The sequence below is a fragment of the Mesorhizobium sp. B2-5-13 genome (assembly GCF_006440535.1).
Classification (GTDB): Bacteria; Pseudomonadota; Alphaproteobacteria; order Rhizobiales; family Rhizobiaceae; genus Mesorhizobium; species Mesorhizobium salmacidum.
The window spans coordinates 1-53,285 of record NZ_VFUI01000024.1 but is presented as its reverse complement, the minus strand read 5'-3'; the positions used below and the strand labels follow the sequence as shown (position 1 = coordinate 53,285).

Annotated in this window: 59 protein-coding genes and 1 tRNA gene (1 of these 60 running past the window's edge); 30 read left to right on the top strand and 30 right to left on the bottom strand. The window is 63.6% G+C overall.

From position 1 onward, the window contains the following. On the bottom strand, positions 1-3 hold the 5' portion of the coding sequence (locus tag FJ434_RS26030; RefSeq protein ID WP_140752233.1) for a hypothetical protein. The gene continues 294 nt to the left of window position 1, outside the view; the window shows 3 of its 297 coding nt (coding positions 1-3); the start codon lies at positions 1-3; the stop codon falls past the left edge of the window. 333 nt (positions 4-336) lie between these two features. Here FJ434_RS26030 and FJ434_RS26025 point away from each other — a divergent pair, with 333 nt between their 5' ends. The 8 genes from FJ434_RS26025 to FJ434_RS25990 all read left to right on the top strand — a co-directional run bounded on the left by FJ434_RS26025 (position 337) and on the right by FJ434_RS25990 (position 5,099). Next, the gene (locus FJ434_RS26025) at positions 337-1,239 is read left to right on the top strand and encodes an alpha/beta hydrolase (RefSeq protein WP_140752231.1); all 903 of its coding nucleotides are present in this window, start codon (positions 337-339) and stop codon (positions 1,237-1,239) included. 388 nt (positions 1,240-1,627) lie between these two features. Then, positions 1,628-1,924: a hypothetical protein gene (locus tag FJ434_RS26020; protein ID WP_140713702.1), complete on the top strand. Its 297-nt coding sequence runs from the start codon at positions 1,628-1,630 to the stop codon at positions 1,922-1,924. A gap of 35 nt (positions 1,925-1,959) precedes the next feature. Further along, positions 1,960-2,033, top strand: a tRNA-Gln gene (locus FJ434_RS26015). Between the two features lie 74 nt (positions 2,034-2,107). Beyond that, the gene (locus FJ434_RS26010) at positions 2,108-2,554 is read left to right on the top strand and encodes a GNAT family N-acetyltransferase (protein WP_348640986.1); all 447 of its coding nucleotides are present in this window, start codon (positions 2,108-2,110) and stop codon (positions 2,552-2,554) included. Between the two features lie 1,106 nt (positions 2,555-3,660). After that, positions 3,661-3,906, top strand: a complete 246-nt coding sequence (locus FJ434_RS26005) for a hypothetical protein (protein ID WP_140752227.1) — start codon at positions 3,661-3,663, stop codon at positions 3,904-3,906. Positions 3,907-4,073: 167 nt separating this feature from the next. Then, complete coding sequence (locus FJ434_RS26000) at positions 4,074-4,364, top strand: hypothetical protein (protein ID WP_140510654.1); 291 nt, start codon at positions 4,074-4,076, stop codon at positions 4,362-4,364. Between the two features lie 174 nt (positions 4,365-4,538). Beyond that, complete coding sequence (locus FJ434_RS25995) at positions 4,539-4,745, top strand: hypothetical protein (protein ID WP_140713710.1); 207 nt, start codon at positions 4,539-4,541, stop codon at positions 4,743-4,745. A gap of 108 nt (positions 4,746-4,853) precedes the next feature. Then, positions 4,854-5,099 (top strand): DUF982 domain-containing protein, encoded by a 246-nt coding sequence (locus FJ434_RS25990; protein WP_140510650.1) that lies wholly within the window; start codon positions 4,854-4,856, stop codon positions 5,097-5,099. Between the two features lie 58 nt (positions 5,100-5,157). Here the strand turns inward: FJ434_RS25990 and FJ434_RS25985 are convergent, their stop codons facing one another. Both FJ434_RS25985 and FJ434_RS25980 read right to left on the bottom strand, forming a co-directional pair. Continuing rightward, positions 5,158-6,255, bottom strand: coding sequence for a PAS domain S-box protein (locus FJ434_RS25985; protein WP_246678402.1), 1,098 nt, complete (start codon positions 6,253-6,255; stop codon positions 5,158-5,160). Between the two features lie 92 nt (positions 6,256-6,347). Continuing rightward, positions 6,348-6,587, bottom strand: a complete 240-nt coding sequence (locus FJ434_RS25980; protein ID WP_140510646.1) for a hypothetical protein — start codon at positions 6,585-6,587, stop codon at positions 6,348-6,350. A gap of 265 nt (positions 6,588-6,852) precedes the next feature. On the opposite strand from FJ434_RS25980, the gene FJ434_RS25975 reads away from it, so the two are divergent. Continuing rightward, positions 6,853-7,161: a hypothetical protein gene (locus FJ434_RS25975; RefSeq protein ID WP_140752223.1), complete on the top strand. Its 309-nt coding sequence runs from the start codon at positions 6,853-6,855 to the stop codon at positions 7,159-7,161. Between the two features lie 554 nt (positions 7,162-7,715). Continuing rightward, on the top strand, positions 7,716-8,717 hold the full coding sequence (locus FJ434_RS25965; protein ID WP_140752221.1) for an aldo/keto reductase: 1,002 nt from the start codon (positions 7,716-7,718) through the stop codon (positions 8,715-8,717). A 53-nt stretch (positions 8,718-8,770) separates the two neighbouring features. Here FJ434_RS25965 and FJ434_RS25960 read toward each other — a convergent pair whose 3' ends face one another. The 4 genes from FJ434_RS25960 to FJ434_RS25945 all read right to left on the bottom strand — a co-directional run bounded on the left by FJ434_RS25960 (position 8,771) and on the right by FJ434_RS25945 (position 12,442). Further along, positions 8,771-9,850, bottom strand: coding sequence for a D-alanine--D-alanine ligase family protein (locus FJ434_RS25960; RefSeq protein ID WP_140752219.1), 1,080 nt, complete (start codon positions 9,848-9,850; stop codon positions 8,771-8,773). Between the two features lie 23 nt (positions 9,851-9,873). Continuing rightward, on the bottom strand, positions 9,874-10,491 hold the full coding sequence (locus tag FJ434_RS25955) for a C39 family peptidase (protein ID WP_140752217.1): 618 nt from the start codon (positions 10,489-10,491) through the stop codon (positions 9,874-9,876). A 333-nt stretch (positions 10,492-10,824) separates the two neighbouring features. Continuing rightward, on the bottom strand, positions 10,825-11,784 hold the full coding sequence (locus tag FJ434_RS25950) for an AraC family transcriptional regulator (RefSeq protein WP_140752215.1): 960 nt from the start codon (positions 11,782-11,784) through the stop codon (positions 10,825-10,827). A gap of 238 nt (positions 11,785-12,022) precedes the next feature. Beyond that, positions 12,023-12,442, bottom strand: coding sequence for a VOC family protein (locus tag FJ434_RS25945; RefSeq protein WP_140752213.1), 420 nt, complete (start codon positions 12,440-12,442; stop codon positions 12,023-12,025). A 154-nt stretch (positions 12,443-12,596) separates the two neighbouring features. Between FJ434_RS25945 and FJ434_RS25940 the strand changes: the two genes are divergently transcribed. Continuing rightward, complete coding sequence (locus tag FJ434_RS25940) at positions 12,597-12,869, top strand: hypothetical protein (RefSeq protein ID WP_246678401.1); 273 nt, start codon at positions 12,597-12,599, stop codon at positions 12,867-12,869. Here the strand turns inward: FJ434_RS25940 and FJ434_RS25935 are convergent. Together FJ434_RS25935 and FJ434_RS25925 are read right to left on the bottom strand one after the other, a co-directional pair. Then, on the bottom strand, positions 12,859-14,028 hold the full coding sequence (locus FJ434_RS25935) for a PLP-dependent aminotransferase family protein (protein ID WP_181166111.1): 1,170 nt from the start codon (positions 14,026-14,028) through the stop codon (positions 12,859-12,861). The two genes, FJ434_RS25940 and FJ434_RS25935, sit on opposite strands and share 11 nt — an antisense overlap. 553 nt (positions 14,029-14,581) lie before the next feature. Continuing rightward, a complete protein-coding gene (locus FJ434_RS25925) occupies positions 14,582-15,073 on the bottom strand; it encodes a hypothetical protein (RefSeq protein WP_246678400.1) in 492 nt (163 codons plus the stop codon). A 58-nt stretch (positions 15,074-15,131) separates the two neighbouring features. On the opposite strand from FJ434_RS25925, the gene FJ434_RS25920 reads away from it, so the two are divergent. Beyond that, positions 15,132-15,746 carry a DUF922 domain-containing protein gene (locus tag FJ434_RS25920; protein WP_140752206.1) on the top strand — a complete coding sequence of 205 codons (615 nt, stop codon included), beginning with the start codon at positions 15,132-15,134 and terminating at the stop codon, positions 15,744-15,746. Between the two features lie 61 nt (positions 15,747-15,807). Here the strand turns inward: FJ434_RS25920 and FJ434_RS25915 are convergent, their stop codons facing one another. Next, complete coding sequence (locus tag FJ434_RS25915; protein WP_140752204.1) at positions 15,808-17,340, bottom strand: acid phosphatase; 1,533 nt, start codon at positions 17,338-17,340, stop codon at positions 15,808-15,810. A 231-nt stretch (positions 17,341-17,571) separates the two neighbouring features. Here FJ434_RS25915 and FJ434_RS25910 point away from each other — a divergent pair, with 231 nt between their 5' ends. Further along, positions 17,572-18,807: a cytochrome-c peroxidase gene (locus FJ434_RS25910; RefSeq protein ID WP_140752202.1), complete on the top strand. Its 1,236-nt coding sequence runs from the start codon at positions 17,572-17,574 to the stop codon at positions 18,805-18,807. Between the two features lie 224 nt (positions 18,808-19,031). Here FJ434_RS25910 and FJ434_RS25905 read toward each other — a convergent pair whose 3' ends face one another. The 3 genes from FJ434_RS25905 to FJ434_RS25895 all read right to left on the bottom strand — a co-directional run bounded on the left by FJ434_RS25905 (position 19,032) and on the right by FJ434_RS25895 (position 20,924). Further along, on the bottom strand, positions 19,032-19,289 hold the full coding sequence (locus FJ434_RS25905) for a GIY-YIG nuclease family protein (RefSeq protein ID WP_140752200.1): 258 nt from the start codon (positions 19,287-19,289) through the stop codon (positions 19,032-19,034). Between the two features lie 190 nt (positions 19,290-19,479). Continuing rightward, the gene (locus FJ434_RS25900) at positions 19,480-20,184 is read right to left on the bottom strand and encodes an SDR family oxidoreductase (RefSeq protein ID WP_140752198.1); all 705 of its coding nucleotides are present in this window, start codon (positions 20,182-20,184) and stop codon (positions 19,480-19,482) included. Between the two features lie 122 nt (positions 20,185-20,306). Further along, positions 20,307-20,924 (bottom strand): XRE family transcriptional regulator, encoded by a 618-nt coding sequence (locus tag FJ434_RS25895; protein WP_140752196.1) that lies wholly within the window; start codon positions 20,922-20,924, stop codon positions 20,307-20,309. Between the two features lie 142 nt (positions 20,925-21,066). Between FJ434_RS25895 and FJ434_RS25890 the strand changes: the two genes are divergently transcribed. From FJ434_RS25890 to FJ434_RS25880, 3 genes are all read left to right on the top strand, one after another. After that, on the top strand, positions 21,067-22,200 hold the full coding sequence (locus tag FJ434_RS25890; RefSeq protein WP_140752194.1) for an FAD-binding oxidoreductase: 1,134 nt from the start codon (positions 21,067-21,069) through the stop codon (positions 22,198-22,200). Between the two features lie 48 nt (positions 22,201-22,248). Then, the gene (locus FJ434_RS25885) at positions 22,249-23,868 is read left to right on the top strand and encodes an ABC transporter substrate-binding protein (protein WP_140752192.1); all 1,620 of its coding nucleotides are present in this window, start codon (positions 22,249-22,251) and stop codon (positions 23,866-23,868) included. Positions 23,869-24,199: 331 nt separating this feature from the next. Beyond that, the gene (locus FJ434_RS25880; RefSeq protein WP_140752190.1) at positions 24,200-25,300 is read left to right on the top strand and encodes a serine hydrolase domain-containing protein; all 1,101 of its coding nucleotides are present in this window, start codon (positions 24,200-24,202) and stop codon (positions 25,298-25,300) included. Positions 25,301-25,306: 6 nt separating this feature from the next. Here FJ434_RS25880 and FJ434_RS25875 read toward each other — a convergent pair whose 3' ends face one another. Together FJ434_RS25875 and FJ434_RS25870 are read right to left on the bottom strand one after the other, a co-directional pair. Next, positions 25,307-25,870, bottom strand: coding sequence for a cytochrome b (locus tag FJ434_RS25875; protein WP_140752188.1), 564 nt, complete (start codon positions 25,868-25,870; stop codon positions 25,307-25,309). A gap of 137 nt (positions 25,871-26,007) precedes the next feature. Then, positions 26,008-26,733: a 3-keto-5-aminohexanoate cleavage protein gene (locus tag FJ434_RS25870; RefSeq protein ID WP_140752186.1), complete on the bottom strand. Its 726-nt coding sequence runs from the start codon at positions 26,731-26,733 to the stop codon at positions 26,008-26,010. Positions 26,734-27,026: 293 nt separating this feature from the next. Between FJ434_RS25870 and FJ434_RS25865 the strand changes: the two genes are divergently transcribed. Further along, entirely contained in the window at positions 27,027-27,221 is a 195-nt protein-coding gene (locus FJ434_RS25865; protein WP_181166105.1) for a hypothetical protein, read from the top strand. A gap of 96 nt (positions 27,222-27,317) precedes the next feature. Here FJ434_RS25865 and FJ434_RS25860 read toward each other — a convergent pair whose 3' ends face one another. Further along, positions 27,318-29,423 carry an EAL domain-containing protein gene (locus FJ434_RS25860; protein WP_140752182.1) on the bottom strand — a complete coding sequence of 702 codons (2,106 nt, stop codon included), beginning with the start codon at positions 29,421-29,423 and terminating at the stop codon, positions 27,318-27,320. A gap of 325 nt (positions 29,424-29,748) precedes the next feature. Here FJ434_RS25860 and FJ434_RS25855 point away from each other — a divergent pair, with 325 nt between their 5' ends. Beyond that, entirely contained in the window at positions 29,749-30,819 is a 1,071-nt protein-coding gene (locus tag FJ434_RS25855; protein ID WP_140752180.1) for a phosphatase PAP2 family protein, read from the top strand. A 127-nt stretch (positions 30,820-30,946) separates the two neighbouring features. On the opposite strand, the gene FJ434_RS25850 is transcribed toward FJ434_RS25855, so the two are convergent. Together FJ434_RS25850 and FJ434_RS25845 are read right to left on the bottom strand one after the other, a co-directional pair. Next, positions 30,947-31,483 (bottom strand): hypothetical protein, encoded by a 537-nt coding sequence (locus FJ434_RS25850; protein ID WP_181166104.1) that lies wholly within the window; start codon positions 31,481-31,483, stop codon positions 30,947-30,949. Between the two features lie 115 nt (positions 31,484-31,598). Further along, entirely contained in the window at positions 31,599-31,925 is a 327-nt protein-coding gene (locus tag FJ434_RS25845) for a DUF1330 domain-containing protein (protein ID WP_140713753.1), read from the bottom strand. 175 nt (positions 31,926-32,100) lie between these two features. Between FJ434_RS25845 and FJ434_RS25840 the strand changes: the two genes are divergently transcribed. Beyond that, entirely contained in the window at positions 32,101-32,793 is a 693-nt protein-coding gene (locus FJ434_RS25840) for a helix-turn-helix domain-containing protein (protein ID WP_140713755.1), read from the top strand. 136 nt (positions 32,794-32,929) lie between these two features. Here FJ434_RS25840 and FJ434_RS25835 read toward each other — a convergent pair whose 3' ends face one another. Both FJ434_RS25835 and FJ434_RS25830 read right to left on the bottom strand, forming a co-directional pair. Further along, positions 32,930-33,328, bottom strand: a complete 399-nt coding sequence (locus FJ434_RS25835) for a type II toxin-antitoxin system HigA family antitoxin (RefSeq protein WP_140752178.1) — start codon at positions 33,326-33,328, stop codon at positions 32,930-32,932. After that, on the bottom strand, positions 33,328-33,624 hold the full coding sequence (locus FJ434_RS25830; RefSeq protein WP_140713759.1) for a type II toxin-antitoxin system HigB family toxin: 297 nt from the start codon (positions 33,622-33,624) through the stop codon (positions 33,328-33,330). The genes FJ434_RS25835 and FJ434_RS25830 overlap by 1 nt, the downstream gene beginning before the upstream one ends. 159 nt (positions 33,625-33,783) lie before the next feature. On the opposite strand from FJ434_RS25830, the gene ada reads away from it, so the two are divergent. From ada to FJ434_RS25810, 4 genes are all read left to right on the top strand, one after another. Beyond that, positions 33,784-34,881 carry a bifunctional DNA-binding transcriptional regulator/O6-methylguanine-DNA methyltransferase Ada gene (gene ada / locus FJ434_RS25825; protein ID WP_140752176.1) on the top strand — a complete coding sequence of 366 codons (1,098 nt, stop codon included), beginning with the start codon at positions 33,784-33,786 and terminating at the stop codon, positions 34,879-34,881. A 13-nt stretch (positions 34,882-34,894) separates the two neighbouring features. Beyond that, complete coding sequence (locus FJ434_RS25820; RefSeq protein WP_140752174.1) at positions 34,895-35,122, top strand: hypothetical protein; 228 nt, start codon at positions 34,895-34,897, stop codon at positions 35,120-35,122. A 133-nt stretch (positions 35,123-35,255) separates the two neighbouring features. Continuing rightward, on the top strand, positions 35,256-35,807 hold the full coding sequence (locus tag FJ434_RS25815; RefSeq protein WP_140752172.1) for a methylated-DNA--[protein]-cysteine S-methyltransferase: 552 nt from the start codon (positions 35,256-35,258) through the stop codon (positions 35,805-35,807). Next, positions 35,804-36,547 (top strand): 2OG-Fe(II) oxygenase, encoded by a 744-nt coding sequence (locus FJ434_RS25810; protein ID WP_140713767.1) that lies wholly within the window; start codon positions 35,804-35,806, stop codon positions 36,545-36,547. Before FJ434_RS25815 ends, FJ434_RS25810 begins: the two co-directional genes overlap by 4 nt. Here FJ434_RS25810 and FJ434_RS25805 read toward each other — a convergent pair. After that, positions 36,525-37,457, bottom strand: coding sequence for a LysR family transcriptional regulator (locus tag FJ434_RS25805; protein ID WP_140752170.1), 933 nt, complete (start codon positions 37,455-37,457; stop codon positions 36,525-36,527). The two genes, FJ434_RS25810 and FJ434_RS25805, sit on opposite strands and share 23 nt — an antisense overlap. 121 nt (positions 37,458-37,578) lie before the next feature. Between FJ434_RS25805 and FJ434_RS25800 the strand changes: the two genes are divergently transcribed. Further along, entirely contained in the window at positions 37,579-38,493 is a 915-nt protein-coding gene (locus FJ434_RS25800; protein WP_140752168.1) for an alpha/beta hydrolase, read from the top strand. Between the two features lie 78 nt (positions 38,494-38,571). On the opposite strand, the gene FJ434_RS25795 is transcribed toward FJ434_RS25800, so the two are convergent. From FJ434_RS25795 to FJ434_RS25770, 6 genes are all read right to left on the bottom strand, one after another. After that, entirely contained in the window at positions 38,572-39,504 is a 933-nt protein-coding gene (locus tag FJ434_RS25795; RefSeq protein ID WP_140752166.1) for a sigma-70 family RNA polymerase sigma factor, read from the bottom strand. After that, positions 39,501-40,031 carry a dihydrofolate reductase family protein gene (locus FJ434_RS25790; protein ID WP_140752164.1) on the bottom strand — a complete coding sequence of 177 codons (531 nt, stop codon included), beginning with the start codon at positions 40,029-40,031 and terminating at the stop codon, positions 39,501-39,503. Before FJ434_RS25790 ends, FJ434_RS25795 begins: the two co-directional genes overlap by 4 nt. A 2-nt stretch (positions 40,032-40,033) precedes the next feature. Then, complete coding sequence (locus FJ434_RS25785) at positions 40,034-40,972, bottom strand: alpha/beta hydrolase (RefSeq protein WP_140752162.1); 939 nt, start codon at positions 40,970-40,972, stop codon at positions 40,034-40,036. A 108-nt stretch (positions 40,973-41,080) separates the two neighbouring features. Beyond that, on the bottom strand, positions 41,081-41,956 hold the full coding sequence (locus tag FJ434_RS25780; protein ID WP_140752160.1) for an SDR family oxidoreductase: 876 nt from the start codon (positions 41,954-41,956) through the stop codon (positions 41,081-41,083). Between the two features lie 125 nt (positions 41,957-42,081). Next, positions 42,082-42,669, bottom strand: a complete 588-nt coding sequence (locus FJ434_RS25775) for a dihydrofolate reductase family protein (protein ID WP_140752158.1) — start codon at positions 42,667-42,669, stop codon at positions 42,082-42,084. 37 nt (positions 42,670-42,706) lie between these two features. Then, the gene (locus FJ434_RS25770; RefSeq protein ID WP_140752156.1) at positions 42,707-43,585 is read right to left on the bottom strand and encodes an NmrA family NAD(P)-binding protein; all 879 of its coding nucleotides are present in this window, start codon (positions 43,583-43,585) and stop codon (positions 42,707-42,709) included. Between the two features lie 110 nt (positions 43,586-43,695). Here FJ434_RS25770 and FJ434_RS25765 point away from each other — a divergent pair, with 110 nt between their 5' ends. After that, positions 43,696-44,112, top strand: coding sequence for a helix-turn-helix domain-containing protein (locus FJ434_RS25765; protein ID WP_140752154.1), 417 nt, complete (start codon positions 43,696-43,698; stop codon positions 44,110-44,112). Positions 44,113-44,226: 114 nt separating this feature from the next. Continuing rightward, positions 44,227-45,474, top strand: a complete 1,248-nt coding sequence (dinB, locus tag FJ434_RS25760) for a DNA polymerase IV (protein ID WP_140752152.1) — start codon at positions 44,227-44,229, stop codon at positions 45,472-45,474. Between the two features lie 255 nt (positions 45,475-45,729). Here dinB and FJ434_RS25755 read toward each other — a convergent pair whose 3' ends face one another. Next, positions 45,730-45,921, bottom strand: a complete 192-nt coding sequence (locus FJ434_RS25755; protein WP_140752150.1) for a hypothetical protein — start codon at positions 45,919-45,921, stop codon at positions 45,730-45,732. Positions 45,922-46,309: 388 nt separating this feature from the next. Here FJ434_RS25755 and FJ434_RS25750 point away from each other — a divergent pair, with 388 nt between their 5' ends. Further along, positions 46,310-46,693: a YkvA family protein gene (locus FJ434_RS25750; protein WP_140752148.1), complete on the top strand. Its 384-nt coding sequence runs from the start codon at positions 46,310-46,312 to the stop codon at positions 46,691-46,693. A gap of 60 nt (positions 46,694-46,753) precedes the next feature. Here the strand turns inward: FJ434_RS25750 and FJ434_RS25745 are convergent, their stop codons facing one another. Next, the gene (locus tag FJ434_RS25745; protein ID WP_027141435.1) at positions 46,754-47,287 is read right to left on the bottom strand and encodes a sterol desaturase family protein; all 534 of its coding nucleotides are present in this window, start codon (positions 47,285-47,287) and stop codon (positions 46,754-46,756) included. A gap of 182 nt (positions 47,288-47,469) precedes the next feature. Here FJ434_RS25745 and FJ434_RS25740 point away from each other — a divergent pair, with 182 nt between their 5' ends. The 3 genes from FJ434_RS25740 to FJ434_RS25730 all read left to right on the top strand — a co-directional run bounded on the left by FJ434_RS25740 (position 47,470) and on the right by FJ434_RS25730 (position 51,864). After that, complete coding sequence (locus FJ434_RS25740; RefSeq protein WP_140752146.1) at positions 47,470-47,922, top strand: NUDIX domain-containing protein; 453 nt, start codon at positions 47,470-47,472, stop codon at positions 47,920-47,922. A 277-nt stretch (positions 47,923-48,199) separates the two neighbouring features. Beyond that, complete coding sequence (locus tag FJ434_RS25735; RefSeq protein ID WP_246678399.1) at positions 48,200-49,048, top strand: class I SAM-dependent methyltransferase; 849 nt, start codon at positions 48,200-48,202, stop codon at positions 49,046-49,048. 179 nt (positions 49,049-49,227) lie between these two features. Next, positions 49,228-51,864, top strand: a complete 2,637-nt coding sequence (locus FJ434_RS25730) for an EAL domain-containing protein (protein WP_181166110.1) — start codon at positions 49,228-49,230, stop codon at positions 51,862-51,864. Between the two features lie 31 nt (positions 51,865-51,895). Here FJ434_RS25730 and FJ434_RS25725 read toward each other — a convergent pair whose 3' ends face one another. Then, positions 51,896-53,080 (bottom strand): Gfo/Idh/MocA family oxidoreductase, encoded by a 1,185-nt coding sequence (locus tag FJ434_RS25725; RefSeq protein ID WP_140752142.1) that lies wholly within the window; start codon positions 53,078-53,080, stop codon positions 51,896-51,898. Positions 53,081-53,285 lie beyond the last annotated feature (205 nt).

The following is a 53,285-nucleotide window of genomic DNA, read 5'->3' as shown; positions in this document are numbered from 1 at the left end:
CATCTCGGCCTCCTTCGTTGAATGGCCGCCCGCGGCGGCCTTCCCTTCATGGAGACAACGCCCGTCGGCCCAAAAGGTTGGCCCCAAGGGTTGGCGCCAAGGGTTGGAAAAGAGGCTTATTCGCGGAACCGGCCCGTTGGAGCCGGAGCGGCTTTCTTGTCGGCCTCTTTCGCAAGGCCAGCCTTGGGTTCGAGCCGGTGCGGAAGCACCAGCACGATCAGCGTGGCGCCCGGCTTTGCCCGGGACCACTTGTCGCGGCGCAAAGAGCCGGTGCTTGCGCGAAAGGCGCTGCAACCAACCCCGTCCTCCAGTCGTTGCCTGTGCCGGAGGCCAGCTATGTTCGAGCACTTCCAAGCCATGGACGTCGACATCGGGGATGCCGGCATTTTCGTGCGCCGCGCCGGCGCCGGACCGGCGGTGCTTTTGCTGCACGGCTTTCCGCAAACCCATCTGATGTGGCGCGATATTGCGCCGGTGCTTGCCGAGCATTTCACCGTCATATGCGCCGACCTGCGCGGCTATGGCCGCAGCGCCTGCCCGCCGTCGACCGCCGATCATGCGCCCTATGCCAAGCGGGCCATGGCATCGGACATGGTGGCGATGATGGCCAAACTCGGCTTTACCTCCTTCATGGTCGCGGGCCATGACCGCGGCGGGCGTGTCGCCTACCGTCTGGCGCTCGACCATCCCGACCGCGTCGAAAAACTCGCCGTGCTCGACATCGTGCCCACGGCCGACGCCTGGGACAGGGCCGATGCCCGGCTGGCCCTCGGCTACTGGCCGTGGTCCTTGCTGGCGCAGCCCGAACCCTTGCCGGAAAAGATCCTGGCGGGCACCGCCGACGCCATCGTTGACAATGCGCTGGGCGGCTGGGGTTCGCCGCCCGATGTCTTTCCAGCCGGCATCCGCCAGGCCTATGTCGATGCCTTGCGCGAACCCGCCCACATCCACGCGATCTGCGAGGAATACCGGGCGGCGGCAACGCTCGACCGCGACCACGACCGGGCGGACAAAGCCGCCGGCCGGCGCATCGCCTGCCCGTTGCTGGCATTGTGGAGCGGGCAAGGCGCGCTCGCCGAATGGTATGCCGGCGAAGGCGGGCCGCTAGCGCTATGGCGGAACTGGGCCGATGACGTGCGGGGCCGCGCGATGTCAGGCGGACATTTCTTCCCCGAGGAAGCGCCCGGGCAAACGGCTGGCGCGCTGATCGATTTCTTCGGCGCGGCTGGCGCCGGTTAGCCACCCGCCAGGGGCGCCTCGGATCAGCCGGCCGATTCCTCCGACGTATCGTCGTCTTCGGGTCTATCGGGCCGGAGAGGATCGGGCATGCGCGGACACTCCTCGAAACCATGGTCGCGGCCGCCGCAGAAGGAACAGCACATCGCCGGACGGCCCTCGTTTCCGGGCCGCCATTGCGGTGTTTCGTAGGGCTTCCTGCCGTCCATGCCCAGCAATGCGCAACGCCTGATTTGGTTGCGCGGGGGCCCGCGCCGCGCCCGAACGCGCGCGCCGCACAGCCTGTCGCGGAACCAACGGACAGGAAAGGGGTTGTGTGCGACAATGCAAGCGGCCGTTCCAGTGCGAATCCGGACCGGTCGCCAATTTTGTCAAACCAAAGAGAACCGTCATGTCCGCTCGCGTTCTGACCCTGTTGACGGCCATCGGCGCCGTGCTCGCGACGACCGGTCTGGTCGATGCCCGCCCCGACAGCCGCTCCATGGGCTGCGGCGAGATCCGGGCCATGATCCAGAGCCATCGCGCCGTGGTGCTGACCACCGGCCGCAACACCTATGACCGCTATGTCAGGCAGTTCGGCAATGAGTGCGACTGGCCTGAAGTGCCGATGTCGGCCTATGTGCCGTCCCGCGATGGCCACTGCCCGGTCTATCGTTGCGAAGAGCCGGTCAATAATTTCCCGAATTGACCGCAAGCTGCCTGGGCGCCATAACGTCCAGCCTTTCCCGCTTCGTCTAATGGTAGGACAGCGCCCTTTGAAGGCGTGAATCGTGGTTCGAGCCCATGAGCGGGAACCAACAATTTACTTGGCGCCGGGTCGCCACATTTCTTACTGAAACGCAGGACATAAGGCGCCACTTATTGGTAAGCCATGAGAACAACGGTTATGGCCAATCTAACAATTCTACCCGTTTCCATTGCCTCTGACCTAGGAGCCCTCGCCCTGGAAGTCCGGCGCAAAGTGTTCATTGTCGAGCAGAACGTGCCCGAGAGGGTGGAACGGGACGCCTATGACGCGGAGGCCACTCACGTCGTCGCCATCGACGGAGGCGATGTCGTCGGCACGCTGCGGATTGTCTTTCTGACCGAACATGCCAAGTTCGGCCGCGTCGCCGTGCTACGCCAGGCAAGGGGCAATGGCATCGCCATGCGGATGATGCAGGCGGGGATGCAGATAGCGCGGTCACGTGGCGAGAACCGCTTCTACCTCACGTCCCAGGCCGACAAGACCGCGCTTTACGAAAAGCTGGGCTTCGTCGCATGTGGCGACGAGTTCGAGGAAGCCGGCATCCCGCACCGAGCGATGAAGAACTATTGACAGGGGCTGGCAAACCCCGCCGGAGAGCGGTTTGCTGCCGCCCGGCGGTCCTACGCCCTTCGAAGCGCAAGGATGTCTCGTTTCATTCGGATGCTTCGCATCTATTGCAGGAAGCACCCCTCTAAGGAACCAGCCGCGCCAGAACAGCGGTCGATGATGCACCACCGATCGGCTGACCCCTTAGTTCGTTCGGATGCTTTGTGCGAGTTGCCTTAAAGAGCGCATAAACTCTTAGCCGGCGAGACGACGCGGCCCCCCGCTAATCTCGTCGGTTAGGCTCGGCGTCCTCCCAGGCAACTCTCCTTCTTGGATGCCGAGCCGGCATGCGCTTTGCCACGCCGGCGTGCGAGCATTCAAGACTGAGATCGAGGGCTAAAGCTTCCGCAAGCTGCGCGCAGTTCGCCGGACACCCTACGCAACAATGTTCCACGCGGCTCCCGAATTTAGGACGCTATGCTCAAGCTCTACCGGAGCCCGCCCGAGTTATCACGGCCAAAGGCCGATCCACCGGGGGAGGCGATCATCACCATGGGTCGGAAAGCTGACAAGTGGCGGCTGACGCCCGATTAACGGATCGTTGACCGCGCTGTCCTATTCTGAGACAGCGCGGTCAGATCCCACCGGACTGCGCAGGCGGCTTCGGCAACTAGCCCCGCCCGCTTTTGTCGGAGCCGCCACCACACGCTGGAATAAATACCAGTAATGGTTGAATCAACCGTTACTGAAGTTGTTAAAAAGCTCATGGCCAAGTCGTAATTCAGCCGAGGCACGTCTTCCAGTCGCTCTTTAGCACTTGCTAATGATTGTCTAGTCTCTCTCCCGCAACGGAAGCATTCTCTGCTTCGGGGAGTGGAGGGCTTGGGAAGAAGCCATCGTATAGAGGTGCTGATCACCGCGTGCCGGAGCACGCGAGCGTGCGGCGCCGAAGGTCATGCCGCTCCCGATCCTCTCGCATCAATTTGGACACAATCCGGGACAGGTAAAGAACGGCCGTGATCCTTCCGGGCAGGAGGAAGGTGGCTTCAGCCCAGGACCCCGCTCGCGATTGACGGCCAGTTAACGTTACGTTAACTTTAAATTAGCCAACTCTAAAATAGGAGATCCTCATGAAGATCGCCTTCGTTTGCCTGGCGCTTGTCCTCGCCGGGTCGAGTGTCGCTGCGGCGCATGGGAAAAAGGCAACAGTCACTGCTGCCAAGGCATGTGCTTGTCTGTCGATCAAGGCGGCAGTGGCGGCAAAATTGGACTGCACTGCAACGGGAACCGCCACAGCAACCCAGACTGACGCAGCGAATGCCAAGCCGCACCTTGGGTACGAAAACGCTTGGACGATACCCTCGTTCGGCCTTTAACGTTCCCAGCATTTCCTCTACCCAAAGGCCCGGAGACCGAGGCGCTGGGCCGTTGTAAAACGTGAGTGCGCTATCAGACCTCGTGCTTGACTCTGGCAATCGCGGCGCGCTGGGCCCGCATGAAACCTCGCGGCCTGTTGCGCGTTGTCGGCCAACAGGAGAATTCCATGGATCCGGGAACCGTGGCGGTGATGGTGATGCTTTCATGCAGCGCATCGCTCTGCAGGCCCACGGAGTCGCGCCCGGTCGTCTATTCATCGATGGAGGAATGCCAAGCGGCACTTGAAGCCAGACTGGCACCGTGGCCGAACGGCGAAATGGTCGGCCGATGCAAGCAGGTCGACCAGACGGCGACTGGCTCGATTCCTCCGGAAGGCTATGCCGCGGTTCAAGTCACGCGGGGAACCGGCAGCGATGCGGTCACCACCAACTATTTCGTGCCGAGAGCCAGCAACTAGAAGCCCGCCAGCAACGACAAGTCCGGATGTCGAAGCCGCCGGGCCGCGACCAACGTCGCCAGTTGGCGAACGGGGTAGACATCGGCGGGCTCTCGGGTTTGACCCGGCCCTCCTGAAACCATTTCAGGGACCCGGCGTTAACGACCGGCACGGCCAGACAAAGGAGACATTTCCATGACTGTCAACTGCCGCATATCCATCGACAACCGGCCTGACGCCACCAACGCCATCTTCCAGGCTGTGCCGCGGATTGGCGAGAGCGTTTCCCTGCCGGTCGACGGAAGCCCACAGGATCTCAGGGTCTCGCGCGTCGTGCATGTTCCCAACGGCGGACTGGAAGGCGCCGCGATTGTCGTCGAGGTGACGACCAACATCCTCTAGGCATCGTTTCGCCGGGAGATGCCGGAGAGTTCACGCTACAGTGATCGGCGGCAACGAAACCTCGCGCGGCCAAACACGTTCCATACCTGCAACAGGGTCCAGGTTCCAATGCAAACCGCGTGGTTCTCCAAGCCCGTCGTGGTTTCGGTCGGCGTTACCGGAGCCACCCGCAACCTGTCCAACACACAACAGGCCATCGAGTTGCTGACGACACATTGGCGCGATGCCGGCAGCCTGAAGCACCAGTCCGCGCTGCGCGCCTGCCGCCGCGCAACGAGCGGCGACGTGCCGCCCGACGTCGCCAGGGAGGCTTTTGTCGAGGCTGCGCGCGAGGCGCATATCCTGGTCGAGTAGGTCGAGCACGGATTGTGGGCCACGGATTGTGGGCGGCATTCCGGACCGGCGGATTGCCCTAGATGCCGGCACCCGGCGAATCGCCGTCAGCCTCGCTACCGATCGGCGCCACGACGATGGACGCCAAGGGCGCGCTCAGCCGCCATTTGAAATAGCCGGGCGACCGCTCCAGAATGGCGGAACCGCCCAGCGATTGCGGCGCCACCCGCTGCAGCACAACGGTGCCGAACCCCTTGCGCGTGATCTGGTCCCGCCGGTCGCCGGGATGCGGCGTCGACGTCTCCTCCCAGATCAAGTGAAATTCACGCTCGCCCACGGAGCCGGGGTTCTGCGTCCCGGAGTCGATTGTCCAGGTGATCTCCACCCGGCCGCCTTCGCTGCCCAGCGCGCCATATTTGGACGAGTTCGTGCCCAGTTCGTGGAAGGCCATGCCGAGGTTCTGTACCGCGTTCGACTGCAGCGTCAGGACCGGGCCGGAGAGCAGGATCTGCTCCTCGAGACCGAAGGGCTTGAGATGCTCCTGGATCAGGTCGAACAGGCTCGCCCCCGCCCATTCCGAGGTGACGAGCAGATCGTGCGACCGCGACAGCGCCATGATGCGGGCGCGGATCAACTCCTCGAACTCGCCTGGATCGGTCGAGCGCTTGCTGGTCTCCCTGACCATCGACAGGATGACCGCGAACTGGTTCTTGACGCGATGGTTGACCTCCCGCATCAGCAGCCTGATGCGGCGCTCGCTCTCCTTGGCGGCGGAGATATCGCGGGCGATTTGCGAGGCGCCGATGATCTCACCATTGCTGTTCTTGATTGGCGAAATCGTCAGCGAGACGGAAATCGGCACGCCATCCTTGCGCTTGCGCGTCGTCTCAAAGCTCGCCACCCTGCCGCCGCTGCGAATCTTGCTGATGATCTCGATTTCCTCGTTCTTGAGGTGATCGGGGAGGAGCATGAGAATGGATTGGCCGATCGCCTCCTCGGCGGTATAGCCGAACATGCGTTCCGCCGCCTGGTTCCAGCTTTGGATGATGCTGTTCAGGTCCTTGCTGATGATGGCATCGAAAGAGGAATCGACAATTGCCGCGAGCCGGGCATCGGCGGTCGCGAGCCGGGCATCGGCGGTCGCCCCCTGTCTGTCGCTGCCGTCGACGTCGTTCATCGCCACCCGCAATTGCATCTTCCCCCAATCAGATAAGGCGCAAACGGATCAAGGCAATCGCCGGCGCGAGGATGGATAGGCCTTAACGCATTTCACTCCGCCTGTTCCGGCGGCGTCTTGCCATCGCCATTGGGCCTGAGCACGCCGAATTCCTGCGACTTGGCCCCCATCTCGGCCGTCAGGAACCCGTCGGAGGCAAGGCCACGGCGCAGCAATTCGCGCACCGCAGCCGAACGGCTGGGCATGCGCTTGTCGAAACGCCAGTTTTCCAGCGCTGCCAGTTCATCCTGTGTCAACATGACCTGCAATCGTTCCGGGCGTTCCAGTTCCATGTGCGTTTCCCCGCGTAAGATTTGCTGAGTTAGTAACCGTCTCATTCCACTTACAGTTAGGAATTCGCTCATCTTGCGTCAAGCATGGCTAATGCGCGAATGCAGCATTGTACCGATGATGATCATCGAACGCAGGTTGCGCGTTCGTGTAACTCTACTAACTAGCTGATTTTATTTGTCAATTTTTCATTTTTTAACTTGTCAGGCCGCGGTATCGGGCGCATCTTGCCGCCTTGTGGAAACCAACTCGCTTTGGGAGGTTTCGATGCGATACGATTATTCCGCACAGCTGCGTGAAGACGTCTATTCGACCGTCTGCGCAGTGTTCAGGACCGTTGGCATCATCGAACTGACAGCAGTTGCGGATAGGATCAGGCTCAGGAACCTGGCCGAGAATGTCGCCCTCGAGGACATTGAACATCTGGTCATGCAGGCTGCTCAACTGCATGGCGCGCCGATCGAATTCGACACTTTGAGCAACGGATTGGCTCCGTCTGGAAACGGGCATGTCGAGAACGGCGATGAGAGTGCGACAGTCCATCTCGGTCTTCAACGATCAGGCTCGATGCAATAGTCAAAGCCCGAGGCGCGACAGATCCATGTGCCATGGAACGAGTCTAGCCTTCGGAAATTACTGCATCGCCCGATAGAGGAGGATGTAGTGAAGGCCCTGCGCAGTCTGCTTGCCGAACTGTCTTCCAACTGGCTCCAGCGCCGCAAGACGCAAAAACCAGTCGCCGGAAATCCTGTCAAACCCGTTTCCCGCGTTGCCCGCCAGACCGCGAGAACGCGACCGGAACACAAGCCAAAGCCGCCCTCCTCCCGTGACGTCGCTTCAAATATGTGAGCACAGTGCGCTTACCGCCAGACTTGGGCTGAGCGGTCTGCTGGCAACCACACCCAAATCGGAATGAAGCCCGACTATCTTCGAAGCCCTGGACCCAGATGTCCTTTCGCACATTCGCTGCAGCGTGACGCGCGACCAGCCCGCAGCTTGATGGCGAAGCCGGCGCGTACAGCGCCATGCCCGATGCTATCCATCGAGACCGCGCCGAACGCCCTGTGGGAATTGAGCGAGCGCCTTATATAATCCGGGTCATCTCCTTCCTTCCTTCTCGGAGCTCCACCATGACCCTCAACAAACGCAAGCTCGGCAGCCAGGGGCTGCAAGTCTCGGCCATTGGTCTCGGCTGTATGGGCATGAGCCAGTCCTACGGCCCAGCTGACGAGGCCGAATCCGTCGCCACGCTGCACCGCGCCATCGAACTCGGCTGCACGTTCCTCGACACCGCCGAGGTCTATGGCCCGTACACCAACGAGGCCCTGCTCGGCCGGGCGTTGAAGGGCAAGCGCGACAAGGTGACCATCGCCACCAAGTTCGGCTTCCGCATCGAAAACGGTAAACAGGTGGGAGTCGATAGCCGGCCCGGGCATATCCGCGAGGTCGTGGAAGCCTCGCTCGGCCGTCTCGCCACCGATCATATCGACCTGCTCTACCAGCACCGCGTCGACCCTGCGGTGCCGCTGGAGGACGTCGCGGGCGCTGTCGGCGAGCTGGTCGCGCAAGGCAAGGTGCGGTTCTTCGGCCTGTCGGAGGCAGGTGCCGCCAACATCCGCCGGGCGCATGCCGTTCACCCGGTGTCGGCGTTGCAGAGCGAATATTCGCTCTGGGAGCGCAATTTGGAGCCGGAGATCATCCCGCTGCTCGGGCAACTCGGCATTGGCCTGGTGCCGTTCTCGCCACTCGGCCGCGGTTTTCTCACTGGCGAGGTCAAGCGCGCGGAGGACTACGCCGAGGGCGATTACCGCCGCAACGACCCGCGCTACCAGGGCGAAAACTACGACGCCAATGTCGACGCGGCGGCCAAGGTGCGCGACATCGCCACAGCCCGGGGCGTCAAGCCCGGCCAGATCGCGCTGGCCTGGCTGCTGGAGAAGGGCAACGGCTTTGGCGTCGACATCGTGCCCATCCCCGGCACCAAGCGGATCAGATATTTGGAGGAAAACGTCGCCGCCGCATCATTGAAACTCGACGCCGCCGAAATGGCCGCGCTCGACGATGCCCTTGCGCCGGGAAAAATCTCCGGCCCGCGCTACACCGAGCGCGGCATGGCGATGGTCGATCGGTAGGCGCTCAGAGCGCAAACGGGATCATCCTGGCTGTATTTCGATCGGCGAAGACTTCAGACTGTGCGCACCGCATGCCTTGCCAGCGCGTGCTCGATCAGCGCGTCGATGACCTCGCTGTAGCCGATGCCGATCGCCGCCAGCGCCTTGGCGTACATCGAGATGTCGGTGAAGCCGGGCAGCGTGTTGACCTCGTTGACCAGCAGGGAGCCGTCGGCACGCAGGAAGAAGTCGACGCGCGCCAGGGCCTCGCAGCCGAGCGCCTTGAAGGCTTGCCCCGCCATGTTCCTCGCTCTGTCGGCGACTGCGGCGGGAATATCGGCGGGCACTTTGACCACCGCGCCGTCGGCGTCGAGATATTTGGCCTCGTAGGTGTAGAAGCCATGCTTGCCGGCCGGGATGATCTCGCCTGGCAGCGACACCGTGAGCGAGCCGTCTGCCCGTTGCAACACCGAGCACTCGATCTCGCGGCCTTCGACGAACTCCTCGATCAACGCCTTGCCGTCATAGCGGAAAGTGGTTTCGATGGCTGCTTCGAAGCCATCCCTGTCGTTTACCTTGCTCACTCCGAAGGACGAGCCCTGGCGCGCCGGCTTGGCGAAGAAAGGCAGCCCGAGCGCCCCGGCGGTTTCCTGGAACGAACCGACATCGCCTCTAAGCACGGTGACCGAGCGGGCGACGGCAAGGCCGGCCTCGCGCAGCAGCCGCTTGGCGACGTCCTTGTCCATGGCGGCGGCCGAGGCGAGGATGCCGCAGCCGACATAGGCGACATCGGCAACCTCGGCATAGCCCTGCACCGAGCCGTCCTCGCCGAACGGACCGTGCAGCACGGGAAAAACGACATCGACCGGCGGCAGGTCAGCTTCCTTGTGCGACGCTAAGATCAGCCGGCCCTTGCCGCCGGGCAGCAGGGCGACTTCCACGCCGTCCTCCGACACTGGAGCCCCTGCCCCTTCGCCGAAGGCCTCGGACGCCGGCTGCAGCAGCCATCTGCCGTCCCTGGAAATGCCGATCGGCACCACCTCGTACCGGGTCCGGTCGATCGCCTTCAGCACATTGGCCGCCGACAGCCGCGACACCTCGTGCTCGGCCGAGCGACCGCCATAGAGGATGGCAACCCTGATCTTTCCGGTCATCGAAATCCCTCAACTGTCAAAAATCAAATGCTGACGGCAATGCCGCGATTGGCGAAGAAACGATCGAAATCGGCGGGCGCCAACACTGCGTCCGCCTGTGTGGCGCTGGTATGGCCGGATGGGTTGTGGAAGCGAAAACCATCGTCCGACGCCGCCGTGACCAGCACCAGATGACCGCCCTTCGACGGCGGCTCGCGCTCCGGCCAGCGGATCGAACTGCTGACCGAAGCGATGAAGAAGCGCGACCGGGCGAGGATCCCTGGGACGTCCGCTGCCGCGACATCGGTCATCACCTCGGCCTCGAGGCCGAATTCCTGCTTCACGAAAGTGACGAAGGGCGCGTAGATCAGGCCCTTGATCGAGCCTTCATTGACGACATAGCCGCCATATCCGGTGCACCGCCTTGCCAGCTCGATCGTCGGCACGATCTGGCCGCGCGTCGCCAGGATCATCTTGAGGCAAGCCATGCCACAGACATTGGCGGCCCAGACCGCGTATTCGTCGAGCGTGGCGGCACCCGATCCCTGCCACAGCGGATCCTGCCGCAACGCGGCTTCGGCGCCATCGGCGAGCACCGCCAGCGTCATGTCGGGCGTCTCCCACTGACTGAAAAACGGCACGGCTTCAGGCAATGGACTCATGTGGACTCCTCGGGCAGGTGAAAGCCGCTCGGACACCCCGAATTTCCCGGTGCGTCGCGCGGCGTCTACTCAACCTTCGTCCAGCCGAACACCAGCCAGGCGTATTTCGATTTTTCATCGGGTTCGGCGGTGTAGGTCATCTGTATGTCGCCGCCATTGGCGTAGATATCGAGCCTGGGCGCCGTGTCCGGTTAGCACCGGAGCCACCGAATTGGCAACGCAGGGCAGCGATCGGCAAAGCTGATCGGAACCAGTCTTCGCCATCTCGAGCTGCTTGCGAACGTGCCGGCGCGGGAAAAGCCCGCTTGCGATTCAAGGAAACGATGAATCGCTCTACCTGGCGCCACTCGGCGTCGAGCCGAAGCGGCGACGGAAACAGCGATTGAAATAGGAGACGTCGGAAAAACCGCTCAACAGCGCGATCTCGCTGACCCGCATGCTGTCGTTGCGCCGGTCGCGCAGCATGCGATGGGCTCTCTGCAGGCGCAGTTCGAGAATGTGCTCGGCGAAACTGGAGCCTGTTTCCTGCAAGAGATCATGGACATAGCGCGCGGAAAGCCGCAAATGCTGGGCGATGTGCTGAGCCGAGATGGCGGGATCTGCGAAGTTGTCCCGCATCTTCTGCAGGATGGCCTGCAGCCTTGCCGCGCGCAGGCCGCGCACGCCCGCCAGCTCGGCGATCTCGCCCTTGGCGCCGGTCGCCAGCCCGACCAGGTCGACGATCGTCTCGGTGGCGTGGGCGACAAGCTCGGGCGAGAGCAATGCCGGTCCCGCTTCCAGGAAGCCGCAATAGCGCTTGAGCATATCGAGCGCTTCATTGTCGGCGCCGATGGTCAGCGCCAGGCGATCCTCGAGATGGGGGAAGGCATTTTCCAGGATTTCGCGGGGCACCACGACATTGGTCCAGACATTTCGGTCGCCGCCGGTCATTTCCAGCGCTTCCGAAGCCGAGACCAGCGCGCCTTCGCCCCTGCCGATGCTGTAGTCGCGGCCGGTCTGCACGCCGCTCAGCTTGGTGTCGCCGTCGTTGACCAGCAGCAGGTAGCCGTCGCGGCCGTCATCGGCGATGTTGCGCGTCTTGCGGCTGGCATGCCTGATCGTCCCTGCCATCCGCCCCAGCACCAGCGGCCCGATGGCGGTGGCTTCGATATCCGCCTGGAACGGCACGTTGCCGGAGATGGCGTATTCGACCGACCATATCTCCGCGACATGGATGTCCTGCCAGAGCGCGAAGCGCGCGCGGTCGTCGAGATGCGGCGGCAGGTCGACCGACGAGAAGACATTCTTTTTCAACGACCAACCGGCCTTTCCCGCGCACGCGTCCTCCCTGAAGCCGCACCGTATGGGACCGATTTGCCTCTTGTCCAGAGGCGACGCTATCAATGCCCTGCGGGACAATTTCAGTGCCGCCCAGATCAAGGATCCGATCCGATTCGCCGGCCCCGCGTTTTTTCAAATGCGCGGAACATGCAGCGGCATGAGAATCACCATCCGACGCGCGCATCGCGGTCGCCCGGCCGGCCGGGTATTGCTAGAACGTGATCTTCACGGAAGCGGCACTCCGGTTGGCCGGGCCGTGGTGGACGGCCTCGATGTTGTTGCCGTCCGGGTCGAGCAGGAAGGCGGCATAATAGCCGGGATGATAGGGCCGCTCGCCGGGCGCGCCATTGTCCGTGCCGCCAGCCGCCAGCCCGGCCTTGTGGAAGGCATCGACCATGGCGTGGTCCCTGGCCTGGAAGGCCAGATGATGGCGGCCGGTCAGCTTTCCCTGTGCGGCCCGGCTGCCGACGCTGGAGATGAACAATTCGTCGGCCCAGAAATAATCCTCGCCGGTGCCGCCGATCGGGATACCGAGCACCTGGAAGAGCGCCTCGTAGAAACGCCGGCTGGCGGGGATATCCCGGACCACGAGCTGCAGGTGGTCGATGAGCCGGCCGCGATGCAGTTCCATGAAAGCTCCTCCTCGCAAGGCCTCGAATTTAGGCGCGGGCGGCAAGGCGTCAACGCGGGGCGCCTGCATCTGCTGACAACCAGCGACAATTTTTTGGGCCCGACGGAACTTTTCGGCTGACCGGAAGTTTGGTGGCGCGGCGGGAGGATTGCGATTGGATTGTTTTCAGAGGCTTGAAGCCCTGGTCGACAGCGCAGGCGCCGACGGCATCGAGGAAGCGAACGCGTTGCTGTGCCGGTTCAAGGACAGGTCCGAAAAGACGGCGCGGGCCATCGACGAGTTCATGCTGGACTTCAAGACCTTGGTCTTCGTCGTCGAAACCGGCGAAGAGGGTTTCCAAAAGCCGATCCGCAAGCTCGCCCGCGCCAGGCTCGCGAAGCTCAAGCAACTGGTGAACGTGCCGGTCGTAAGCTTGGCTAACCCTTGAGCAGCGCCGCCAGCCGTGGAATGCCCTCGCTCACCGCGCGACGGTCGGCCAGCGTGAACGACAGCCGCAGCGTGTTGCGGCCGGTGCCGTCGGCGTAGAAGGCATTGCCGGGCACGAAGGCGACGCGTGCCTCCTTCACCGACCGCGCCAGGAGTTCCGTGGCATCGGTGCCTTCCGGCAGCGTCACCCAGACGAACATGCCGCCTTCCGGGCGGCTCCAGCTCACGCCCTCCGGCATGTTGGCTTCCAGCGCGCCAAGCAGGCCGTCGCGGCGCTCGCGATAGGCGCCGATGAGTTTTTCCACCTGGCTGTCGAACACGGATTCGGCGGCGCGGTGCATCACCATCTGGTTGACCGACGGGCTGTGCAGGTCCGAAGCCTGCTTCATCAGCACCAGTTTTTCGACCACGTGGCGCGGCGCGCAGACCCAGCCGACGCGCATGCCCGGCGACAGGATTTTCGAAAACGAGCCGCAATAGAGCGTGCGCGCCTTGTCGATGCCGCCGGAGCGCGCGCAGTCAAGCGCCAGGATCGGCGGCACACCCTCGCCGTCATAGCGCAGCGCCCGATAGGCGGCGTCCTCGATGACGGCGATGTCGAGCTCGCCGGCAAGGTCGAGCACGGCCTCGCGCTGCTTTCGGTCCAGCGTGGCGCCGGTCGGGTTGGCGAAGTCGGGCACCAGATAGGCGAATTTCACCCGCCCGCCATTGGCGGCGGCAGCGGTGTGGTAGGCCGCCGGCGTCATGTTGCCGCCTTCGGGCCGCAGCCGGTCGTAGCGCGGCTCGTAGGCGTTGAAGGCCTGCAGCGCGCCGAGATAGGTCGGCCATGTCACCAGCGCGGTATCGCCCGGCGACAGGAACAGCTTGCCGAGATAATCCAGCGCCTGTTGCGAGCCGGAGGTGATGAAGATGTTGGCCTCGTCGCAGACAATGCCGAGCTTGCCCATCTGCCCGGCAAGCCAGCGCCGCAGCGGCAGATAGCCTTCCGAAACCTGGTACTGCAGGGCCGCCCCGGCTTCCGCGCCGCCCAGCACATCGCCGTAGGCATCGCGGATGGCGTCGGACGGAAACAGCGACGGATCGGGAATGCCGCCGGCGAACGAAATGATGTCGGGCTGGTCGAGCAGCTTCAGCAGCTCGCGGATTTCCGACGCCTTCATACGCGACGAGCGCGAAGCCAACAGGTTCAAAAGGGTCAAGACATGCCTCCCCGACGTTTTCTTATATAGGTCAACCTGACTGACCTATATCCGGTTTGCCGGGCGATTTGAATAGTGCCTGAAAGGCTTCCGCTATACGCCAGTCGCCGCCAAGCCGGAACCGGCGACAGCGTGCTGGCGTCCGCTAAAGGCTCTTCTTGTAGCTGGCGGTGAAGCCCAAGCCTTCATAATTGGATGTTGGCCATAGCGGATGAGATACGGCCGTCCCCGGCGGCAAGGTTCAGCTCCCCCTTCCCCCTTGTGGGGGAAGGTGGCCTCGCGAAGCGAGGTCGGATGAGGGGTGTTCCAGCTTGGCAACATGCTTCTCGCGACACCACATTACACCGAATTATCAACGGATTATTTCTTTCGGCACCCCTCATCCGTCTCGGCGCTACGCGCCGATCCACCTGCTCCCACAAGGGGAGAAGGAAGGGGCGTCACCGCTCGCGAAATTGGATGTGACAATGGGCTAGCAACTATAGCCGCCACCGCTGCCGCACAGTATCACCAATCAATCCCCTTCCCCCGCAGGCTTGGCCTTGCCGCACTGCGCCAGCACCTTGCCGATGGCCGCGCTTGATCCCTTCAGCGGAAAGTTGATAGCGCCATATTTGGCCGCGCTGACCGACACGTCCCCCTTCGAGCGCAGCAGGTCGAGCAGCGGATCGGCCTTGGCGAGATCGACCACGAAATCATTGTACATGGCCTCCAGTTGCAGCGTCTTCGTCACCGTCTTGCCATCGGCCTTGAAGTCGAACGAACCGCTGATGCCCGGTTCCAGTTGCTGGCCGCTGGCACCCAGGTCGTAGCTCAGAACCGGATTGTCGAAGCAGGTCAGCGTCAGATGCGCGTCGCCTTTCGGCCCGCCGCAGACGGAAGCCGTCAGCACGCTGCCGCCCTCGTCTTCTTCCATCTTCGCGCTCCAGCCGCAGGACGCGGCAAAGGCCGGCTGCGCGCCAAGCAATGCCGCCAAGGCTCCGGCGGCAACGACATATCTTTTCATGACTTCCCCCTTCGGGCATTTGCAGCACCCGCCGGCAGCATATAGGAAAAGGCGTTGAATGGCATTGCATGTGCGGGGCGCCTTGGTGTTGAGAGCTTGTATTCGCCTGTGTCTTGTGACAGCCGCCCTGGTGGCCTCGCCGCTCGCCGCGCAGGCCGAATGGAAGCCGGTCGAGAAGGTCGAGACCTACGCCATTTCAGGCCAGTCCGGGCTGGAGCTCTACCGGTCGATCGGCGAGAACGGGCCGAATGCCGGCATTGCCCGCGCCATCGCCCACACCAATTTCAAGCTGACCTGGACCAGGGATTATCAGGCGCATGCCGGAGCCTGCGTGCTGGTTTCGGCCAAGCCCAAGCTCATCATCACCTACACCTTGCCCAGCCCCTCATCGCCGCTGCCCTCCGCCATCCAGAAGAACTGGGAGGTTTTCCTCGCCGGCGTCAGCGCCCACGAAAAGGTGCACGGCGCGAGCATTGTCGACATGGCGCGCAAGATCGAGGCGGCGACAGTGGGCCTGACCGTTCCCGACGACCCAAAATGCAGCAAGATCCGGGTCGAGATGACCAAGCGCCTGTCCGCACTCTCGCAGGCGCAGCGCCAGGCAAGCCGCGATTTCGACCGGGTCGAACTCGGCCAGGGCGGCAATCTGCAGAAGCTCATTTTGCGCTTGTGAATGGCGGCTGAGAAGGCCATCGCGCCCTGCGGCGCGGCGGCATATCCGTGGTTCGCTCGGCCTACCGGCTGAGGTCCAGCGCCGCGCTCAGATCCCCCATCGGCGGCTCGCCATTGGCGGCCAGCGCCTTGTCGCGGGCAACGATGCCGGTCAGTACCGGCAGGTCGTAGCGCGCGGTGATGAAGCGCAGGATCGATGTCGTGTCGTATTGCGTGTGGTCGACCGTGCCCATCCTGGCATAGGGCGAGACGATGAAGGCCGGGATGCGGTTGCCCGGGCCCCAGCGGTCGGCCTTGGGCGGCGCGACATGATCCCAGAAGCCGCCATTCTCGTCATAGGTGACGACCACCAGCATGTGGCCCCATTGCGGGCTCTTCTCCAGATGCGAAATGAGGTCGGCCAGATGCTGGTCGCCGCTGGCCACGTCGGCATAGCCGCCATGTTCGTTGAGATTGCCCTGCGGCTTGTAGAAACTCACCGCCGGCAGCTTGCCGTCGTCGATCGCCTTGATGAACTCGGCGCCATTCAGGCCGCCGTCCCTCAGATGCTCGGTGCGCGCGGGGGTGCCGGGCGCGTAGGCGGCAAAATAGTTGAACGGCTGGTGGTGGAACTGGAAGTTCGGCACCGGCGTCGCGTTCTTGCCGTCCAGCGTTGCCTGCCAGGCGCCGGCATACCAGGCCCAGCTCACCCCCTTCAGCGACAGCAGATCGCCGATGGTGATGTCGTGCTGCGGCGGCAGCGTGGTGGGCGCGGCCGGGTCGGCCAGCGCCTTGTCGCCGCCCTCGGCCGGCTTGTTGGCGCTCGGTTGATAGGGCGGCTGCATGGTGTTGACGGCATGGAAGTCGGGCGTGATGGCGCCGTCATTGACGAATTTCGGTACGCCGCCGAGTGCCGAGGCCGGCGAATTGTCAGCGACCTTCAAGGTTGTGCCATCGGCCTCGACCACGGCGATCTGGCCCTTGATCGGGCTGGTGTCGGCGTGGGGGTAGACCGGTGTACAGGCGCAGGCGAGCTGGAAATGGTTGAGGAAGGAGCCGCCGAAGGCGCCCTGGAAGAAATTGTCGGCCAGCACATACTTCTTCGCGACCTGCCACATCGGCAGGATGGAGCCATCATAGTGCCCCATGACCAGGCCGCCGGAATCGGCCCAGGCGACGAATTTGTCGTTCTTGCCGCCGTCGATCTGCATCTGCTCCTGGTAGAAGCGGTGCCACAGATCATGGGTGATGACGTTGGTGCCTTCGTTGAAGCCCTTGGGATCGTCAATGGCGAAGGCAGCGTTGGCGAGGTGCGCGGTCTCAGCCTCCGTCACCACGGGCGTGACGCCCTTTCCGGTCAGCCCGCCCCAGGCCGGCGGCAGCTCGGTGAACGGCTTGCCGTCGCGGTCGAGCTGGCGCGCCTGATCGGCCGAGACATTGGCCAGCCCGTTGGCGCCGGGGAAGCCGCCATAGAGATTATCGAAGCTGCGGTTCTCGGCATAGATGACGACGACAGTGTCGATCTTGTCGAAGCCGGGAGGGGCGGCATTGGCCGCGAGGGGAAGCAGGGCCGAGCCGGCCAGGCAGAAGGAAGTGAGGAGTTTGAGCCTCGTCATTGGGAAGACCTCGTGGCTTGACTGTGGCTGGAGGGGCGCGGGAACCATAGGGGCAGCTAACGTGGATGCCTTGTCACCTTTGTGACATCCGCCGCCGCGGCGAACACGGTTTCGTGAGCACTGGAGCCGGTCATCAATCCGTTGCACTCCATTCCTATTTCCGGGCCAAAGCGGACCATTCCCCATGACGACGGGACGATGAAAAGGACGACGAGACGATGGAAAAGCCTGATGATCGCGATTGCCGCGATCTCGACCTTTGGCTTTGCCGCGCCCGCGAATACGGCGGATGGCGTCCATCCCGGTCCGCTATCGCGGGCGCAAGCTTTCGCGCGCGCCGAGGCGCTGACCGCCTTGGGGCGAAAAATGTTCTTCGACCCGGCGCTGTCGGCCTCGGGCAGGCAGGCCTGCTCGTCCTGCCATGATCCGCGCCGTGCTTTCGGACCGGCCTCGGCCACGCCGGTCGAGATGGGCGGCCCGAACCTCGACCAGCCCGGTGTGCGCGCGGTGCCCTCGCTGCGCTATCTCCAGGCCGCTCCCGCCTTCACCGAGCATTTTTACGATTCCGACGACGAAGGCGACGAGAGCGTCGACAACGGTCCGACCGGCGGCCTGACCTGGGACGGCCGCGCCGACCACGGCAAGGATCAGGCGACAATCCCCCTGCTCTCGCCCTTCGAGATGGCCAACAAGGATGCGGGGGCTGTCACCGCCGCCCTGCGTAAATCGGCCTATGCCGACGAGTTCAAGGCAACCTTCGGCAACGATGTCTTCGACCGCCCGGGCGACGCCTTCGACGCCGCCGCCGAGGCGCTCGGCACGTTCGAGCAGAGCGCCGCCGATTTTTATCCTTATTCCAGCCGCTACGACGCCTTCCTCGCCGGCAAGGCGACATTGTCGGCGCAGGAACGGCGCGGCCGCGCCCTGTTCGAGGACGAGGCGAAAGGCAATTGCGCCTCCTGCCACCTCAGCGAACCCGCCAATGACGGCGAGCCGCCGCAGTTCACCGACTTCGGCCTGATCGCTATCGCCGTGCCGCGCAATCCGGCCATCCCGGCCAACGCCGACCCCGCCTATGCCGATCTCGGCCTGTGCGGCCCGCTGCGCACCGATTTTCACGGCCGCACCGGCTATTGCGGCCTGTTCAAGACACCGACGCTGCGCAATGTCGCGCTGCGCAAGAGTTTCTTCCACAACGGCTACTTCCACACGCTGCGCGACGCCGTCGCCTTCTACGCCAGCCGCGACACCGACCCCGGCCACTGGTATCCCAGGAATGCAGACGGCATGGTGAGGCAATATGACGATTTGCCAAAGGTTTACTGGGGAAATCTCAACCGGGATCTACCCTTCAACGGCAAGAAACCCGGCGACAAGCCGGCGCTCAACGATGCCGAGATCGACGACATCGTCGCGTTCTTGCAGACGCTGACGGACGCGGATCAGACGGCGAAGCGGTCGCGGTGAACTGGGAAGCCCCGCCATAGTGGGTCGCTGGCTGACTGGCGACTAGCCGAATCCCTCCCTCGCTTCGTCATCCTAGGGCGGAGCAAGGAGCGAAGCGACGCGGCGCAGACCCTAGGATCCATGCCGCAACGCTTGCGACGGATAAAAACGGTGCCGAACCTGGCTCCAAACTCCGACGAAACGCCATCAAACCGCTACCAACCTGTTCCGCGAAACAGCTCGAATCATTCCGGATTGGTCTTCTCGATTAGTTCGATCTTCCATTGTCGCGACCAGCGCTTCAGCGATTTCTCGCGTTGAATGGCGTCACGAATGTCGAAATATTCCTCGTACCAGACCAACCGCTGCACACCGTAGCGCCTGGTGAAGCGCGAACCTTCGCCGGATTTGTGCTCCGGCATGCGGCGACCGAGATCGTTGGTGACACCGATGTAGGTGGTGCCGCCCTTCTGGCTCGCGGTCATGTAAACATAGCCGGTCATGCGTTGACGGTAACCGCCAACCCATCCGGGGGCTATCCTCGTTCGCCGTATTTTTTCGGCCCCCGTCGCGGCATGGATCCTAGGGTCTGCGCCGCGTCGCTTCGCTCCTTGCTACGCCCTAGGATGACGAAGCGAGGGAGGGCTTCGGCTAGGCTAATCCGAGAGGTATCGGACTGAAGCCAGCCGCCTCTCACAGCGCCCGGATGACGCCCCCATCCACCCGGATATTCTGCCCGGTGATGTAACCCGCCCCGTCCGACGCCAAAAACGCGATCGTCGCGGCGATCTCCTCTGATGTCCCGTAGCGTTGCATCGGCACGTTGTCGCGGCGCTCTTCGGTGGCGGGCAGGCTGTCGATCCAGCCGGGCAGCACATTGTTCATGCGCACATTGTCGGCCGCGTAGGTGTTGGCGAAAATCTTGGTGTAGGCGGCAAGGCCGGCGCGGAACACGGCCGAGGTCGGGAACATCGCGTTCGGCTCCGCCACCCAGGCCGTCGAGATGTTGATGATGGCGCCGCCCTTCTGCTTGACCATCTGCGGCGCCATGATGCGCACCGGCCGGACGACATTCATCAGGTAGACATCCATGCCGGTGTGCCACTGCTCGTCCGTGATCTCCAGGATCGGCGCGCGCGGCCCATGGCCGCCGCTGTTGACCAGCACGTCGATGCGGCCATAGCGCTCCAACGTCAGGTCGGCGAGACGCTGCAGGTCGTCGTTCGACTGGTTGGAGCCGGTGACGCCGAGCCCGCCAAGCTCCTTGGCCAGCGCCTCGCCCTTGCCGGACGAAGACAGGATCGCCACCTTGAACCCATCCGCCGCCAGGCGCTTTGCCGCCGCCGCGCCCATGCCGCTACCACCGGCCACGATGACAGCTGTCTTTTCTACACTCATCGGATTTCCTTTTCAGATTGGCGAGAGCTACGGTTTCAGCGGTCCTATAGCCGGTTTCGCCGCGCGGTTCGAACGAGAAAGCCTGAATCGAGCTGCAGAAAACTTGCGCGGTGAGCCGCGCCCTATCCTTCCACCGTCTCCAGCTCGCTCAGCAGCGTGCCTTCCATGTCGGGCTCGTCGCCGGAGCAGACGCACAGCATCTCGGCGTCGCCCTCGCCCACCGAGAGATAGGCATGGCCCATGGTGGAATCGATGTAGACGCTCTCGCCCGCTTTCAGCCGCACCGGCGCGTATTGGTCGGTGTGCAATTCGATCTCGCCCTTGAGCACGATCAGGAACTCCTCGCCGGCATGCCGGGTCAGCGGACCGAACTCTTCCGGCGTGCGGGCGCGTGCATAGGCGTGGATCGGCACCATGCGCTTGCGCACGAGATCGGTGGCGAGATACCGGTAGTCGTAGTTGCGGGTCAGTTGGCGCAGTGTGTTGGACTGCGAGGTCACCGAACGGCGGGTGCGCGCCGCCGGCTGCTTGCGGTCGCCGCTGAGCAGCTCCGTCACATGGATGCCGAGCCCTCCGCAGATCTGTAAAAGCTTGTCGTAGCTCAGCGACATCTGGTCGTTCTCGACCTTGGACAGCGTCGACACCGCGACGCCGGTGAGAGAGCTGACCTCCTGCAAGGTCCAGCCATGTCTTTTTCTCAGGGCACGCAGACAATCACCGAGATTCGGTTGCTCCGACATTGTCAGCTCCATGAAGCGGCGGCACGTCACTACCGCAGGGTTCACCCTAGGTAGTCGAACTCGAGCGGGCCATCAACAACATCAATAATTTTCTTATACGCTAAATATTGACTGGATACGAAATTATTTTTACGACTGATGGATGCAGTCGGATTCTCCCAGCAAGATCATCGTCATCGGCGGCGGCATCGCCGGTCTCTCCCTTGCCGCCGAGGTGGCGGACTGGGCCGATGTCACCGTCATCGAGCGCGAACCGCATCTCGGCTACCACGCCAGCGGCCGCTCCGCCGCTCTGTTCACCGAGACCTATGGCAACCGCCTGGTGCGCGGGCTGACGCTGGCCAGCCGGCAGGCGATTGTCGAGGGCGGTTTCGTCGCCCATCGGCGTGGCGCGCTGCACGTCGGCTGGGTCGGCGACGATGCCGCCATCGACAAGCTGGCTCATGAATTGCAGGCGCTGGTGCCGAGCGTACGCCGTCTGTCGGCGGCCGAGCTCCACGGGCTGGTTCCGGTCATTGCCAGAGAAACCACCTGCGGCGGCGTCTATGAGCCGGACGCGGTGGATGTCGACACCGGCAAGATGCTGGGGTCCAGCGCCTCGTCGCTCAAGGCCCGCGGCGGCATCATCCGCACCGGCGAGGAGGTCCGCGCCATATCACGCGACGGCCGCGCTTTTCGGGTTGAAACGAGCGCCGGCGTCTACTCGGCCGACATCGTGGTCAACGCCGCCGGCGCCTGGGTCGATGTTGTCGCCGGGATGGCGGGGCTGCCGGGCCTCGGCTTCCAGCCCAAACGGCGCACCGCCTTCCTGTTCGATCCGCCCGCCGGGATGGATATCGCCGGCTGGCCGCTGGTGGTCGACTTGCACGAGCAGTTCTACTTCAAGCCCGATGCCGGCAGGCTGATCGGTTCCCTCGCCGACGAGACGGATTCCGAACCTTGCGACGCCTGGCCGGAAGACCTCGACGTCGCCATCGCCGTCGACCGTATCGAACAGGCGACGTCGATGCGCATAGGCCGTCCGTCGACACCATGGGCGGGCCTGCGCACCTTCGCGCCCGACCGCACGCCGGTCGCAGGCTTCGACCCGCGCCTGCCCGGCTTCTTCTGGCTCGGCGGCCAGGGCGGCTACGGTTTCCAGGTTTCGCTGACCTTGGCCAGGCTGAGCGCGGCGCTGCTGCGCGGGCAGTCCATCCCGGGGGATGTCACGGCGCTCGGCGTCACCGCCGGGGCGCTGGCGCCTGATCGCTTTCTTGTCCCGGCGGCGACCCCATGAATTTCAGCCCTTCCCTCAACCCGTAAAGTGTCATCAGGAGCGTTTGCGATGAAATCCACCGTTCTGCGCACAGTGCTTGCCCCGTCCCTTCTGGCCGCGTCCCTTCTGGCCTCGTCCGTCCTCGTCGGCGGGCAGGCCTACGCCAAGACGCTGGTCTATTGCTCGGAGGCCAATCCCGAGACCTTCAACCCGGCGATCGGCATCGCCGATTCCACCATGGACGCCGCCGCCAAGACGATCTTCAACCGGCTGGTCGAGTTCAAGCCGGGCACGACGGAGGTCGGGCCGGCGCTGGCCGAAAGCTGGAATGTTTCATCGGATGGCAAGACCTACACCTTCCATCTCAGGCACGGCGTGAAATTCCAGTCGAACGAGCACTTCACGCCCTCGCGCGACTTCAACGCGGATGACGTGCTCTACACCTTCAACCGCCAGCGCGATGCCAACAATCCCTATCACAAGCTCGGCGGCGGCGCTTACGAGTACTTCAACGCGCTCGGCATGGGCACACTGATCGACAAAATAGACAAGGTCGACGATTACACGGTGCGCTTCACGCTGACGGCAGCCAATGTCACCTTCCTGGCCGGGCTGGCGCTCGACTATCTCTCGATCCTGTCGCTGGAGCAGACGCAAAAGATGGTCGCGGCCGGCACGCCGGAGCTGATCGACAGCATGCCGGTCGGCACCGGGCCTTTCGTGCTTCAGGCCTATGTGCCCGACAGCCAGGTCCGCTACGCCGCCAACAAGGATTACTGGCGCGGTGCGCCGAAGATCGACACGCTGGTCTTCGCCGTCACGCCCGAGCCGACCACCCGCGTCGAGCGCATCAAGGCCAATGAATGCCAGGTCGCCGCGCCGCCGCCGCCAAGTGCGGTCGCCGACCTGCGTGCCGATCCCGACATCACGGTTCTCGATCTCAAGGGCCAGAACATCGGCATCCTCGGCTTCAATGTCGAGCACCAGCCGCTGGGCGACGTGCGCGTGCGCACGGCACTGGCCAAGGCCATCGACCGCAAGGCGATCGTCGATGCCGTCTACGCCGGCGCCGGCACGGTGGCCGGCAGCGTCGTGCCGCCGGCGCAGCTCGGCGCCGTCACCGATGCCGGCATCGACTATGATCCCGATGGGGCGAAGAAACTGCTGAAGGAAGCCGGCCACGAAAGCGGCCTCAAGGTCAGCCTGTGGGCGATGCCGGTGTCGCGCCCCTATAACCCCAACGCCAAGCGCATGGCCGAGATGATCCAGGCGGACTGGGCCAAGGTCGGCGTACACTCGGAGATCGTCAGCTTCGAATGGGGCGAATATCTCAAGCGCACCGCGGCGGGCGAACAGGACACCTTCCTGCTCGGCGGCAGCAGCGACAATGGCGACCCCGACAACATGCTGAGCTATCTCCTCTCCTGCGACGGCGTGAAAGGCGGCTCCAACCGCTCGCGCTGGTGCGATAGGGATTTCGAGAAACTGCTTGACGATGGCCGCGTCGCCGCCGACCCCAAGGAGCGCGCGGCGATCTACGGGAAGGCGCAAGCGATCCTGAAGGCCGAGGTGCCGGTGGCGCCGATCGCCCATTCGATGGTGGCGATCCCGATCCGCAAAAGCGTGCTCAATTACGTGCTCGACCCCTTCGGCCGGCAGAATTTCGCCGCCGTCGATATGGCGGAGTAGGGCTGGGCTGCCCTTCCCTTCTCCCCTTGCGGGGTGAGAGCCCGGTTTGCCGGAGGCAAATTGAAAGGTCCAGTGGACCTTTCAAAGGGCTGGAACGCCCGGAGCCATAGCGAAGGGCCGGGAGGATGAAAGAAACTCCCTTTCGCTTGTGGAGAAGAAACGATCTCGGTCGGATGAGGGGTGTTCCAGGGAACGCCAACGCCCCACTCCGCTGGAACACCCCTCAACCGTCTCGGCGCTGCGCGCCGATCCACCGCCCTGGGCGAGTCACGGGCCTCGCCCGCCCTTCGGGCCCCACAAGGGGAGAAGGAAAAAGGAAAGCGAGACCATCATGCCAAAAAACCTGACCTCCCTCCTAAACAGCTACCTTGCCGACGGCGCGGTGGGTGCCTCGCTGGCCTACGCCAAGGGTGACTCAACGCCGACCGCCCTTACCGCCGGCCTCGCCGACCGCGCGCATGGCACATCGGTCACGCCAGACCAGCTGTTCAAGATCGGCAGCTGCACCAAGACCTTCGTCGCCGCCGCCCTGGTCAAGCTCGCCGAGACCGGCAAGCTCGATCTCGGCGCGCCGATCTCATCCTGGTTCCCGGACCTGCCGGGCGCCGGCGATATTTCAGTGCGCCAGTTGATCAACCACCGCAGCGGCCTGCCGGAGTTCGAATACTACATTCCGATGGACCCGGGCCGGCAGTGGACGCCGCGGCAGCTGGTCGACATCGCCTTTGCCTCCGACAAGCAGAAGGCGCCGGGCGGGCCAGCCGTCTACAACAACACCGGCTATGTCCTGGCCGGCATGGTGATCGAGGCCCTCACCGGCCAGCCGCTGGGCGCCTATGTCAGAAGCGCGATCCTCGAGCGGCTCGGCCTGAAGAACACCTGGTCGCCGGCGACCGAAGCGTTTCCGGAAAAGTCGATGGTGCGCGGCTATTACCACCGGCCGCCGCCGGCGCCGAACGCGCCCACCGACATCGCCTCGGGCGGCGAGATGTGGCGCATGGACGGCGTGCTGCCCTATTCCGACGAGCTGCAGGACTCGTCCGACTCCTTCCCGTTCGGCGCCGCCTATGGCTGCGGCGACATGGTATCGACGCCATCCGACATGGTGGGTTTCATGCGCGGCCTGTTTTCTGGGCAGCTGTTGTCACCGCCGTTCTTCGCCGAGATGTTCGAACACCGCGTGCCGGCGAGCTTTCCAGGCACCCGCATGCGCGAGGCCGGCGCGGGCATGTTCCAGAGCGCCTATGCCGACCGCGCCTTCTACGGCCACCAGGGCAGCATTCCGGGTTATGTCGCCGTCATGCTGCACGATCCCGAGACGGACCTCACCATCGCCATGACCAGCAATGTCGGTTCCGGCAACCGCCTCTCCTTCCAGGCCAGTGGCCTGCACCCGGTGGTCGACCAGGCGATCCGCATCATCCTCGACTGACCGCGTTCAGCCGCCCTGCCCGGACGATGGATCGGGCAGGCCCGGCAGCATCTGGCTCAGCACCCGGTCGCGAAGGAAGACGTGATGGAAAATGGCAGCGGCCGCGTGCAGGCCAGCGAGCCACATCATGATATCGCCGAGCGTGCCGTGGATCTCCACCAGCGGCGCGCCCCAGGTGCCGGAAAACGGACCGATCGCGCCCAACCCATAGACGGTGACCGGGTGGCCGCCGAACAAGGCGCCGACCATGGCTGTCGCCGGAACCGCGAACAGCAGCGCATAGAGCGCCCAATGCGTTGCCTTCGAGGCGACCTCCATCCAGGCAGGCATGGCCGGCGCCTCGGGAATGCGATCGAACCGGCGCCAGACCAGGCGAATGACCAGCAAGCAGAAAACGGTAAAGCCGAGCGACTCGTGCAGCAGCAGCGTGGGCGCCCTGGCCGCTGAATAGACCCGCTCCGGAGGGCCACCCGCCGAGACCAGGAATGCAATGAGCACCAGCAGTGCCGTCAGCCAATGAAATGCCTGGGCGAGGCGTCCATAGCGGGTTGTCGTGCCGGACAGCGACATGCGAGAGCTCCGAAACAGTTGGACATCTCCCCTCGCCCTCGAATGTGGCCTTATTTCAGCTGTTCGTCAGGCGACATGGGTTTGCTGCGCGAATGGCGGGCATCACCGAGTTCGCCGGCGGCGCGGCCTGACAAGGTTCAGCTCATACTCGTGGAGCGGAAGTTCGCGGCGGCCGCGGCCACGATCTCGGCATTGTCCCTCGCCACCGTTCCATCGCTCAGCGTATTGCCGTCCTCCAGCCCGACCCGTGTCGACCAGCGCTTTTGTCGGGCAAGATCCACGAACGGCCAGACTGTGCCGTCGACGCCGTGCAGCAGGATCTGCCGCCGCACGCCCGCGCGTTCGAGCACGGCGGCGATGCCGCGCGCCTCGTCGAGGGCTGTAGGCAGGTCCGGTATGTCGATCTCGATCAGGATGCGCAGCACCCTGCTATGATCGGCAAGCGCCACGAAGCGCTCCGCATCATCCGTCGTGGCAAGCCCCGCCTCAATGCCGATGCCCTGTTTACGCAACAGTTCCATCACCTCGGGTGCGTCGGGCTCCGAGAGATTGACCGAGGCATAGTCGGGCAGCTCGCGCCAGGCCGCGATCGCCGCGCGGGTCCGCGCCACATCGTTCTCGATCCATGCGCCGGTCGACACACCGATCAATGTACCCGGACAGGCCTGGCGCACGGCAAGCACCGTCATATCCACCGCCGCCAGGCTTTCGCGCCCGTCGGCGCCGCGCGGATGGATGTGCAGTTCGGCGGCACCCGCGGCGACGCAGGAAGCCGCATCGCCGGCCATCGCTTGCGCCGTCAGCGGCAGCCTGGGATGGAAATCGCGCGGGCGCGCGCCGTTGATGCAGGCCTGGACGATCATCGATTTCACCTCGGACAAAAGAGCGCAGTCTAATGCATGTCGCCCGGAAGTGTCCTCGGTTCGGGACAACGACATGCATAAAATCAGAAGCCTACAGCAGGTCGGGCGAATCCTATTTACCGCAACATGCTGTAGGCGCGCCGCAAGACCGCGGCGCCGCCACTCCTGACACGACGTGCCGCCGCCAGCCGCGAGGCATCCGCCGGCATTTGAATAAAAGGCGCTTGTGGATATTTACCTCAAATTGCGCCAGGCCGGCCAAGATACATTAGGGCGGTATCATGGAGGAACTATTGACCAGTGATTTTTCAGCCGCCCGTCTTCATCTCGAACGCGCCTACCACTATCTGCGCGGCGATGACGAGACGAGCCGTTCGACATGCGAGGCCCTCGATCTGTTGATCGAGACGGTGGCGGAAGCACAGCACAGGAAGCCGGAACCAGGGGTGCTGGAATTTCCCCGAGCAGCGGCGCGCCGACACGGCTGAACAAAACCCGCCGCGCTGAGCGGATTCGGGCTGCGCGCATCAAGTCTTCACGAATGTCGTTATCCAGGCCGCTTTCGGCGACATGCAAGTTGTCCGTCAGGACGCCTTGCGACTCGATGCACCGCCCGACATTTGCGCCGCGCGCGCCACGATCCGCTCCAGCGGTTCGGGCCGGTGCAGCAGGAAGCCCTGGCCGAACTCGACGCCCATATCGCCCAGCATGGCCACTGTGTCCTGCCGCTCGATCTTCTCGGCCACGACGGCGCAACCGAGGCTGCGGGCAATGCTGGCGATGGCCAGCACGATCTCGCGGTCGAAGCGGCTTTCCGTGACGTGCTCGATGAACGAGCCGTCGATCTTGATGGCATCGACCGGAAAGCGCCTGAGATATTCGAACGAGCTCATGCCGGCGCCGAAATCGTCGAGGCTGACCTTGCAGCGCCGCTCGCGCGCCTTGCGCACGAAGGTTTCGGCGGCATCGAAATTGGTGACGGCGGCGGTTTCGGTGATCTCGAAGCCGATGCCCGAATGCGGCGCCCCGGTTTCCTCGATGATGCTGTCGACGAAGTCCCACAGCCCGGGATCGCTCAGCGTCTGCGCCGACAGGTTGAAGCCGAGCGTGATCGCGCCGGATTTCATCGCCGCGCCGTGCCGCGACAGCGCGGTGCGAATGATCCAGCGGTCGAGCCGGGCGGCAACGCCGAAGCGCTCCGCCGCCGGTATGAATTCGCCGGGCGGGATCAGCCGGCCGGTCTTTCCGTCAAGCCGCGCCAGCACCTCGACATGGCGGCTCTCTTCCCAGGGCCTGCCTAGCTGGTGGATCTCCTGGCCGAACAGTTTCAGCCTGCCGTCGTCCATGGCGTCGACCGTGTCGGCGGCGAGCCGTGCGGCGTTGAGTCCGCCCGAACCGGAGACGGCATCGGTCGAAAACAGCGCGAAGCGATCGCGCCCGGCGGCCTTGGCCGCGTAGCAGGCATCGTCGGCGCAGGCCAGGGCGTCGGCAACCGTGGTGACACGGTCGCGGACGATGGCGATGCCGATGCTGGCCGCCAGCCGGCGTGACGTCGCGGCAAGGCCGAGATCGGCGTCGCGCACGGCCGCCAGGATGGCGCCGGCCAGCTGTTCGGCTTGCACGGCATCGCAATCGGGCACCATCAGCGCGAACTCGTCGCCGCCGAGCCGCGCCGCGTGCGCCGACGGCGGCAAGCAACGGCCAATACCCGCCGCGACGCTCTTCAGCGCCAGATCGCCCGCGGCATGGCCGGCGAAATCGTTGAGCGCCTTGAAGTAGTCGAGATCGATGTAGAACACCGCCAGAGACGCGCCGGTGGCGATTTGGCCGGCGAGCAGCCTGTCGAAAGCGGTGCGATTCCACAGTCCGGTCAATGCGTCGTGACGGGCGGCGAAGGCCAGTTCCTGTTCGCGCACCTTGTCCTCGGTGATGTCGCGCACCGTGCCGAGAACCAGGCCGGCCGCGCCCGCCGCGGCGACGAAGCGCAGCAGCGATTCGACATGGCGGATCTGGCCGTCGCGCTTGATAATGCGGTATTGCGCGGCGATGACGCCGTCGGTTTCCAACGGCACCCTGTGCGCGCGTTCGGCGGCGTCCTTGTCGTCGGGATGCAGGTAGCTGTGCCAGAGATCGGCCGTCACCTCATCGTTCACGGCGACGAGGCCGAATATCTCCCTTGTGCGCGCGTCCCAATAGCTCTTGTTGGTGGCGATGTCGTAGTGCCAGATGCCGCTGCCGCTCGCGGCGAGCGCCAGGCGAAAGCGGATATTGACCTGTTCGAGCGCGGCTTCGGCCGCCTTCTGCTTCGAGATGTCGGTCTGCACGCCCATCAGCCTGAGCGGCTTGCCGTCGGCGTCGCGCTCGACGATGCCGCCGCGGTCGAGCACCCATATCCAATGGCCCTGCTTGTGCTTGAGCCTGAGTTCGGTCTCGATAGCGTCGGTCAGCCCGGCAATGTGGCGGTCGCCGCTGGCCTGCGCCCGTTCCCGGTCGTCGGGATGGGTCAGTTGCAGCCACAGGTCGCTGGTATTGGCGAGTTCGCCCTCCTCGTACCCCAGCATCCGCGCCCAGGTCGCCGAATAGAAGCAGTCGCCGGTGCGAAGATTCCAATCCCAGACGCCAAGATCGGCGCTCTCCAGGGCCTTGGCCCAGAACGCTCCGTTGCGACTTTTCTTGCCGTGACCCGCCATCGTCCGTTTCGCCTGCTCCACCCCACCCGCAATCTGCGGCAAAACCAGAGAAGAAACAGTTACCGGGCAGCGGAGGGGTCGGAATGTCAGACAAACGATGCCCTCTTCGACCGCGGCGGAGGCGCGGCAGCGTTTCCGGCGGAACAGGCAATCATCGACACTGCCGCATTTCATCGACGTCTTCGTGAACAATTCCTTGAGGAAAATGGAAGAATCATATCCGTCAGATACTTGAAAGAGCCTTCCTCCAAGGTGTAACCGGGCAGTAATACTTCGCGTTATAGACAAGATTCGGAAAACTTGGGCAGCTGGCGGGATGTCTTCGATGAGTGCGTACACCGGGCACAGGGACGGCGATGGCCGCACCCTTGCCGTTCCTGACCTGGACATCGCGACAACCAGGAGCGGCTGGCTGCTGACGGCCATGTGCCTGGCCTACGCCCTGGCCGCGCTTTGCGTCGCGCCGGACCGGTACCTGCACCTGGCCCAATCCTACGTCCAGCCGTTCGCTTTCTTCCTGCCCGCGCTGTTTGCTGCTGGCCTCGGCCTGGTGGCGCTGACATTCTCCAGGCAAAACCCAACCAGGTTCATGCTCGACACGATCAGGCAGCGCTGGCTGGGCGCCGCACCGGTGATCCTGCTGTTCTTTCTCGGTATCACAGCCTTCACCACCTTCAAGATCTCCATCCCGGACTTCGTGCCATTCTACGCCGACGGCATGCTGGCGGAACTTGATCTTGGGTTGCATGGCGCCGCCCCCTGGGCATGGGCGCACAGCGTCGTTCCCGAATCCGTCTCGGCCGTCGTTTTCTTCGGCTACGGATACGGTTGGCACGTGCAATGGTTCGGCACTTTGCTGTTCGTCGCCTTCTGGAACAACCCGGCAGGGCGTCTGCGCTATCTCTGGGCGCTGGCGCTGACCACGATCGTGTGCGGCACGGTCCTGGCCACGCTGTTGTCGTCCACGGGTCCGATATTCCACGACCAGTTCTATGGCGGCGACCGATTTGGCGCGTTGCGGGATGCTCTGGCGCACAACAGCTATGCCGCGCCGGTTCATACCTATGCCAATTATCTGCTTGCCGCCTTCGAAAGCAAACGGCCGGAACTTGGCGGCGGCATTTCCGCCATGCCAAGCATGCATGTCGCCTTCGCCACGCTCAACGCGTTCTTTCTGAGCGGTTTCGGTCGCCGGTGGGCGTTTGCCAGCTGGTCCTTCGCGGCATTTATCCTGTTCGGTTCGGTCTATACCGGCTGGCACTATGCCGTGGACGGCTACCTTTCCGTCCTTGTCGTGTCCGTGCTGTGGTACCTGGCCGGACGTTTCGTTCTGCCGCGGGCGAGCCGGGACAGCGCCGGGATGGAACTGCCGCTGCCCGAAACGGCATCGCGATGATCAGCCTGTCTGGCTTCGTCCAAGGCAGCAAGAGCCGTCTGCTACGCCCGCATCGCTGATTTCATAGGGTCGACAGGAACTTTCGGACAAACGGCCAGGCGGCATTGGCGCCGCCTGGCCGTGCCGGTTACTGGCTCGGCGCCATCGCGTGCTCGCATGACACTTTCGGGTTCATGTCGGCGAACGTGCCGGTCGGGTTGCCTTTCCAGGCCCAGACATGCAGCTCGTAGAATTCACCCAGGCCATAGCGGTTGGGCGCGCTGTTGAAGTTGAACAGCTGTCCCTCGAGCGAAGCCGGCCCCTTCGCGGCGATGTATTCGACCGCCACCAGCTTCAGCGTGCCGTCGACCATCGGCTCGTACATCACCGCTTCGGGACGGGCGATGTCGATCTTGTCGTCCTTCAGATACCCGCCATTGACATAGTGGATGCCCATGGCGCCGCCGGTGATGCCGCTGGCGCAGGGAATAGGCGCATAGCCTTCCGCCGTCGCAGCGTTGACGTCGAGAAACCGGCTGTTGGCGGCTCGCACCTTCTCGGCCAGCGGACTGGCATCCGGCGCGCCCGCCGCCGCCTCCTGATGCGCCTGGGCAAAGGTCGTGCAGACGGCCAGCATGGCCCCCGCCATGAGAAGCCCGTTGCGAAAGTTTGATTTCATATCCATTCCATTCCTGTTGAAAAAGCACGGCTGGCCGGCCGCCGGCAATACGGCGGCGCGACGGGCAAGCGCCGTGTCTGTTGCTGCTTGGAGATCCCGAAAACGACGCGGCGAATGCCGGTCATCCCTTCGGCAGATACGGGATCGTTCCGGCCAGATCGGTGTCGTCGATCAGCTGGAAACGGCTGTCGCTGCCGTCCTGACGGGCCGAAACGAAAGGGGCATAGGCCGGATCGTTGGTGAAGGCGCGCGCCGCCGCTTCCGACGGGAACGCCATCAGGGCGATCAGCGTGGTGTCGAGCGGCTTGCCTTCGAGCGTCTTCACATTGCCGCTGCGCGACAGATATTTGCCGCCATGCTTGTGGACGAGGTCGTGCACCGAGGCCGCATAGGCCGGCACCCATTTCGGATCTCTCATCTTGATGTCGGCGATAACGTAAGCAGTCATTGTGGTCTCCTGGTTGCGGCGCACAGGGATATCCCGTGCACCGGCCAAAGGGCTCGCATGGCAAGGCCCACGCCAGCCAGTCCGCGATCTGTACTGGGCCGGTACAGTTTCTGTACTCGCCGCCTCAATCGCGAAGGGCTAATGTTCTCCCAAGGTTCGAGGGAGAGGCACAGCCATGACCCAGCACGGATACAAACAGTTCTGCCCGCTATCGATGGCCGCCGAGGTGCTGTGCACCCGCTGGACGATGGTGCTGATGCGCGAGCTCGTGGCGGGGTCGACCCGCTTCAACGACCTGCGCCGCGGCGTGCCGAAAATGTCGCCGACCCTTCTGTCGCAACGGCTGAAGGAGCTTGAGCTGGCGGGGATCGTCGAGCGCAAGGAGGTCCAGGGAGAAAAAGGGATTTTCGACTACCGGCTGACCGAGGCCGGCCGCGATCTGCGTCCGGTCGTCGAGGCGATGGGCTTCTGGGGCCAGAAATGGGTCGAATCCAGGCTGTCCCTGAAGAACCTCGATCCGTCGCTGCTGATGTGGGACATGCGGCGCAACCTGAACCCCTCGCCGCTGCCCGAGGGACGCACGGTGATACAATTCCTGTATCAGGAACTCCCCGCCTCCAAACGCTCCTGGTGGCTGATCGTCGAAAAGCACGGTGAAGTCGACCTGTGCTGGTACGATCCGGGCTTCGACGTCGATCTCTATGTCTCGACCGACCTGCACACGATGACGGCGATCTGGATGGGAGTGCTCACCGTCGAAAAGGCCGGCGCGAAGGTCGTCCTGACCGGCGACCAGGCCATCGGCAGGAAGATGCAGACCTGGCTCGGGCTCAGCCCGTTCGCGGTGGAGCCCAAACGCGCGGCGTAGGAGCCGGTGCTGCCGGCAAGCGCGTGGGAGAAGGCCTATCAGGTCGCCCAAAACTGACCTCGGTTTTGGGACAACGACATGCATAAAAACAAAGACCTAAAGCGCGTCGCATGCATCTGTTTCGCCGCGACGCGCTTTAGGCGCGCTTGCCGCCCCTTTCATTTGCGAGGTGATAGGGTTGCACGAGAATTTCGGCGGGAATGTTCCATTCCTTGTTCAGTTTGAAGATCATGTCGAGGGTAAGGGGGCGCTTTCTGTTCAGCACCTCGGTCGCCCGAGGCGACGATCCGATCACCTCGGCCAAAGCCTTTCGCGGCAGGTTGAACAATTGCATGTGCGAATGAATGGCTTCCACGGGATCGGGTGCTTGAATTGGATAGTGCTTATCCTCATAAGCCTCGATCAGAGTTGCGAGAACGTCGAAGCGATCACCGTCGGGTGAGCCGATCTCCGGCTCATTCTCGAAGTATTTGGTGATTTCGGCGATCGCCCAATCGTAATCGGCTTTGGTCTTAACAGGTCGGATGTTCTCCATCACACCTTCTCCGGATCAATTTTGTCATACTCTTTATGTGTCCCGACGAATTTGATCAGGACCCGGTGAAATTTGTAGGCGACGTGGACGATCAACCGGTACTTGTTGCCGCCAATGTCAAAAATGACGCGGTTGTCCCCCACGAAATCGACGGTCGTTCCGAATGCATCCTTGATGTCGGCCGGAGTCTTCCAATCGGCACTTCCGACAGCAATATACCAGGCTGTCAAAGGCGCTTCGGCCTGATGGTGCTTGGCCCAAAAGTCCTTCAGCGCTTTCTTGGCGATGATTTGCACGGCTCCCAATATAGCGAATTCCCAAATCGGGAACAAGGGAAATTCCCAATTTGGGAAGAGCTGCGCCTAGATACGACATTTTGACCTCAATCACGCTGCCCCTCCGGCAGTTGTCAGGAAACGGGTGGCGAGGCCGGCTTTTGGCGGCTTCAATGGACTATGTTCATCACCCTGGCCAAACATCTGCAACCCGCGCCGCTGCCGGTGGCCCACGATCCGCGCTGGGCGCGCATCGTGGCACGCGACAAGTCGGCCGACGGCGCATTCTGGTATTCGGTGGCGACGACCGGCGTCTATTGCCGGCCGTCCTGTCCGTCGCGGCGCGCCAACCCCGCCAACGTCCAATTGCACGACACTTTACAGGCGGCGAAGGCGACAGGCTTTCGCCCATGCCGGCGCTGCAATCCGGACGGCCCTTCGCTCGAGGCCGCCAACGCCGCGATGGTCGCCGATGCCTGCCGCAGGATCGAGGCGAGCGAGGCGGAACCGTCGCTCGCCGAACTGGCTGATGCCGCCGGCCGCAGCCCCGGCTATTTCCACCGCGTTTTCAAGGCAGTCACCGGGCTGACGCCGAAAGACTATGCAGCGGCCCAGCGTGCCGCCCGGGTCCGCCAGGGCCTGGAAGATGGCGCCAGCGTGACATCGGCGATCTACGATGCCGGCTTCAATTCGTCCGGGCGTTTCTACGAAAAATCGACCGGCATGCTCGGCATGACGCCGACGCGCTACCGTGCCGGCGGCGCCAATGAGGAGATCCGTTTCGCCGTCGGCGAAACGTCACTGGGCACCATCCTGGTCGCCTCGAGCCGCAACGGCGTCGCCTCGATCCTGCTTGGCCAGGATCCCGACGCGCTGGTGCGCGACCTGCAGGACCGTTTCCCCAAGGCACGGCTGGTCGGCGGCGACAGCGACTACGAGGCGCTCGTCGCCCGCGTCGTCGGCTTCGTCGAGGCGCCGGCGCTCGGTCTCGACCTGCCGCTCGACATGCGCGGCACCGCGTTCCAGCAGCGCGTCTGGCAGGCCTTGCGGGACATCCCGGCCGGCCGCACCGTCTCCTACGCCGAGATCGCGCGGCGTATCGGCGCGCCGAAGGCGACCCGCGCCATCGCCGCCGCTTGTGCGGCCAACACCCTTGCGGTCGCTATTCCCTGCCACCGCGTGATCAGGAAGAACGGCGCCCTGTCGGGCTATGCCTGGGGCGCGGAGCGCAAACGCGCGCTGCTCGACCGCGAAGCCGGCCGGCCTTCGCGGGCTTGACGAGGATTCGGCAATGCGCGCGACGGCCAGGTCTTCCACCACCGGTGCGAACAGCCAGATCGCTAACGGCGCTGCCGTCAGTAGAGAGGACGCGAAGACGCTGGTGATGGCCGCCATGGGAGAGCTGGTCGAGGATGGCAAGGCCGAGTGGGGCCGCACGGCGAGCGGTGAGTTCGAGCTGCGGTTGATATCAGGCGAAGTGTTCGTGCTCGGCGAACTGTCCGTCACGCGTGTCGCTTAGATACACTTAGCGCCATAGAACTCGGCGGTCGTGGTGAGCGCTCGTGAGCTGAGACTTCAATTTGAAAGCAAGCATCGGAGTGAGCGGCAGCGGCCAGATCGCTAGGGTTCAGGCACAACAAGGAGTGAAGGCAATGAACCACATGCAAACCCATATGCCGGCGACAGCCGCCGGCGTAGCCCTCGACACCATCACCTATGCCATCGGCCAGTGCGCGCTTGGAAACATCCTCGTAGCGCGCAGCCCCGTGGGCGTCTGCGCCATCCTGATCGGTTTCGACACCATTACGCTGGAACGGGACCTCGCCGACCGCTTCCCCGGCAGGGTGCTGCTCGAAGACGAGGCCGGCTTGCGCGACGATCTCGCGGCGACAATTCGCTTTATCGAAACGCCCGGCGCCGGTCTCGATCTGCCGCTCGACATGCGTCACGGCACGCCCTTCCAGCAGCGCGTGTGGGCGGTGCTGCGCACGATCCCGTGCGGCGCCACCACCACCTACACCGCCCTTGCCCGGCGCCTCGGCATGCCGGACGGCGCCCGCGCCGTGGCGGCGGCCTGTGCCGCCAACGCCATAGCGCTCGGCATTCCCTGCCACCGCGTGCTGCGCGCCGACGGCTCGCTGTCCGGCTACCGCTGGGGGATCGAACGCAAGCGCGCCTTGCTGGAAAGGGAGGCCGCGATATGAACGCCGACGCCAGGGTTGCACCATCGCTGGTCGAAGCCGCCGAGACACGCATGACCGCCTATGACTGGCCGGCACTCACGGCCGAGCTCGACGGCTTCGGCTGCGCGGTGATGGAAAAGCTGCTGTCCCCGCAAGAGTGCCGGCAGCTCGCCGGCCTCTACCCCCAGGAGCAGCATTTCCGCAGCCACATTCACATGGCCAGGCATGGCTTCGGCAAGGGCGAATACCGCTATTTCCGCTATCCCTTGCCCGATCTCATCGGCGGCCTGCGCGGCGCGCTCTATCCGAGGCTGGCCGAGGTCGCCAACCGGTGGAACGAGCGCATGGGGATCGCCATGCGCTACCCCAGCACGCATGCAGCGTTTCTCGAACAGTGCCATGCCGCCGGTCAGGTCAGGCCGACGCCGCTCTTGCTGCAATATGTGCCCGGCGACTTCAACTGCCTGCACCAGGACCTCTACGGCGACCTCGCCTTCCCGCTGCAGGTGGCGATCCTGCTTTCCGAGCCCGGCGAGGATTTCACCGGCGGCGAATTCGCGCTGACCGAACAGCGGCCGCGCATGCAGAGCCGGGTCGAAGTGGTGCCCTTGCGCCAGGGCGATGCCGTGGCTTTCGCGGTCCACAACCGGCCGGTGCAGGGCACGAAAGGCAATTACCGCGTCAACCTGCGCCACGGCGTCAGCCGCCTGCGCTCAGGCATGCGCCACACGGTCGGCATCATTTTTCACGATGCGAAATGAGCGCCGGCTCTTGCTCCCAATAGGGGGGATCGCCGAAAGCGTCGCGCAGCCATGCGGTAAGCGCGCGCAGTTTGGCGGATCCGCGCCGATCCTCGGGCCAGGCGATATAGATGGTGGCTCCTTCAGGCTCCGCACCCACATCGACGACCGTCAATCGCTTGTCGGCGATCTCGGTGCGGGTGAAGTAGGCGGGGAGCAGCGCCAGGCCCAGGCCGGCAAGCGCGGCGTCGCGCATCAAAATCCCATTGTTGACGCGCAGCGCGGTCTCCGGGCGGATCGTCACCAGCCGCCGCGAAATCTTGAACCGCCAGTCGGCGGCACCTCGGATGGAATAGATGATGCCCTTGTGCCGTTTCAGGTCCTCGATCGTCCCGGGCCGTCCGAACCGCTCGAGATAGTCCGGCGAAGCCACCAGAGAGCGGCGGCTGGAAGCCAGTTTCTTGATGATGACAGGTCCGTCATCGACGACCGGCCCGTGACGCAGGATAGCGTCATAGCCATCGGCCACTATGCTGACGAAGCGGTCGTCGAGATCCAGCGTCAGTTCGATCCCCGGATGCTTGGCCAGGAAGCCATACAGCGCCGGGCCGAGATGCAGGATGCCGAAACTGGTCGGCGCCGCTATCCTGAGCGGACCGGCAAGTTCGCCCCGGCGCTCGGCGATTTCAGCGCTGGCATCGGCCACTTCCTGCATGATGCGCTTGGCGCGTTCGTAAAAACCGCGCCCCGCCTCGGTGATGGACAATTTGCGCGTCGTGCGGTCGAGCAGCTTCGTGCCGAGGCTGCGCTCAAGTTCCGACAGCCGCTCGCTGACGACCGATTTCGACAGCGCCATGCGCCGAGCCGCTTCGGTGATCGAACCGGATTCCGCGACGGCGACGAAGGCGGCGGCGGATTCGAGCTTCAGCATTGTTCGGCTTTCCCGAATTCACAATCAGGCGACCGTCGCCTAACGAAATCAAGGACATGGTGTCATAGTTGGCGAAGCCGCGATATGGCGGCCACAAACAAAATCTCGTCGGGAGTACAGTATGTTTCGTCGTTTGGTCATCGTCCTTGGTCTGTTGGCAATGAGTGTTCCAGCATCGGCTCGCGTGGTCCCCTTTCCTGCCGGTTTCAAGGCGCGGACGATAGAGACCAACGGCACCAGCCTGCATGTCCGCGTCGGCGGAAAGGGCCCTGCGGTCGTGCTACTGCACGGTTTTGCGGATACGGGAGACATGTGGGGAGCGGCAGCGATAAAGTTGATGAAAGACCACACGGTGATCGTGCCGGACCTGCGCGGCATGGGCCTTTCGGCGCACCCCGACGATGGCTACACCAAGAAGAACCAAGCCGTCGACATCGCCGGCGTGATGGACGCGCTGAAGATCGACAAGGCCGATCTGGTGACGCACGACATCGGCAATATGGTCGGCTACGCGCTTGTCGCCCAGTATCCGAAGCGCATCACCAAATGGGTGGTGATCGACGCGCCGTTGCCCGGTATTGGCGACTGGGAGAAGATCAAGCAAAGCCCACTTCTGTGGCACTTCAACTTCCGCGGCCCCGACATGGAACGGCTGGTCGCGGGCCGCGAGCGCATCTATCTCGACCGCTTCTACAATGAGCTGTCGGCCGATCCCAAGAAGATCGACGAGGCGACGCGCGCCCACTACGCCAAGCTCTACGCCCGGCCGCATGCCATGCACGACGCCTTCGAGCAGTTCAAGGCATTCGACCAGGATGCGATCGACAATCAGGCGATGCTCACCACGGGCGGCAAGCTGACCATGCCGGTCCTCGCGGTTGGCGGGGAAAAGTCGGCCGGTACGACTCAGGCCGATGTTCTCCGGCTTGTGGCGACCAATGTGACGGGCGGGATTGTGCCGGCCTCCGGCCACTGGATCATGGAAGAAAACCCCGACGCCACGGTCAAGCTGGTCACGGATTTCCTCGCCAAGTAACAGCACGGCTTCGGCGACCACCGAACTCGGTGAAGTAGGCAGGGAAACGATACCGGCGAGGAGACCAGGATAGATCCATTACCCCTCCGCGTTTGCCATCTCCAGGATCCACGGGCAGGCATAGTAGTCGCTGATGCTGTCGATTACCCCGCCCGTGGCGCCGATCCGCACCAGATATGCCTGCCGCCAGACCTCGCCATATTGCCTGTCGACGACCAGCACGATCTCCCCTTCGAACGCGCCCGGCCGGATGCGCCAGGGCAGCTCGCTGCGCTCATATTCGACGAAATAGGGCGAGGCCGAGAGCAGGCCACTGTAGCAGTCCGAAACCTGCAGGCGCGCATCGGCGCTGGTCAGCGCCCGCACGCCGTCCCAGTCCCTGGCATTGAAGAGCGCGACATAGCGGTCGAGCAGCCGCTCCAGTTCAGGATCGTGTGGCGGCGCCGCGACCGGTTGCGCTGGCAGGGCGGCGAGCTTGGCGCGGCCGCGATTGAGCGCCGACTTGACGCCGCCCGATGTCGAACCGACGAGGTCGGCGATCTCCTCCAGCGAATGGTCGAAGACATCCTTGAGCAGCACGCAGGCGCGCTCCTTCGGTGGCAGATGCACGACCAGCCGCTCGATGGCGCGGCCGGCCCCCGGACCGGCCGGCTCGACCGGCAGCACGATGTCGTCGCCGGCATAGAAGGCTTCGGCCGCGTGCCGCGTGCGGCGATTGCGGATGAAGTCGATGCAGCGGTTGTGCGCGATGCGGAAAAGCCACGGCCGTAGCGCCTGCGCGTCGTCGAGCAGCTCGATCTTGCGATAGGCCTCGAACAGCGCCTCCTGCATGATGTCCTCGCCATCCAGCGCCGAGCCGGTCATGCGCGCGCAATAGCGATGCAGCCTGGCCCGCAGATGCGAAACCGTCTCCAGGAACGCGGCATAGCGCAGGTCGAACACGCGGTCGGGCTCAGGCCAGGCCCGCATGCCTTGCGTCGTGTCGAGGGATTTGCGGATTTGCTGGTTCATCGCGGCACATAGATCAGAGTCACCACACCGTTGTCGAAACGATGCGTGCCGACAAGATCGAGGTTGATGGAACCAACATCGTCGAAGGCGCGCTTGCCGTGCCCCACCAATGTCGGCACGATCGACAGATGATACTCGTCCACCAGCCCCGCGGAAAGCAAGGTGCGGTCGAGCTGCGACACGCCATATTTCAGGATGTCGCCGCCCGGCTGGCGTTTCAGCGCCGCGAGCGCCTCGGCGACGTCGCCGTTGATGAGCGTGGCATTCCACGACACCGTCTTCAGCGTCGTCGAGGCGACCAGCTTCTTCAGGCCGTTGATGCGGTCCATGTAGGGACCCTTGATCCCGGGCCAGCGCGCGAAGAACATCTCGTAGGTGGCGCGGCCAAGCAGGAAGAACTCGACGTTCGAAAGCGCCTGCAAGGCGTGGTCCACATTCTCTCCGACGAAGAACGGCGAGGCCCATGTCATGGGCCCCTCGATGACGCCGTCCAGCGAGACGAAACTCGACACGATCAGCCGTCGCATGCTCACGCCGCCTTTTCGCGGGTCTTCTCACCGGCAGCCGGCAGCCCCAGTCTCGGCCGTACCCAGGCGGCGAAGCGGGCAATGGCCTCGTTGGCCTCCGGCGCCCGCCCGGCCATCATCTGGAAGGAGTGCAGCATGCCGTCGAACACGTCGAGCCGCGTCTCGACCCCCGCCTGCCTTGCCCGCTCGGCGAACATGCGGCTTTCGTCGACCAGCGTCTCGTCGGCGCCGGCCTGCAGGAAGACGGGTGGAAAGCCGGAGAGATCGGCGTAGAGCGGGCTGACCTCGGGATCGCGCCGATCGGCATCGCCGATGAAATTGGCCGCCAGCCAGTCGACGGCTTCCTTGGCGAAGGCCGGATCTTTTTCGCGGTTGGTCTGATAGCTGGCGGCGGTCAGCGCCATGTCGAACCAGCCGGAGATGACCAGCGTGGCGACGGGCAGCGGCCGCCCCTGCGCACGCAGCCGCTGCAGGACGCCATAGGTCAGCACCGCGCCGCAGGAGTCGCCGGCGATCACGATCCGCCCGGGGTCGAAGCCCTGGTCGACGAGCCAGTTCCAGGCCGATATCGCGGCCTCGAGCTGGGCCGGATGCTTGGCTTGATGCGCCAGCGGATAGTCGTAGAGCAGCGCCCGGCAGCCGACGGCCTTGGCGAGATGGCCGACCAGCTTGCGGTGGGTGTAGATCGAGCCGCCGATGAAGCCGCCGCCATGCGCATAAAACAGCACCCGCTGCTCGTCGGCGCCTTTCGGCACGACCCACATCGCCGGCACGCCGCCGGCATCGATCTCGATATAGTCGACGCCGCGCGGCTCGCCGGTCAGCGCCGTCCAGTGGATATCGTTGTGGTCGATGATCGCCTGCGGGCTGGTCAGCTTGCCCGCATTGGCCGCCATAACAGCGTAATGGTTCCTGTTTGCCTCGCTCTCGATGCTCGCCATGATATTCTCCTCGGGTTGCGGATCGCGGAAGACGCGACCTTCGGAAGGCAGAGACGTACGGGCAGACAAAAAGGATACGTGACGGTGGGTGCTTTTTTGCGGACGCACTCAGCCTCCAAACATTGCGGCATACCGCCGGGCGAATTCGACGAACGGCCTCGGCCGCACGCCGAACATCTCATGCGTCGCCAGATGCACACGCGATTTCGGCCGGCGAAGCCGCTCCGCCAATTGCTCGTCCAGTGCGTCGGCGAAGTCGGCGGGGACACCGGCGGCCAGCAGATTGCGCCGGCGCTCCCGCGGGCTGATATCGACGTAGCGGACCGGCTTGCCGATCGCCTGCGATATCCGCGCCGCGATGTCGCTCATCGTCAGCGCCTCGGGTCCGGTCATGTCGAGGCTCTCTCCTTCGTGGCCACCGTCGCACAGCAGCCGGACGGCGACCTTGGCGATATCCTCGACATCGACCGGCGACAGTTCGGTGTCGCCAAGCGCCAGATAGAAGGCGCCTTCGGTGGCGATGGTCGGCGCGTCGCGCAAATAGACCTGCATGAACTGGCTGGGGCGAAGGTGGGTCCACGCCATCCCGGCCGCTTCGAGATAGCGCTCGATTTCCTCATGCATGCGCGTGAAGCGGAACTTCGTCGCGTCGTAGCCGATGTTGGATTCGGCGCCGGAAAACTTCACCACATGCGCGACGCCGGCCTGCCCGCAGGCGTCGATGAAACGACACTGCGTCTCGACCATGTCTTCGGCCGCGGTCGAAATCATCAGCACGCGATCGATGCCATTAAGTGCGGCACCAAGCGTGTCCGCCCGGCGCATATCGCCCTCGATCAGGTCGATGCCGGCAAGTCCGCCGAGCCCCGCCGCCGATGCCCGGTCCAGATCGCGAACCAGCGCCCTCACTTGATGCTTCTGCCGCGCGAATTCGCGCACGATTGCCTTGCCGTTCAGGCCGGTGGCGCCTGTCACCAGGATCATGGTCTGTCTCTCCATTCAGATTGATGGGGCCGCCCTTGCGACGACCGCACCTTGAAGACGAAGAGAAGCGGGCAAAGGATTCCGGCCAAACGTCTTTTTTGTCGGCGCGAGCCGCTATGCGCCGATCAGCCTGCCGGCGCATAGCGGCTGACCACCATGCCGCAGGCATAGGCCTTCGAGCCGAGCAGCCGCAGGTTCCGGAACCCACCTTGGTCGAAGATGCGACGGCCGGCGCCCAGCACGGCAGGATTGACGAACAGCTGGAACTCGTCGACCAGCCCGGCCGCGATCAGCGCCGACGCAAACCCGGCGCCGCCGAAGACGGCCATGTCGCCGCCGTCGCCCGCCTTCAGCGCGTTGACCTCTCGCGGCAGGTCGCCGCTCACCACTGTCGTGCGCTCCCAACGCGAGGCTCCGAGCCTGTCGCTCGGCACCACTTTGCGCGCGTCGACGATGCGCCGGGCGAAGGCATAGAACGGATCGGCCGGATATTTCCTCGCCGCATTGCCCCAATGGGTGAGATAACCCTCCTCGGCCATCTTGCGGCTGAAAAGGATGGTGTCGATGCCGGCGAACACGGCGTTGAAATCCTGTTTCAGCTCGGCGTCCCAGCCATTGTCGTCGCCCCATCCCCAGAGTTGCCAGGGATGGTCGGCATCGCCGCCGACGAAACCGTCGACCGACATCTGCATCTGAAGGATCAGCTTTTTCATCGGGTTCTCCTCGTTTCCGGATTCCAGGCAGGAAGGATCACGCCGCGCTTTGCGAACGGGCAAAGGCTTGTGCCCAACTCTCGAAAGTGGTCGGCGTGGCGTTGCGGATTGACGGTGCTTCAAGCGCCCATCGTTCGCCCTTGTTGAAACTCGCCGCAGTTTCGCCGAGCGCATCGGCAAAGCTCGGTGACAGGCCGTTGGCGATCATCCCGGCGCGCGCCTCGGTGAATGGAGCCGCCTTGTAAGTGACCTGCCTCCCCATCGCGCTGCCCAGGATCGCGGTGGCCTGCTCGAACGTATAATAGCCGCCGCCATGCAATTCGATGATCCGCTCGCTTGGAAAACGCGTGGCGTCCAGCAGGGCGGCGACGCGCTGGCCGACATCGCTGGCGGCAATCAAAGGGATCGGCAGATCGCCCCGAAACGGCGTCATGAAGATGCCCGAAGCGGCCTGCTGGACAAAGCCCATGCCCTTGGCGAAATTCTCCATGAAGAACGAGGCGCGCAAAAACACCAGTTCGTCGAGGCCGAGCGCCGCCAGCCGTTCCTCCATCAAGACGGCGCCGAGCGAAGTTCCCATCCTGAGATGGGCGTTGAGGCCGCTGAGCAGCACGACGCGGCGCACGCCTGACTTCGCGATCGCCGCCGCCAGCCGCGCGCCGACTTCATCTTCGAAGCGATGAAGATCCGGCGCCGTGACGTCGAACGGAATCATTACATAGGCGCTGTCGGCACCGGAAAAGGCGGAGGCGAGCGCGTCGCTATCGTCAAGCGCGACACCCAGGCCGCGCGCCACGCCGCGCACAATATGCCCCCGCCCGGTCAGGACCTGGGCGACTGCCTTGCCAACCTCGTTGGTGGCTCCGACGACCACGACGGTTCTTGGTGTGCTGATTTTCCCGACGGCCTGGCTCATGACGTCCTCCTGCTGGCCAAGTTGCGACCTAACGATTTACTTTTGGAAGCATTTGACTGACGGAAAGAACGATGTCAATAGTAAAGTGATATAAAAACGGAACCATAGACATGTCGACGCGTGAACGATCCGGCTGCCCGATCAGCCTGTCGCTGGAACTGCTCGGCGACCGCTGGACGCTGCTCATCATCCGCGACCTGGTCTTCGCCGGCAAAAGGCATTTTCGCGAGTTCCTGCAATCCGATGAAGGCATCTCCTCGCGCACGTTGGCCGAGCGGCTGCAGACGCTGCAGGACGAAGGCATTCTCACCCGCAGCGACGATCCCAGCCACGGGCTGAAGGCGATCTACCGGCTGACCGAGGCCGGCATCGACCTCTTGCCGGTGCTGGCCACGCTTGGCGCGTGGGGCAGCAGGCACCGCAAGGCCGACGGTCAACTTGCCCGCATCGCAGAAGAACTGGCGGCCGGGGGCGAGCCGGCGCTGGAACGGATGAAGGCAGCGCTGCGGGCGGAGCATATTGTCTAGGCCTTTCTCCTCCCTGTAGAAGAAGGACGCATCCTACGGCCCCGCATTGACAACGATCTGCATTTGTTCTCTATTTGTTTCAGTCTATCAGCAATCGCGGATGAGCGGAACAGGATGGAAACGACGGCCACCATCCTGCATGCCGATCTCGACGCCTTCTATGCCTCGGTCGAGCAGTTGCTCGACCCGACATTGCGTGGCAAGCCGATCGCGGTCGGTGATGGTGTTGTGCTCGCCGCCTCTTACGAAGCGCGCGCTTTTGGGGTGCGCGGCGGCATGCCGGGGCGCAAGGCGCGCGAGCTTTGCCCGCAATTGATCTTCGTCGGCGGCAATTTCAGCCACTACCAGCGGCTGGGCGACGCGGCGATCAAGGTGCTCGACGATTTCACGCCAGTCGTCGAGCGCATCTCCATCGACGAGGCCTTCGCCGATGTCGCCGGCTGCACACACCTGTTCGGCTCTCCCAGGGAGATCGCGACCGTGATCCGCCGCCGGGTGCGCGCCGAACTCGGCCTGCCGATCTCGATCGGCGTGGCGCGCACCAAGCATCTGGCCAAGATCGCCTCGCAGGTTGCCAAGCCCGACGGGCTGGTGGTGGTCGATCCCGGCACCGAACTTGCCTTCCTGCATGATTTGCCGGTCGGCCTGATGTGGGGTGTCGGACCGGCGACCAGGGCGCGGCTGGCCGAGATCGGCGTCGAGACGATCGGCGAGTTGGCCAGGACCCACAGCGGCGCACTGACCCGGCTGCTTGGCCCCGCCGCCGGCGAAAAGCTCGCGGCTCTCTCCTGGAACCGGGATCCGCGCAAGCTGGAGACGAAGCGCCGGGCGCGCTCGGCCGGCGCGCAATCGGCGCTCGGGCAAAAGCCGGCCGTGGCGCGGGTGATCGTGCCGACACTGCTGCATCTGGCCGACCGCGTCGCCAGCCGGCTGCGCGCCAAGAACCGCCCCGGCCGCACGGTGACGGTGCGCGTGCGCTTTGCCGATCTCAGCGCCGTCACGCGCTCGATCACTCTGGAACAGCCGATCTCGGCGACCGCCATGCTGGCCGAGATCGCAGGGGATTTGGTGCGCGGCGTGCTCGCCGAGCATCCCCGGGAGAAAACGATCTCGCTGCTGGCGATCTCGGTCTCGCACCTGGAGGAAAGCGCCGAACTGCAGCTCGACCTGCCGCTCGGCCTCGCCGACGAGAAGCGCCGCCCGGGCAGCCAAAAAGGCCTGGCGCGCTTCGGCGCCGACCGCGCCATCGACAAGATCCGCGAGCGCTTCGGCAAACAGGCGGTCGGCTACGGCACGGTGGCACTGGAAGCGGCTCGCTCGGTGCCCGACGAATTCAGGGAGTTGGCTGAAAAGGAACTGTGAGCGAAGGAGCCTCAGCCCCTCGCCGCTACCTTCCGGGTCCGGAACCAACTGGCGCGGCGGCGGTCACGGCCGACAGCAATTCGCGCTTCACCAGCACCGGCTTTGATATGTCTTCTTCACGGCAACTCCCCAAGCCCAAGCAGCGTAACATCCGGCAGGGACGGCTTGTCAAGAAGACGCGAAATTGGGTAGTGGGTCAGCGAGGTGACACAGGATTTGCCGGCCGGACGCCCAGTAAGGCGAGTGCTGCCTAGTCTAGCCTACCCTTTCAAGTTCCGCCGATAACCGGTCAGGGTCAATGATGCCACGCTTGAAAAGGCACATGATCTTGATCGCGACCTGTTCGCGCTCGTCCTCTCTGACAATTCGATGCTTGGCGCAGTAGCCGTTGAAAACGTTCGCAAGAGCTTCCAGATCGGCGGAATCCGCCACTCCGTATGGCAACATGCCTGCCTCCCTCATAGGGCGAAAGCACGATAGCCGCTCCCACCCGTCCGCTTGGCTCTACTCGGTGCGGACGACATGGAAAAGATACACCCAGAAAAAGTCAGAAACGAGTCAATTCCATGGGACTGAAGTCTGAGGCTCCGCGAGCGTCTGAATTTTCAAACTGACCCACTACCCGAAATTGGGTGGCGGCTCAGTTTGCGGATCGCGGACATCCTTGCAATGATCGAAGCAATGCATGTCACCCGGAAGTGTCCTCGGTTCCGGGATAACGACAAGCATAAAATCAGAATCTTGTGGCAGGTCGGGCGAATCCTATTCGCCGCGACATGCTGTAAGGAGCAGAGACGCCTTACGGTTTGGGGTCCTACAAAAAGAGAGTTGCCGTGTGACTATCCTTGACAAGGCAAAGCAATGGGCGAGGGCCGTCAAGCGCGATGTGGTAGCCCTGTGGCTGGCCGCCCGCGATCCTCGCGTTCCCTGGTACGCCAAAGTTGCCGCCGGCGCGGTCGCCGCCTACGCGCTCAGTCCTATCGATCTGATACCCGATTTCATTCCCGTACTCGGATATTTGGACGACCTGATCATCGTACCACTTGGGATCCTGCTTGCGGTGAAGTTGATCCCCGCCGATTTGATGGCGGAGTTTCGCGCGGAGGCCATTCGCCGATCCAAACCGACCAGCCGCGGCGGTCTCGCATTCATCCTCGGAATTTGGATTCTGATGGCCGCCGCGCTCATCTGGTTATTCTGGCGGGATCGCTCGGCCTAGATTTCATCGCTCGACCGCCCGGACCACAAATGATGTTGGTGGCCTGTCGAAAGACCCACGTCAAAGCCGCGCGGTGCCGAAAATCCGGTCCCAGAATATCGACGTCACGCCGAAATTGGCGTTATCGTCGATATGGTGGTGCACCGCGTGGCGGCGCTTGAGCGTATAGAGATAGCTCGCATGGGCCGGATGCCAGTGATGGATCATGTGGTGGACGCTGATGTACCAGAGGTAGCCCAGCATCAACCCGCAGCTCACCGCGCTGGCGGTCGCGAAATCCGAGACCATCCAGACAGGCAGGAACGCCACCAGCGCATGGACGCCGAGGCTGAGCCAGGTGGGCGTGCCCACCGGGCTGCGCTCCTCGACATGGTGGCGGTCGTGCAGGTCCCGGATCCAGGGGACGTGGTGCAGCACGAACCGGTGCAGGACGTATTCGATCAGCGTCCAAAGGCCAAGGCAGATCAGCGCCGTGCCGATCCAATCCGGCGCGCTTTCCTCTCCGGCCTCGATCAGCCCGGCCACGCCCAATATGGCGATCACCAAGGGATAGACCACGAAGTCGCTGTAGTAGCCGATCAGACCCAGCTGCATTCAGACGCCTCACCTGACTTTCGACCCCGCCCCAAAAACGATGCTATCAGATTGCCGGACTCGCGCATGAGGTGCAATGCAGATGCGCCTGACATAGCGTCGCAATTTCCCGGTGCAAGGTCGGCAATGATCAACGCAGGATCGGCCGGCTTCGCACCAGTGCCGCAAACGGACGTGCAAACATGGCAAAACGCAGCGCGGGCCTGCTGATCCATCGCCGCGGCGAGGTGCTGCTGGTCCATCCCGGCGGCCCGTTCTGGGCGAAGAAGGACGATGGCGCCTGGTCGATCCCGAAGGGCCTTGTCGACGAGGGTGAGGACGAACTGGCGGCGGCACGACGCGAGGCCGAGGAAGAGCTCGGTATAAAGGTCGAAGGCCTCTTCGCGCGCCTTGGCGACTACCGGCAACCGGGTGGCAAGATCGTCATGGCCTGGTCCGTCGAGGCCGACATCGATGTGGCCACTATGAAGAGCAACACCTTCACCATGGAATGGCCGCCGAGGTCCGGAAGGATGAAGGAATACCCGGAGGTCGACAGAGCCGGTTGGTTCACGTTGGCCGAAGCCGAGGTGAAGATCCTGAAGGGCCAGCGCCCGATGCTGACGGATCTGGCAGGGCAGTTAGGGGCGGCCTGATGCGGTCGCGATAAGCTGCCAACCACCCCTAGGAGCGGGAGATTGGCTGCCGTCCTCAAACTTCGTCGCCCCGTCCCAGTGCGCCATCGGCATGCGCGATACGTACCGGCGGAAGTGGCACCGGGCACCGCATCTGCGATGACCGCGCCAGTTACCCTGCCAGTTGCGACACATCGCAAGGCGCTGGGATTGACGTGCACGCCCGCCCACTGCAATCTGCGTTAACCAGCTGTTTACCATGCCGCGGCTGAGATCGGGGGACAGTTTGGAACCGTTCATGGATACGAACCTCCTGAATTGGGACGATCGGGCCGAACTGCACGCGACCGACAGAACCGGCAGCTATCGTATCGAGAACGTGCTGGCTGGTGGATCCAATCTCTATGAGCTGGAAACGCGCGAGATCGGTGACTTCTTCGGCAAGGACATCGTCCATCTGCAGTGCCACATCGGGCTCGACACGATCAGCCTCAGGAATCTCGGCGCGGGCAGTGTGACCGGCCTGGACTTTTCACCAAGGGCGATAGCCGCGGCGCGAGTTTTCGCCTCCAAGGCGGGCAGCGACGTTCGCTTCGTGGAAGCGCCACTATACGAGGCTGTCGAAGCGCTCGACCGGACCTATGACATCGTCTACGTTACCTGGGGATCGGTGAACTGGCTTGACGATGTCTTCCGTTGGGCCCGGGTGGTTGCCGATCTTCTGCGTCCCGGCGGCCGGCTCTATATGGCCGAAGGCCATCCCTTGATGTTCCAGTGTAATCGCAAGGCTGCTGCGCTCGAATTGAAGGACGATTGGCGAACGCCTGTAGCGCGACCGCTCGCCTGGAACGAGAAGCGAACCTACACCGGCGATGAGCGCACCTTGAAGCATCCCAGCTATTATGAATGGATTCATCCGATCAGCGACGTGGTGAACGCCTTGATCGCTGCGGGCCTGACGCTTGATTTCCTCAATGAGCACGACACTGTTTCCTGGCAGCACTTTTCATTCGCGGTAAGGGCCGGCAAGGATATGTACGGCCTTCCCGAAAACGCTCCCAAGATTCCGATGGCCTATTCAATCGGGGCAACCAAGCGCGGCGTCGGGACGTATCGGATCGTCAAGAAGAAGCTCGACAGCCACTAGTTTCGTATTTGGCAGGTTCTGGTGTGCGTTCTCCACGCAGCAGCCTCCGAAGGCGGAAAATTTTTAAAGATTGTGAAGGTCAAAATTAAGTTGTTGCGAACTAATATTCCCTTGATGAGGCTCGACCAGAGGGCCTGAGAAGCACAGGGAACATCGCTTTATTGGCTTTTTTCGCCAGTATGATCGCCCGCGTTAAGGCGGGCGTCTTTTCACCGGCAAGGATTCCGGTGGCGATCGCGGTTGTGGTTATTGCCGTTTGCGCGGCGCTCGCCGACCACCAAAACAAGATCGTTTCGGATCAGGTCGCCCGCGCGGACGTCCTGGCCAAGGTTAATGTCGTTCGCGCCAACCTCGAAGGGAACATCAACGGCAACCTTCAGCTGGCGCGAGGACTGGTCGCGGCAGTCACGACCGAACCCTACATGGGACAGCAACGTTTCACTGAGCTTGCCAGCAGACTGTTCAACGAAGAGTCCCAGCTTCGCAACATTGCCGGCGCGCCCGACCTGGTCATTTCCTTGATGTACCCGATGGCCGGCAACGAGAAGGCTATCGGCCTCGACTACCGCAATAACGACCAGCAGCGTGCGGCGGCGTTGCGTGCGCGCGATGAGCGCAAGCTCATTCTTGCCGGCCCGGTCGATCTGGCGCAGGGAGGGCAGGCCTTCATCGGCCGATTTCCGGTGTTCGTTAAAAGCGCGGGCAACACCGAACGGTTCTGGGGCATCGTTTCCGCAGTCGTCGACGTGCAGCGCCTCTACCAGGCAAGCGGTCTTCTCGACAAGGAGCTCGGGATCGACATAGCCCTCATCGGCAATGACGCCCTTGGCACTAAAGGAATGCGGTTCTTTGGTGACGAACAGGTTGTCAAAAGCGATCCTGTGACAGCCGACGTTCTTTTTCCATCGGGCTCCTGGCAGATCGCTGCGATTCCCAAGGGCGGTTGGCCCGCCACGCCCGCCAACGCCTGGCGGCTCCGGGCGCTCATGGCGGCGGCAGCGGCGCTGATTTTGATCCCCTTCCTCGCGGCGGGCCGCTTGATCAATGAAAGGCAGCGAAACTACTGGGAACTGAATCGGCTGTCGCGACGGCTGGAACTTGCCCTGGAGGCCTCGGCCATTGGCGTTTGGGAACACGACCTCCAAACCAACCATCTTGCTTGGGACGACCGCGTCAACGAGATATATGGCAGGGAGGCTGATGGCGGACCGCGCGGATATTCCGACTGGGCCGGGGCCATTCATCCCGACGATCTGCCTCAGGCGCTTACAGACTTCGAAAGTGCCGTGACCGGGCGAGGCACATATTCATCGGAATACCGGGTTGTTCGTCCAGACGGCGAAATTCGCCATGTCCGGTCCAGGGCGATGTTTTACGAGACCGCGAACAATTCGCCACGAATGGTGGGGGCCGAATGGGACGTGACATCCGATGTAATGCTGAACACCGATCTGGTTCGCGCAAAACAGCTGGCCGAGTCGAAAAATGGGGAACTCGAAGTTGCCAAGGCGCGCACGGAACATGTCGCCATGCACGATGCGCTGACGGATTTGCCCAATCGGCGCTACCTGGACCAGGTACTGTATGATTACGCGGCAAAGGCCAGGCTGAATGGCGGCCATGCCGCACTGCTTCACGTCGATTTGGACCGCTTCAAGCACATCAACGATACGCTCGGTCACGCAGCGGGCGACGCGATGCTGGTGCATGCGGCATCCGTTCTCAAGTCCAACGTCGGCGATCGAGGTTTCGTCGCTCGGGTTGGAGGAGACGAATTCATCGTGCTCTGCACGATAGACGATGACGATGCCCAGGCGGCCGCGCTCGCGGACCGCATTATCGAAGAGATGCGCAGGCCCGTTTATTACCACGGTCACCAGTGCCGTTTTGGCGTCAGCGTCGGAATTGCAATCCACGATGGTACGAGCGCCGATACCAGACAGCTGCTGGTAAATGCCGATATCGCCCTCTACCGGGCCAAGAGACGTGGCCGCAACCGGCATGAATTCTTCAGCGGCGAATTGCAAAGCGAAATCGTCAACACGAAGAGAATTGCCGACGAAATTCTCGCCGGCCTCGAACGAAATCAATTTATCGTATTCTACCAGCCTCAATTTAGCGCCAGGACGCGGGAGATCGTGGGAGTTGAAGCGCTGGCGCGATGGAATCACCCTGAGAAGGGCATTCTAACACCCGACGTTTTCCTGAAGACCGCTGAAGAACTGAACGTCGTCTCGATAATAGACCAGAAAATCCTCCAGCAATCGCTTTTGGATTTCGAAGCATGGTCCGCGCAGAAGATTGGCGTTCCGCGCATGTCAGTCAACGTTTCGGCACGGCGCCTTCACGATGAGCAACTCATAGCGAGTTTGCGAGATCTCAACATCAGGAAGGGAACGTTCTCCTTTGAGCTCGTCGAATCCATCTTCCTCGACGACAACGATGACCTGGTCACATGGAACGTCGAGCAGATCAAGCAACTCGGCATCGACATCGAAATCGACGATTTCGGCACCGGCTACGCCTCAATCGTCAGTCTGCTCAAATTGCAACCTCGCCGCCTGAAGATAGACCGCCAGTTGGTCGATCCAATTGTGAATTCGCCCCAGCAGAGGCAAGTCGTGTCTTCGATCATCGAAATCGGCAAATCCCTCGGCATCGAGATCATAGCGGAGGGCGTGGAGACGATGGAGCACGCCCGTCTGCTTAAAGCGCTTGGCTGCGACATTCTGCAAGGCTATGCCTTCGGGCAGCCCTTGGATTCCGACGGACTGAGAAGATTCGTTCGATCTCGTCGGTTGTCCGTCGCCGGCTAATTCCGTTCCAAGTCCTAGGCTTGGAGTGACCTCACCCGAACCGTGCCGCCGTCCACGCCCCGCCGGCCGCGTTCGACTCCACCGCGGCGGCGACGAACTTCACGCCGCGCGCGCCATCGATCACGTCGGGCACCTGCGCCGCGCGCGCCGGATCGACCGCGCCTCCCGAGCGGTGGGCGCGGATGATGTCGGCGGCGTCGCGGTAGAAATTGGCGAAGGCCTCGATATAGCCCTCCGGGTGTGCCGCCGGCATGCGCGACACGCGGCGGGATTCAGCCGTCGAGCCATGGCCGCCGCGCACCAGCGTGCGGGTTTCCTCGCCATGGGCGGAAAAGCGCAGTTCCTCCGGCCGCGCGCCCGACCATTCGAGCCCGGCTTTGTCGCCATAGATGCGCACGGAGAGATCGTTGTAGTGGCCGGGCGATGTCTGGCTGGCGAGAATCGTGCCGCGCGCGCCGTCGGTCCAGCGCACCAGCACATGGGCATTGTCGTCCAGCCGGCGTCCGGGCACCGCGGTGAACAGGTCGGCCGACACCGTCTCGGCCTCGCGGCCGGAAATGAAGCTTGCCAGGTTGAAGGCGTGCACGCCGATATCGGCCAGCACCGCTGACTGCCCTGCCCTTGCCGGATCCGTGCGCCACTCCGCCTGCTTCTGGCCGTCGGCGTCGATCGGCTTGGTCAGCCAGTCCTGGATATAAGCGCCATGCACCGATAGGATCCGGCCAAGCTCGCCCGCCATCACCATTTCGCGCGCCTGGCGCACCATGGCGTAGCCGGTGTTGTTGAGCGTGACGACGAAGCGGCGCTTTTTCGCGCGCGCCAGCGCCACCAGGGCTTCGGCGTCACCGAGCGTCGTCGACAGCGGCTTGTCGCAGATCACGTCGATGCCGGCCTCGAGAAAGGCGGTGGCGATCGGCGCGTGCAGATGGTTGGGCGTGACGATGACGACCGCCTCGATGCCATCCGGCCGCGCGGCCTCTGCCTTGGCCATGGCGCGGTAATCGGCATAGCTGCGCTCCGGCGCGATGCCGATCTCGGCGGCCGAGGCGGCGGCGTTGTCCGGGTCGGACGACAGCGCTCCGGCAACCAGCACGATCTGGTCGTCGAGGCGCATGGCCAGCCGGTGCACCGCGCCGATAAAGGCATTGCGGCCGCCGCCGACCATGCCGACCCGCAGACGCTGGCGCGTCGATCCATCCGATGTTGCGTAGACCATGTTTTCTCCTCCTGGCTATCCCGTCGAGTTCTACGGCGCCGCCCTCTGTCCTGCCGGACATCTCCCCCTGATGGGGCCTGTTGCGCAATTCTGGCATTGTGATTCACTTCGATTATTGCTCGGAGGGATTTGCGATGGCGGTGAAGCGGACGGGACAGATGAGCTTTGTCGAGGCGTTCCTTGGGAACAAGGCGGTTGGCTCGTC

What these genes read in the sequence shown, in the direction of transcription:
- FJ434_RS26025 (WP_140752231.1), top strand. Translation starts at nt 337, where the DNA reads ATGTTCGAGCACTTCCAAGCCATGGACGTCGACATCGGGGATGCCGGC.
- FJ434_RS25850 (WP_181166104.1), bottom strand. Translation starts at nt 31,483, where the DNA reads ATGGATATGAAATCAAACTTTCGCAACGGGCTTCTCATGGCGGGGGCC.
- FJ434_RS25820 (WP_140752174.1), top strand. Translation starts at nt 34,895, where the DNA reads ATGCGCGCGACGGCCAGGTCTTCCACCACCGGTGCGAACAGCCAGATC.
- FJ434_RS25765 (WP_140752154.1), top strand. Translation starts at nt 43,696, where the DNA reads ATGTCGACGCGTGAACGATCCGGCTGCCCGATCAGCCTGTCGCTGGAA.
- FJ434_RS25805 (WP_140752170.1), bottom strand. Translation starts at nt 37,457, where the DNA reads ATGCTGAAGCTCGAATCCGCCGCCGCCTTCGTCGCCGTCGCGGAATCC.
- FJ434_RS25925 (WP_246678400.1), bottom strand. Translation starts at nt 15,073, where the DNA reads ATGAAAAGATATGTCGTTGCCGCCGGAGCCTTGGCGGCATTGCTTGGC.
- FJ434_RS26005 (WP_140752227.1), top strand. Translation starts at nt 3,661, where the DNA reads ATGAAGATCGCCTTCGTTTGCCTGGCGCTTGTCCTCGCCGGGTCGAGT.
- FJ434_RS25780 (WP_140752160.1), bottom strand. Translation starts at nt 41,956, where the DNA reads ATGATCCTGGTGACAGGCGCCACCGGCCTGAACGGCAAGGCAATCGTG.
- FJ434_RS25960 (WP_140752219.1), bottom strand. Translation starts at nt 9,850, where the DNA reads ATGACCGGAAAGATCAGGGTTGCCATCCTCTATGGCGGTCGCTCGGCC.
- FJ434_RS25890 (WP_140752194.1), top strand. Translation starts at nt 21,067, where the DNA reads ATGCAGTCGGATTCTCCCAGCAAGATCATCGTCATCGGCGGCGGCATC.
- dinB (WP_140752152.1), top strand. Translation starts at nt 44,227, where the DNA reads ATGGAAACGACGGCCACCATCCTGCATGCCGATCTCGACGCCTTCTAT.
- FJ434_RS25855 (WP_140752180.1), top strand. Translation starts at nt 29,749, where the DNA reads ATGAGTGCGTACACCGGGCACAGGGACGGCGATGGCCGCACCCTTGCC.
- FJ434_RS25800 (WP_140752168.1), top strand. Translation starts at nt 37,579, where the DNA reads ATGTTTCGTCGTTTGGTCATCGTCCTTGGTCTGTTGGCAATGAGTGTT.
- FJ434_RS25745 (WP_027141435.1), bottom strand. Translation starts at nt 47,287, where the DNA reads ATGCAGCTGGGTCTGATCGGCTACTACAGCGACTTCGTGGTCTATCCC.
- FJ434_RS25885 (WP_140752192.1), top strand. Translation starts at nt 22,249, where the DNA reads ATGAAATCCACCGTTCTGCGCACAGTGCTTGCCCCGTCCCTTCTGGCC.
- FJ434_RS25755 (WP_140752150.1), bottom strand. Translation starts at nt 45,921, where the DNA reads ATGTTGCCATACGGAGTGGCGGATTCCGCCGATCTGGAAGCTCTTGCG.
- FJ434_RS25815 (WP_140752172.1), top strand. Translation starts at nt 35,256, where the DNA reads ATGAACCACATGCAAACCCATATGCCGGCGACAGCCGCCGGCGTAGCC.
- FJ434_RS25775 (WP_140752158.1), bottom strand. Translation starts at nt 42,669, where the DNA reads ATGAAAAAGCTGATCCTTCAGATGCAGATGTCGGTCGACGGTTTCGTC.
- FJ434_RS26020 (WP_140713702.1), top strand. Translation starts at nt 1,628, where the DNA reads ATGTCCGCTCGCGTTCTGACCCTGTTGACGGCCATCGGCGCCGTGCTC.
- FJ434_RS25875 (WP_140752188.1), bottom strand. Translation starts at nt 25,870, where the DNA reads ATGTCGCTGTCCGGCACGACAACCCGCTATGGACGCCTCGCCCAGGCA.
- FJ434_RS26010 (WP_348640986.1), top strand. Translation starts at nt 2,108, where the DNA reads ATGAGAACAACGGTTATGGCCAATCTAACAATTCTACCCGTTTCCATT.
- FJ434_RS25945 (WP_140752213.1), bottom strand. Translation starts at nt 12,442, where the DNA reads ATGGAACTGCATCGCGGCCGGCTCATCGACCACCTGCAGCTCGTGGTC.
- FJ434_RS25785 (WP_140752162.1), bottom strand. Translation starts at nt 40,972, where the DNA reads ATGGCGAGCATCGAGAGCGAGGCAAACAGGAACCATTACGCTGTTATG.
- FJ434_RS25990 (WP_140510650.1), top strand. Translation starts at nt 4,854, where the DNA reads ATGCAAACCGCGTGGTTCTCCAAGCCCGTCGTGGTTTCGGTCGGCGTT.
- FJ434_RS25910 (WP_140752202.1), top strand. Translation starts at nt 17,572, where the DNA reads ATGATCGCGATTGCCGCGATCTCGACCTTTGGCTTTGCCGCGCCCGCG.
- FJ434_RS25740 (WP_140752146.1), top strand. Translation starts at nt 47,470, where the DNA reads ATGGCAAAACGCAGCGCGGGCCTGCTGATCCATCGCCGCGGCGAGGTG.
- FJ434_RS25995 (WP_140713710.1), top strand. Translation starts at nt 4,539, where the DNA reads ATGACTGTCAACTGCCGCATATCCATCGACAACCGGCCTGACGCCACC.
- FJ434_RS25975 (WP_140752223.1), top strand. Translation starts at nt 6,853, where the DNA reads ATGCGATACGATTATTCCGCACAGCTGCGTGAAGACGTCTATTCGACC.
- FJ434_RS25965 (WP_140752221.1), top strand. Translation starts at nt 7,716, where the DNA reads ATGACCCTCAACAAACGCAAGCTCGGCAGCCAGGGGCTGCAAGTCTCG.
- FJ434_RS25860 (WP_140752182.1), bottom strand. Translation starts at nt 29,423, where the DNA reads ATGGCGGGTCACGGCAAGAAAAGTCGCAACGGAGCGTTCTGGGCCAAG.
- FJ434_RS25870 (WP_140752186.1), bottom strand. Translation starts at nt 26,733, where the DNA reads ATGATCGTCCAGGCCTGCATCAACGGCGCGCGCCCGCGCGATTTCCAT.
- FJ434_RS25895 (WP_140752196.1), bottom strand. Translation starts at nt 20,924, where the DNA reads ATGTCGGAGCAACCGAATCTCGGTGATTGTCTGCGTGCCCTGAGAAAA.
- FJ434_RS25955 (WP_140752217.1), bottom strand. Translation starts at nt 10,491, where the DNA reads ATGAGTCCATTGCCTGAAGCCGTGCCGTTTTTCAGTCAGTGGGAGACG.
- FJ434_RS25840 (WP_140713755.1), top strand. Translation starts at nt 32,101, where the DNA reads ATGACCCAGCACGGATACAAACAGTTCTGCCCGCTATCGATGGCCGCC.
- FJ434_RS25835 (WP_140752178.1), bottom strand. Translation starts at nt 33,328, where the DNA reads ATGGAGAACATCCGACCTGTTAAGACCAAAGCCGATTACGATTGGGCG.
- FJ434_RS25810 (WP_140713767.1), top strand. Translation starts at nt 35,804, where the DNA reads ATGAACGCCGACGCCAGGGTTGCACCATCGCTGGTCGAAGCCGCCGAG.
- FJ434_RS25735 (WP_246678399.1), top strand. Translation starts at nt 48,200, where the DNA reads ATGGATACGAACCTCCTGAATTGGGACGATCGGGCCGAACTGCACGCG.
- FJ434_RS26000 (WP_140510654.1), top strand. Translation starts at nt 4,074, where the DNA reads ATGGATCCGGGAACCGTGGCGGTGATGGTGATGCTTTCATGCAGCGCA.
- FJ434_RS25730 (WP_181166110.1), top strand. Translation starts at nt 49,228, where the DNA reads ATGATCGCCCGCGTTAAGGCGGGCGTCTTTTCACCGGCAAGGATTCCG.
- FJ434_RS25790 (WP_140752164.1), bottom strand. Translation starts at nt 40,031, where the DNA reads ATGCGACGGCTGATCGTGTCGAGTTTCGTCTCGCTGGACGGCGTCATC.
- FJ434_RS25795 (WP_140752166.1), bottom strand. Translation starts at nt 39,504, where the DNA reads ATGAACCAGCAAATCCGCAAATCCCTCGACACGACGCAAGGCATGCGG.
- FJ434_RS25725 (WP_140752142.1), bottom strand. Translation starts at nt 53,080, where the DNA reads ATGGTCTACGCAACATCGGATGGATCGACGCGCCAGCGTCTGCGGGTC.
- FJ434_RS25985 (WP_246678402.1), bottom strand. Translation starts at nt 6,255, where the DNA reads ATGAACGACGTCGACGGCAGCGACAGACAGGGGGCGACCGCCGATGCC.
- FJ434_RS25980 (WP_140510646.1), bottom strand. Translation starts at nt 6,587, where the DNA reads ATGGAACTGGAACGCCCGGAACGATTGCAGGTCATGTTGACACAGGAT.
- FJ434_RS25915 (WP_140752204.1), bottom strand. Translation starts at nt 17,340, where the DNA reads ATGACGAGGCTCAAACTCCTCACTTCCTTCTGCCTGGCCGGCTCGGCC.
- FJ434_RS25935 (WP_181166111.1), bottom strand. Translation starts at nt 14,028, where the DNA reads ATGAAGGCGTCGGAAATCCGCGAGCTGCTGAAGCTGCTCGACCAGCCC.
- FJ434_RS25900 (WP_140752198.1), bottom strand. Translation starts at nt 20,184, where the DNA reads ATGAGTGTAGAAAAGACAGCTGTCATCGTGGCCGGTGGTAGCGGCATG.
- FJ434_RS25920 (WP_140752206.1), top strand. Translation starts at nt 15,132, where the DNA reads ATGGCATTGCATGTGCGGGGCGCCTTGGTGTTGAGAGCTTGTATTCGC.
- FJ434_RS25880 (WP_140752190.1), top strand. Translation starts at nt 24,200, where the DNA reads ATGCCAAAAAACCTGACCTCCCTCCTAAACAGCTACCTTGCCGACGGC.
- FJ434_RS25905 (WP_140752200.1), bottom strand. Translation starts at nt 19,289, where the DNA reads ATGACCGGCTATGTTTACATGACCGCGAGCCAGAAGGGCGGCACCACC.
- FJ434_RS25845 (WP_140713753.1), bottom strand. Translation starts at nt 31,925, where the DNA reads ATGACTGCTTACGTTATCGCCGACATCAAGATGAGAGATCCGAAATGG.
- FJ434_RS25770 (WP_140752156.1), bottom strand. Translation starts at nt 43,585, where the DNA reads ATGAGCCAGGCCGTCGGGAAAATCAGCACACCAAGAACCGTCGTGGTC.
- ada (WP_140752176.1), top strand. Translation starts at nt 33,784, where the DNA reads ATGTTCATCACCCTGGCCAAACATCTGCAACCCGCGCCGCTGCCGGTG.